We start from the raw sequence: 57,671 nt of genomic DNA, 5'->3' as shown, positions 1-57,671 counted from the left end.
AGCGTGCGAAAGAATTTTACGAAAAGGAATTGTCTCTCGATATAGGTTGCCGGAAATTCTCTGATTTATTCCAGCGTCTGGTCTTTAAGCGCCGCGCATAATGGAGTGACGAAGCCAAACGCCACGGCGAGCAGGCGAGGCAGTCGTGGCCGGGTGGCGGTTATTATGAAGCAGCCAATATTTTTAACTGACAGGAAGTTCTTTGCCCCGCTGCACGGCCTACGTGGCATTGCAGTTCTTTATGTGGTTGTATCACATTTAGGAAATGGCGGGCTTTTTCTGCTCCCTATACCCCACGACGCTATTGGAAAAATTGGTGTTTGGATATTCTTTGCACTAAGCGCCTTCTTATTAACGACTCATTTATGCCGCGATATTGAGAGCGCATCCTCAAGGGTTTGCACGCTTCTGCAATATATTATTCACCGATTCTTTCGAATTTATCCGCTTTACATTATCGCGCTAATCTTTCATATTATTTTTGGCGATATTTCAAAAAAACAATTATTTGGGCATTTATTACTCACTCAGGGCAGAGGCGAGCTATGGGCCATTCCAGTTGAATTCCAGTATTACTTTATAATCCCGGCTATTGCGATTAGTTCTTTGTATCTGAAGAAAATGCATGTCTGCGTGCTTCTTGTTATTGCTTTGGGGGCAGTTCTGTTTTACGGTACTGAGCAACCGGCAAGTGTATTTTCAAACGAACTAAACGCTTTTCCAAAACTTGCCCCGTTCCTTTTGGGTAGTATCCTCGCGCTACTGCACACGTCACTGCAATCCCGGGGTTCTTCTTTTCTCATCCCCTTAACGTGTCTTATGGGGTTGCTTGTCACCACGATCCTGTATAGATGTCTCGCTAAAGGTTACTTGCAAGACGTGTTCGCCCCATGGCTATCAATGGCAATTGGCGCCTCAATAGTGGGATTAATGTATGCAATCTTGCAGTCCAATAGCATTGGCTCCTTATTTGCTGCAAGACCTCTGGTCTTTCTTGGTGAAATCAGCTTCAGCGTTTATCTTTTGCACATGTTTGTAATCCGTGCGGTCGTATCAAGAGGCCATGGCTTACCAGGGGGTATTGGAGCTTGGATTTCATTGAGCCTATGCATACTGTGCGCGTCCATTTCTTACTGGACAATCGAACGTATTGGTATACGTACTGGAAGAATTATCGGCCAAAAGCTGCAAAGTTGCTTTTCGCCGGCGAGTACGCATAACAATTAATTAGAGCCGATATCGTTGTGATCACAAGTTGACTCAATCAACGGTGTAATCATTAAATTGGCGTTCCCTTACCTGGGTGAATTAGAGCGATAGCTATTCACAAGTTGGAAAAGTTGATCTCCCTCGGTGATCGGCGGTAATTGATCCACAGGTGACGCCATGATTAACGGAACCCGTTTTGACTGGAACTGTTCGCGCAACTCACAGTTATGCGCATAATTTGGTAGCTTGCACCATAATTTCGGACGCAAGGGGTGATCTGATGTTACTACTAATAAAAAATTATTGCCAAAATTGCTTTTTAACCGAGCGGTAAGGCTGTTAACTAAAATGGCGGCATCCTGAATGTTGTTCGAATAATCCTCATCCAGTGTATTACCATTGGTCTTGCCAGGAGGGTGCGGCAGCGGTATATGGAAATATAAGGTCCCGCCTTCCTTCCAAAAGGGAGCATTGTCTAGCGCATGATAAATTTCGCTCCGTGCGGAATTTACCTGAGCAACAACAAAGGGTTGCTCATTGCAATAAGATAATCCTGCAGGATAAACCATTCTTATAAGTACACAACTAAGCCAAGTAGCAGAACTTTTCATGGCGTGCGGATCGGCCATATGGCAATAACGCAGCCCTGAAATCTCGCAATATGGATGATAGAAGCCTACAATGTCTACACGTGCATCCGGGCTTTTCATTCTTGCGAAGTCAAGAACCGTATTACCGCTGCAAACAGCGCTCAGCGAGCACGGGTGCGCTTTCGAAAAGTCTCTACCTGTCAAAAGTGCGGGAATCACATTCACGGTATTTTCGCCAAGCGGCTTCATTGCACCACTTGAAATACTAAGTCGCTGCTCAGCCAACACTTTCAAAATCGGGTCGGCCGCCTCTTGCCCCAACTCATCAAGTAATATTATTGCAACATTTGGCTTTGCCACAGATGTGGACGGTAAAGCGGAAATAGGGAATTCTGTGCGTTCGGCTGTAAGCGCAACCAGCAGTGGAGGGCTAAAAACAAAAAGGAGAGCGGATGCCGTGAGCATGTTGCGTATTTTTTTTAAGTTGGCATCGCTGGAAAATACAGTCAAATAACCCGAAATTCCCCCCCCAAAAACAACAAGAAAAATTTTTACAATCAATGGTACGCCTGCATCGATGATCTGCAATCGGCGCAAAATAACGAATATCGAAGTTATGGAAAGTAATATGGCAAGGAAATCAATGCTCCATAATGTAATTTTTCTAGAGATGAAGTGATATGGGATAAAAACGAAGCCTGAAAGGGCGGCTGCATATAAAAATAAAACACCAACCAATTCCGATAGGGGAAACAAATGGTGATATGCTGCACTCCACAAAGTATCGGAGCAATACACGAAAATAACCGCTATCAATGATATTGTTGCGCGCATCAAATCATGTTTTTTAACCATTGCTTTCCTTTGATGCTTGCTTTCTTGAGCGTTGGGGTAAGAGAAGTGGGCTAGTAGAGGTAGGCGGGAATTACATCCGTTCTTTGATATTGGAATCAGTGGAACTGCGATTACGTTATTCCCTTACTCGTATGGAATAGGATATTGTGCTTGATGCCATAGATCGAGTCAACCGCGATATTAAGGAAGATTTGATCGAGGCATCTGGTTCAATCGGATGAGTCATTGCTCCGCGTCCGCAGCCTTGCCGGATTCTGCCGGAAACACGGGCTTTGAAGCGTTTTGGCGTACGAAATACCCGATTCGCACCTCGTTGTGCCGGTGCAAAGTCGGCGAAGCCGAACAGTGTGAGCAACTACGCGGTGTTCTTCGTCAAACCACGATAACGGACTTTGCGATGATGGAACTGGTGGATGCCGATGCAAGCCATTACGAGGCGCCGAGGCTGGCGGAGCTGCGGCTAATTTTTCGGCCTGAATGTGGGCTGGCCAGGCTCGGCGGCTAAGGGCGCGCCAGCGGCGAATCTGGGGGGCAATGTGCGTCCTGGGCCTTCGCGTATTGGCGACTGCGCGCCAACGAAATTTGATTTATTCGGTTTCAGTCGCTATCGGTTTCGCAGGGTGGCAGCTATATGGTGAATTTTGATGCTGTTAAGTTGAAAAACTGTTTGGTGGGGGAGTTCAATCGCAGTGCGCGGCGTTGTACTGAACCTGTTGCCCAGCATTGTGGATGGGATGAGACAGGTTTATGTGGCTGCTGAAGGATATTGCTGCTGTGCAGCAGGTGCGCTCGTGGCAGTCGTGGCGAAATGGGTTACGCCACCAATTGATCACATAGTCAATGTGCAGGCATAGGCGAGCCTCGTTTTAAGTATGTATAAGCTGCGTTGCGGTTCGGCACGGGGGTATGTACAATCCGGTGATGGTGCACTGCACGCAACGTGGGCATTTTGTGATCGCAAGAGGATGGTTGGGCTTGAAAGTATGCCGTGGGGGCTTCAACGATTGAAGCTGTGAGTTGTAAATCTGGTAAAATTCGTAAGGGCAACTCGGAATAAGCCCCAGGTTGCCATCTCCTTGCGATTTATTCGGTGTGGCCGGGAGTCTGCAGCTTATTCCTGTATGAACTTCTCCGGTAATTCGCAGTTCGGCTTTCGGATGATGTGACGTGAAGGCGGTAGGCTGGCTCTTGTAGCGGAAATCTTGAAGTGGAAATACAGTGGGAAGTTAATGAAGAGAACAATTGATTTTATTCTTGCAGCAGCAGGCTTGTTGGTGCTCGCTTTGCCAGTTTGTATCATTTATGTTCTGGTTCGCTGGAAGTTGGGGAGCCCCGCTTTTTTCCGTCAGACGCGTCCGGGTTTGCATGGCAAACCGTTTGAGCTGGTAAAGTTCCGCTCCATGACGGACGAGGTTCACAAGCTTGATTCCGAGCGCATCACGCCATTCGGGCAATTTCTACGCTCGACCAGCCTCGATGAAATTCCCCAATTGTGGAACGTGCTGAAAGGCGACATGAGCCTGATCGGGCCGCGGCCATTGCTCATGTCTTATCTGCCTTTGTATACACCAGAGCAAATGCGCCGTCATAACGTACGCCCCGGTATTTCCGGCTGGGCCCAGGTGAATGGACGTTGCGCGGTGAGCTGGGAAGAGAAGTTCCGGCTGGACATTTGGTATGTTGATAACCAATCGTTCTGGCTGGATGTCAAAATCTTCTTTTTAACAATCAAGAAAGTGCTGATACGCCAGAATGTGGTTGGTGTGGATGTTAACGGCATTCCATTTACCGGCACCTCCGCTGAGAGCTCTTCGGGGAAGTAAGTTAAGCCTGTCTCGCCGCGAGACATGTGACGTTGCAACCCGTCTAATATCCATTGCGTTGCAATTAATGATGAGAATGGCATGCTGAATACACAACACTCCCCGTGGCCAAGTTTTACCGAAGAGGAAGCCTCTGCCGTTCATACTGTATTGATGTCCAATAAGGTGAACTATTGGACAGGCGACGAGTGCCGCAAATTTGAAAAAGAATTTGCGGAATGGGCGGGCACTTCACACGCCATAGCATTGGCGAACGGTACGCTCGCGTTGGAGTTGCCGTTAAAGGTGCTGGGCGTCGGTCCGGGCGACGAAGTGATCGTCACGCCACGCACGTTTATCGCCAGTATTTCCTGCGTGATTGGCTTTGGCGCGACGCCGGTATTTGCCGAGGTGGATCCGGATAGCGGGAATATCACGGCCGAGACCATCGCACGTTGCGTGACGCCGCGCACAAAAGCAGTGATTTGCGTGCATTTGGCTGGTTGGCCATGCGATATGGATCCGATCATGGCGCTGGCTGAGCGGCATGGCTTTTATGTGATTGAAGACTGCGCGCAAGCCCATGGCGCGCGCTACAAAGGACGTAGCGTTGGTTCGATTGGCCATGCTGCTGCATGGAGTTTTTGCCAGGACAAGATTATGACCACCGGCGGCGAGGGTGGCATGGTTACCACCAATGATGCAGAACTGTGGTCGCAGATGTGGTCGTACAAAGACCATGGTAAAAGCTATGACGCCGTATATAACCGGGTACATCCGCCGGGCTTCCGCTGGGTGCATGAAAGTTTCGGTACCAATTGGCGCATGCTTGAAATGCAGGCCGTCATTGGCCGCATTCAGTTGCGTCGTATGGCCAATTGGACTGAGCGCCGCAGTGCTAATGCCGGGGCGCTGACGGCGGCAATGCAACCATATGCCGGCCCGGCGGGGGCGGTGCGTTTGCCTGAATTTGAGAGCAATGACGGTGCCAGCGTGCATGCCCAGTACAAGTTTTATGCTTTCGTACGGCCCGAAAATCTGGCGCCGGGCTGGAGTCGCGATCGCATCGTGGCGGAAATTAACGCCCGCGGTGTTCCTTGCTATCAGGGTACGTGTTCCGAGGTTTATCTGGAAAAAGCGTTTGATGGGACCGGGTTCCGTCCGGCGGAGCCGTTTCCAGTCGCACGGGAATTAGGCCAGACCTCGCTGATGTGGCTGGTTCATCCGACCCTCACTGAAGCCGAGGTCGCCCAAACCTGTACAGTGACGGCCCAGGTATTGAAGGAAGCGATGGCTTGATGCCGTCCATTTGATTGCTGTCTGGAGTTTTGATGAAGTTATTCGTATATTGCGCAGGTGGTTTGGGTAAAGAAGTGTTCGACATCGCCAAGCGCGTGATTCAGGCGGAAGCAACCTGGGAATGTCTGAATTTCATTGATGATAATCCAGCGCTGGGAAAGAGTTTTTACGGCGCCAATGTTTTTACATTCAATGAATTTTTAGAGAAATTCGATTTGAATGAGGTAGAGGTCGTAATTGCCAATGGAGAGCCTGCGATCCGTAAGATTATTTACGATAAAGTCAAAGCACGCGGCGTCAAGTTAGGAAAGGTCATTGACCCCTCGGCAATTATTGCGGATACGGCCAAATTGGGCGAGGGCGTGATTATCACCTCATACTGTTCGGTCGTTAGTGATGCAGAACTGGGTGCTAATGTGGTCCTCAACTGCAAGGCTATTATCGGTCACGACATCAAAGTCGGTGCACATACTGTGATTTCCTCCATGGTTAACGTTGGCGGCGCCTGTGTTATTGGCGAGAGTTCATATGTTGGAATGGGAACGCAGATCAAAGAGGGAATCACCATCGGTAGCGAGGCAATTGTTGGCATGGGGTCGGTCGTATACAATGATGTCCCAGATGAAATGATTGCAATTGGCAATCCTGCGAGGCCGCTGCGCAAGAATGTCGATAAACGGGTTTTTAAGAAAAATTGAATAGGAATTTGAAATGACGAATATCGAAAAATACGCCAAGGTTTTTGTAGACAGCTTCGGCGTGGAAGCAAGCGTGCTGAATGAAACTTTTACGTATCAATGCGTTCCAGCCTGGGATTCGGTTGGCCATATGGGCATGATTGCTGCTCTGGAAGATGCGTTTGACATCATGATGGAAACTGACGATATCATTGATTTCAGCTCGTATACGAAAGGCCTGGAAACGTTGGCCAAGTACGGCGTCCAGTTTTAAATTCCTTTGCAGGCCATCGCATGAATTTCTATGACGACCTCCATGCCCATGGCGCCGCTATCGCATTGATTGCGGACGGGGGCGAACATATTACATACGATGGGTTGCAGAAGATAGCCGATGGCATCGGGGGCGCAACCACGTCCCGCACACTGGCATTTTGCCTATGTGAAAACAACGTGGAATCCGTTGCCGCGTATCTTGGATTTTTGCGCAAGCGCGTGGCGCCGCTGATGTTGAGTGCCAGCATCAACAGGGAATTACTTCAAAACCTGTTGCAGACTTACCGGCCTGCTTACCTCTGGTTGCCCGAGGGACTGGCTGACGTTTGCGCGGGTGCGAGGATCGTGCATCGCTATGGCTCGTATGCTTTGCTGCAAACACCGTACACCGATACGCCGTCATTGCATGGCGATCTGGCCCTGTTGCTGACGACATCAGGCAGTACCGGCAGTCCTATGCTGGTGCGCCAAAGCTACAAGAACATCGCCAGCAATGCAGCGGCGATTGCGCAGTATTTGGGTATCACCGGGGGCGACCGTCCTATCACGACACTGCCCATGAGCTATTCCTACGGGCTTTCCATACTCAACAGCCATTTTCTGCGCGGCTGCACAGTATTGCTGACGGCCAAGTCGTTGATGGATAAGGGCTTCTGGCAAATGCTGAAGACTGGGGAGGCTACCACGTTCGGTGGTGTTCCCTACGTATATGAAATGCTGAAACGGCTCAACTTCAAGCGCATGGATTTGCCCAGCCTGAAGACCCTGACCCAGGCGGGCGGCAAGCTCGATGCGGCGCTGGTGCGGGAATTTGCCGGTGTGTGCGCGGAAAAAGGGATTCGGTTCTTTGTCATGTATGGCCAGACCGAAGCGACTGCGCGCATGTCGTATCTGCCGCCCGACTACGCCGAATCGGCGGCCGGCAGCATCGGCGTAGCGATTCCGGGCGGGGAATTCTGGCTCGAAGATGAACAGGGTAAGGCGATTCTGGAAGAAGGCGCGACGGGCGAACTGGTATACCGGGGCGACAACGTCACGCTGGGCTATGCGTCGTGCGGTGCGGATCTGGCCAAAGGCGATGAAAACGGCGGCGTATTGCACACCGGCGACCTGGCCCGGCGCGATGCCGATGGCTTGTACTACATCGTGGGCCGCATGAAGCGGGTACTCAAGCTGTTTGGCAACCGCATCAACCTGGAAGAAGTTGAGCAAATGATTAGCGAGTTCGGCTATAGCTGTGTGTGCGCCGGCGTGGACGACCGGCTGCGCATTTATACCTGTGAAAAGGAAGGCCATGCGCAGATCAAGAGTTTTATCGTCGAACGCACCGGCATTCATCATTCCGCATTTGAAGTTGTCTACATTGACAGCATTCCACGCAACGAAGCAGGCAAAATCCTGTACTCCGCTTTGCACTGACTGGCGCCGACAAGAAAGGCAGGAACTGCTGTGTTTTCGCTGACTGAAATTCAGGATATCGCCCCATTCTCGCTCGATCGCGCGGAGAAAGAGGCATTGTACCGGCGCGCGTTGTCCTGGCTGAGCCAGCACCACTACGATAGGTGTGCCGGTTATCAGCGCATACTCGATGTGCTGGGGGTGGATCCCGCCAAAGCCGAAACCGTCCAGGATATTCCATTCATTCCGGTGCGCCTGTTCAAGGAATACGACTTGCTCAGTGTCGACCGTGATGCTGTGGTGAAAACCATGACGTCGTCCGGCACCTCGGGCCAGCGTGTATCGAAGATTTTCCTCGACAAGGATGCCTCGGCCACCCAGACCCGTATTCTCAGCAAGATTGTTGCTTCATTTATCGGCAAGAAGCGTTTGCCGATGCTGGTGATCGATTCGGCCTCCACGCTGAAAGACCGTCATACTTTTTCCGCACGGGGCGCCGGTATCCTTGGCTTTTCCATGTTTGGTCGCGACATGGCCTACGCGCTGGATGACAATATGCAGCTCGACATGCCGGCTGTGCAGGCATTTGTCGATGCGCACCGTGGCGAACCGATCCTGCTGTTTGGCTTCACTTTCATGATCTGGCAGCACTTCTATAAACCGCTGGCGGAAGCCGGGATTCAGCTGGATTTATCGAACGGCGTCATGATCCATGGCGGTGGCTGGAAAAAACTGATTGAAAGTGCGGTGGATAACGAGACGTTCAAGCGCGCTATCTTTGACGTCAGTGGCGTTGCCCGGGTACATAATTACTATGGCATGGTCGAGCAGACTGGATCTATTTTCATGGAGTGCGAGGCCGGCCATTTACATGCGTCCATTTTCTCGGATGTGTGCATTCGCGACCACCGTGATTTTTCTTCGTTGGCGCCAGGCCAGCAAGGTCTCGTGCAATTGATGTCCCTGCTGCCGACCAGTTATCCAGGCCATTCCATCTTGTCTGAAGATTTAGGCGAAATTGTCGGTGAAGATGATTGCGGCTGTGGCCGCAAGGGCAAATATTTCAAAATCCATGGCCGCATCAAGAGCGCCGAAGTCAGGGGATGTGGCGATGCCTACGCTGCCGGAACATAATTCTATTCAATACCTGATCCGCCCCGATGGCGGACAGCTGTGCGTTAAGCCGCTGGTGCCTTACCATCCGCTGGCCTGCGAATTCCTGGCGGAACTGTCGACCCGTATCTTGGCCGATGGCGATGCGCGGCGCTTTCCCGACGTGGTGTCGTTTGCTTACTGGTGCCGCAAGGCGAATATTGAAAAGCTGCGGCGCGAGCATGGGGAACAGCAGGTGCGCCTTGGCCTTGGATTGGCGTTCCATATCGCGCCATCGAATGTGCCCGTCAATTTTGCTTTTTCCTTCGTCTTTTCCCTGCTGGCCGGTAACGCGAATATCGTGCGTGTGCCGTCCAAGCCTTTTGAACAGATCGGCATCATCTGCCGCGCGATCAGTGCGCTGCTCGCTCAGGATAAATACCAGGACATTGCCGCGATGACGGCTTTTGTCGGCTATCCGCAGGATGACGCAGTGACGGCTGCCTTTTCTGTGATGTGCCATGCGCGCATTATCTGGGGCGGCGACCAGACCATCAGCCATATCCGCCAGATTCCTGCTTCGGCACGCTGTGTGGAAGTGGCGTTTTCAGACCGCTATTCGTTCGGTGTCGTGGATGCCGCCAGCGTGCAGGCAGCACAGCCGGCGCAAATTGAAGCGCTGGCCCAGGGCTTTTATAACGATATCTTCTTGATGGACCAGAATGCTTGCTCATCGCCGCACCTGCTGGTCTGGCTGGGCGAGGCTGATGCCATCGCCAAAGCTAAAGCAAAATTCTGGGAATGTGTGGCCGCTGTCACGCGAGCCAAACTGGATTTGCAGCCGGTAAATGCTGTCGACAAGTTCACGCTGTTGTGCCGCAATGCGATTGATTCCACCGAGGTGGCAGGCGTCCACCGGCATGGCAATTTCCTGTATCGCGTCAAGCTGGAGACGCTGCCGGAAAAAATGGAAGAGTTCCGTGGCAAGCATGGCCTCGTCTATGAGTTTGACACGGCTGCGCTGGACAGTGTCGCCGGAATTGTTAATCCCAAGTACCAAACCATGACTTATTTCGGGCTGGAAAAGACCGCGGCGATGGAATTTGTCGTGAAGAACCGCCTGAGCGGTATTGATCGGGTGGTGCCAGTGGGCACTGCGCTGGACATCGGCATTGTATGGGATGGCTATGACCTGGTACGCAGTCTGTCGCGCATCGTCGACTTCCGGTAGGGCTGGCCGGTACGGTATCGCGCCTATTATTTAGAACAATGAATGGAGTAATGCATGGAAGGTTTCAGCTTAAATTGTGTGCAGTTGCAGGAATATCAGCCTAACCGCTATCCATTCCTGATGATTGACCATGTTGACGAGGTGGTGCCAGGAAAGAGCGCGAAAGGTTTCAAGAACCTGACGATGAATGAATGGTATTTCCCGGTGCACTTCCCTGGCGGACCGAATATGCCTGGCGCACTGCAGTTGGAAGCGCTGGCGCAAATGCTGACGGTCGCCATTACTACGCAGCCTGGTCTGAAAGGCAAGGTCACACATGCGTTGCAACACACGGTGCGGTTCCGCAAAGAAGTTTTGCCTGGCGATAAATTTGTGATCGAGACGGAAGTGCTGTCGTGGAAACGCGGCATTTGCAAAGGCCGCGGCGTCGCTTATACCAACGGCGAAGTGGCGTGCGAAGCCGACATGCTGATCACGATTCCAGATATCCTCGAGCAATACCTGCCGAAGAAGGCATAGGTTCAGGACGGCTTGCCCGTTCGGTAAAAAACAACGCCCGCCTGCGGAAATGCCGCTGGTGGGCGATTGTGCAAATGGCGGTACGCAGCTTGCGTGACAAGGCCGGTGCAGCACGCTACACTTGCAGATTGGCATTGCCAGAAATGCCAGAGTGCAGGCGCATAGGAGACCAGTGGTTGTAATGGAAACTGTTGATGTATTAATTATTGGCGCCGGGGCTTCTGGTGCAGCTGTGGCTTGGTCTCTTAGCGAAACGAAACTGAATATTCTTTGTCTCGAGCAAGGTGACCGGATGGATGCCGGCCGCTATCCCAGCACGCAGCGCAACTGGGAAGTGCAACGCCTGGGGCCGTACAACGTCAGTCCAAATGTGCGAAAACTGCCATCGGACTACCCGATCAATGACCAGGATTCGCCTATCGCGATTGCCAACTTCAATGGTGTCGGCGGCAGCACGATCCTGTATTCGGGCCATTTTCCGCGCTTTCACCCATCCGACTTCAAGGTAAAAACCCTCGATGGTGTGGCAGATGACTGGCCGATTGATTACGAATTGCTGGACCCGTACTTTGCGCTGAACGACAAAATGATGGGCGTTTCCGGGCTGGGTGGCGACCCAGCTTATCCGCCTATTGAAGGTTTACAGCCGCCCGTGCCGATGGGCCGGATGGGTGAAAAGATCGGGGAAGGGTTTAATAAGCTGGGCTGGCACTGGTGGCCTGCCTACAGTGCGATTATTACGCGCCCCCATAAAGGGCGTGACCGCTGCATTAATCTTGGACCGTGCAATACCGGCTGTGCGCAGGGCGCGAAATCCAGTGTCGACATTACCTACTGGCCGGAGGCATTGCGCAATGGCGTCAAACTGAAAACGCGCGCCCGTGTCCGTGAAATCACGGTGGACAGCCAGGGTTTGGCGAACGGTGTGATTTATTACGACGAGACGGGCGCCGAATGCGTGCAGCGCGCTCGCATGGTGATCGTTGCCTGCAGCGGTGTCGGCACCCCGCGCCTGCTGCTCAATTCGCGTTCTTCCGCATTCCCGGATGGCTTGGCCAATAGTTCTGGCATGGTCGGCAAGAACCTGATGCTGCACCCGCTGGGCTACGTGGAAGGCGTCTTTGAAGAACAGCTGGATTCTCATCTGGGGCCGCACGGCTGCTGCATCCTGGGCCAGGAATTTTATGAAACGGACCAGGCGCGGGGCTTTGTGCGCGGGTATACCATGCAAGTGCTGCGTGGTCCGGGGCCGATTGAAACAGCCATGGCAGGTATTGCACGGCGCGACATACCTTGGGGACAGGGGCATCATGCGGCTTTCGCTGCCCGTTTCGGCCACACGATCGGCATGGGCATTATTGTCGAAGATTTGCCTGAGCCAACCAATACCGTCACGCTGGATCCGGAATTAAAGGATGCGCATGGCATACCTGCACCAAAGATCACTTATCGGTTGAGTGAAAACAGCAAGAAAATGCTGGCGCACGGGCTGGAGCGCGGTAAGGAAGTTATGACGGCAGCCGGTTCTGTAAAAAACTTTGCCTTTGGTCCGGTGCGCAACACGGGGTGGCACTTGATGGGAACTGCCCGCATGGGCAGTAACCCGGCCACGTCCGTGGTGGATGCATTTGGCCGTAGTCATGATGTACCGAACCTGTTTGTCGTCGACAGCAGTATTTTTGTCACGTCGGGTGGTGTGAATCCCGTGTCGACGATGCAGGCAGTGGCTTTATATATTGCCGACAATATCAAGAAAAACTTGCCGGCTATTTTAGGTTAAGGGAGCGTCATGGCGATCGTAAATTTCGTTGATACGGGCGTATTAAGCGCAGAGCAGGACCAGATGCTGCGGGTCGTGCTGGACATGATCATTCCCGCCAGCGACGATGGCCGCCTGCCCAGTGCCGCTGACGTGAATTTCTTCGCCTATGTGCGCAATAATGGCGCGCGCGCATGGCTGCAGCAGGGGTTGGACAGTATTGCTGAAGAATGCCATGCCGCGCATGGCGTGGCATTCGCGGTACTGGACCGGGAGCAGCAGGGCCAGCTGATTGAAAAACTCAAGCGCAAGCTGTTCCGCTTCTTTGGCGAACTGGGCAGTCAAGTGGTGCAATGTTATTACCAGGATGACCGTGTCATGGCGGCGATCGGCATGGATCCGCGCTCGCCATTTCCATTGGGTTATTTCCCCATAGATGGCGACCTGGCCATGCTGGAACCTGTATTTGAACGTGGGCAGATTTACCGCGACTGCACGCCGACACCCTAATTTATTTCGAGGATTACATGCTTTTAAAGAACAAGACGGCTATCGTTACCGGCTCCAGCCGTGGTATCGGCAAAGAAATTTTGCGTGTCTTCGCGGAAAACGGCGCCAATTTGTTTGCCTGTGCCCGCAAGGAAACAGAAGAATTTACGCGCGACCTGGCGGAACTGGCCGAACGCACCGGCGTGGCAATCACTCCTGTCTACTTCGACTTGACGGACAGCGAACAAGTCAAAGCCGGGGTGCGTACGATTATCTCGACCAAACAAAAGGTCGATGTGCTGGTCAACAATGCAGGCGTGGCAACCGGTTCGTTTTTCCAGATGGCGTCTTTGCCCGACATGAAGAATGTGTTTGAGGTGAATTTCTTTTCGCAACTGTTGTTTTCTCAGGGTATTTCCCGCTACATGGCGCGCTCGAAAGCTGGCTCGATCATCAATATCGCGTCGACAGCAGGTCTGGTCGGGGATGCCGGCATGACCAGCTATGGTTCCAGCAAGGCGGCGCTGATGTTTGCCACGAAAACCATGGCGACTGAACTGGGCGAGTCCGGTATTCGCGCCAATGCGATTGCGCCGAACGTGACCCGCACCGACATGTACGACCAGATGGAAGAAAAGGCGCGTGACAAGCTGATCGCGTCGACAGCGTTGAAGCGTCCTGCCGAACCGGTGGAAATCGCAAACGTTGCGTTGTTCCTGGCCAGCGACTTGTCCTCTTACGTGACGGGGCAGGTGCTGCGCGTAGATGGCGGTCAAATTTAACGCGCTGGCTCGCCAGTGTTTTCAGAATTTAATATCAAGGAGTGATGAGAATGAATGAACAGGCTATCCGCGACATGGCGCTGAAAATGAGAAGGAGCATTCTCGACATTAGCCATACCTGCAACCTGAGCGCGCATTTGGGCGGTGGCTTGTCGATGGTGGATATCACGGCGACCCTGTATGGCAGCGTGATGCGCTTTCAGAAAGATAATCCGGCGTGGGAAGGCCGCGATCGCTTTATTCTTAGCAAGGGGCACGGCGTACTGGGCTATTTCAGCGCACTGCTGGCTGCCGGCATCATCAGCGAAGAAAAATTTGCCACGTTCCAGACCAATGAAAGTGATTTGATTGCCCACCCGGTCATGAATATGGAGCTGGGCATGGAATCATCCAACGGCAGCCTGGGGCAAGGCTTGTCGCTGGGTGTCGGCTTGGCGCTGGCCGCGAAAAAGAAAGGCATGGACCACAAGATTTACGTCTTGCTGGGCGATGGCGAATGCAACGAAGGCTCCGTTTGGGAAGCGGTGATGTGCGCCGCCCAGTTGAAGCTGGATAATCTGGTGGCCATCGTTGACTACAACCGCCTGCAGAGCGATGGCGCTGCGCCGGACATCATCGATTTCGGCAACTTTGAAGACAAATGGAAGGCTTTTGGCTGGAACGTTTGCGGCATCGATGGCCACAACATTCCTGAAATCCACAATGCACTGGTGAATTGCCAGGTCGAAGGCAAACCTAAGGTACTGGTCGCCCATACCGTCAAGGGTAAGGGCGTGAAGTTTATGGAAAATAATAACGAGTGGCATCATAACCGTTTGACGAAAACGCACTATGAGCAGGCTCTGATCGAATTGGAAGGAAATTAAATGGTCGAATTCACTGCAAGTAATGCGCGTCAATGGTCCCGTCTGGGCTCGCGCGGCGTGTTTGGACAAGCTATTCTGGCGCTGGCGGAATCCACGCCGGATTTGATGGTCCTGTCGGCTGACCTGGGTAATTCGTCGGGGCTGGACCGTTTCAAGAAAGCCTATCCGTCGCAATTCCTGAATGTCGGCATTGCCGAGCAAAACCTGATTGGTGTGGCCGCAGGTTTGGCGAAGGAAGGCTTGAACGTGTTTGCCACGTCGTTTGCACCCTTCCTGTCGATGCGTGCCAGTGAGCAGATTCGCATGAACATGGGATATATGAATCTGCCGGTGAAAGCCGTGGCGATCGGCAGCGGTGTATCGATGGCTTACCTGGGCAATTCACACTACGGTATCGAAGATGCCGCCGTGATGCGCGCCATCCCGAATATGACGGTGGTGTCGCCAGCGGACTGCATGGAAATCGTCAAATGTGTGTTTGCCGCGGCCAAGTTTGACGGCCCGCTGTATATCCGCCTGACGGGGGCGCCGAATAACCCGATGGTGTACCAAGGGGATTACGAGTTCGAAATCGGTAAAGCAATCACTTTGCGCGAAGGTACCGATATTACCATCGTTGCCAACGGCACCATGGTGTATGAATCGCTGGAAGCCGCCAAATTGCTGGAAGCGCAAGGCGTGTCGGCGACCGTGGTAAATATGCATACGATTAAGCCGCTCGATACCGCGGTGCTCGACAAGGCGATTAAATCGTCGAAGCTGATCGTGACGGTGGAAGAGCACAGCGTCATTGGTGGCCTGGGTAGTGCCGTAGCCGAATACAAGGCGGGCTTCCGCAACGCGCCGGCACAGGTCATTATTGGCTTGCCGGATTTGTTCGGCAAAACTGCGGAGTACCGTTATTTGCTGGACAAATATGGCTTGGTTGCGAACAAGATCGCACAGAAAATTATGGACAGTCTGGACTGAGGTTGTTGGCCGGGAATCTACGCACCGGCTGATAGCGATTCCCATAAAAAATGCCCCGGCGCTGAAAAGCGCCGGGGCATTTTTTTATCTGGAAATTCTGTTCAGGCAATCGTATCGGCACGCATGGTTTCAATGATTTCCTGAGGTTCTTGCTCAAGCCATAACAGGTCGGAAATTGGTGAATTCGGCCGATATTCCCTGACCATTTTCATCAACTGGTTGCGGATGGTGTCGTGCTCCATACGGTCGCAAGCTTCGTCTAATTGCTTCAGCATGATTTCCAGGAATGGCCAGTCTATTTCAGTTTCCTGGGCACGCATGATCAACGGATGCGACGTGCCGGAGACGTTATTGCCGATCAGAAGCTCTTCGTACAGTTTTTCTCCTGGGCGCAAACCAATAAAGCGGATCTCGATATTCCCATGCGGACAGGCGGGAGATTTCACTTCTTGTCCGCTCAATTGCACCATACGCTGTGCCAAGTCGGCGATACGGACAGGTTCTCCCATATCCAACACAAATACGTCGCCACCGGTGGCCATCGAACCCGCCTGAAGTACCAATTGCGCTGCTTCGGGAATGGTCATGAAGTAGCGGGTAATTTCCGGGTGCGTTAGTGTGATTGGGCCACCTGCTGCAATTTGCTTGCGGAACAGAGGGACTACAGAGCCTGATGATCCGAGGACGTTGCCGAAGCGGACCATGGAAAACCGCGTGTTACTGCCTTGTCGTGTAAAGGCTTGCAAGATCAGTTCGGCAAGCCGTTTAGTAGCCCCCATGACATTGGTCGGGCGCACAGCTTTATCAGTGGAAATCAGGATAAAACAATTGACGCTAGCGGCGATAGCGGCTTTGGCAAAGTTCAACGTGCCAAAAACATTGTTCCGGATGCCTTCAATGGGATTGTGCTCGACCAGCGGAACGTGCTTGTATGCCGCCGCATGGTAGACCGTTTCAATGCCCAGCGACGTCATAATGCGTTTGCACTTCTCATAATCCAAAACAGAACCTACGAAGGGAAGCAATTCCACTTCGAGACCATGCATGGCAATGATTTCCTTTAATTCCTGTTCAATCGAATACAGTGCAAATTCTGATAATTCAAGTAATGCCAGGCGTGATGGTTTAAGTAAAATAATCTGGCGGCATAGTTCAGAGCCGATTGAACCGCCTGCGCCGCTGACCAGCACGGCTTTCCCTTCAATACACGGTGACATTAAATGCGGGTCAGGAGCAACGGAATTGCGACCCAGTAAATCATCAATTTCAATCTCCCTTACGTCTTGCACTTGTGCATTTCCGCGCAACAAATCTGCGATGGGAGGCGTAATTTTGATTTTGAGCTTCAAGTCAGCCAAGCGGGCAACAATCAGCCGTTGCTCATCAGTACTTAGCGATGGCATCGCAAGCAATACCGTATCGATGTTGTGTTGCGCTGCCAGCCGACCCAAATGCGCAGGCGAATAAACGCGAATGCCGCCTATGGTTGTGTTCTGGCGTTGCGGGTTGTCATCAACAAACAGGATGGGATTGTATTCGCGGCTGGGTTTCAGGGCGTTGGCCAGCAAACTGCCGCCTTGGCCGGCGCCATAGATGGCAACACGCCGGCGATCGCCGCCGATGTAAGCTCCGGCGAATATGCTCCGAGCAATCAGGCGGCTAATGAGCACGTAAAGTACCGCCGTCACTGAATAGATGATAAATACTGCCGGGGTTAGCAATGGCGCCTGAAGTTGGTGTGCTGTTTCAGCCAGGACCAGTACCGAAAGCGTGACCCCCGCTACAACGGTGCCAATAATTTTTTGATCAATGTAGCGCACCACAGCCCGATACAAGCCCAACATGGCAAAAGTTGGGATAGCAAACAGGCTGGTGGCCAGAGCCCACCAAGTGAAATGTCCAAAGGTGGATCCTTGCAGTGTTTCCAGGTGAAGCGCTAGCGCCAGGCTGAAGATTAGGGGGAGACAGATTGCATCTGTAATGGCGGCAATTAATTGCTTTTGCCGGCGGGAAAGGTTCAGGAAAGTGTTCTTCATCTATGCGTCAGGATAGCTAGTAGCCCAGCTGCACCGCCTCTTATGAGAAATACATACCGATCGCATTACAGTCCGTGGCCGTGTTGCGTAATGACCGGAAAACGGAGCGGAAGAGCTCAAGTTGGTGCAAGAAAAGTTGTCTTAATTCTAACCTAGCCATGCTGCAGTTGGAAATTGCCTAATTTTACATGATGTTGTAGACCGGGAATCTATCGAATTATCGCTAAATACCGTATCGCCCCCATCATTGCGGGTCACTGCTGTTCCATTCTAAGATTGAAAAGCTGCATGGTTGCTATCGTCGTGCATATAAGTGGTCTACGTACAACATTTTCGACCATCATTGGTGAAAAGATATTGCGTATGAGATAATCAAACGATGTGTTTATGTTGTCCACCCGAGTGAAAGTTAGCCCCTACGTGCCTCGTTCCTGCCATTTGATTCTTCCTTTGGTTATCGCAGCGCCGATGTCTGATGTGCTGGCGTTTTCTGCAGATTCATCTGCTCTTGATGCGCCGCTGCGCCACCCTGCTGAAGTTGGTGCAATGGCGATGTCGGGCTCATCCGGAGCGCTAACTGTGCCGGATGGGGCGGTTTTGCGTGACGGCGTTGCGGTATTTGGTTTGAATAATGCGTCGGAACCTGAATTCTATAAGCAAAAACGCGGTGAAAACTATCAGTTCGGTATCGGGCTGTTGCCATATGTTGAATTGTCGGGACGGCTGGCAAATTATCCAGGCACGCCAAGCAATAATGGTGTGCGCGATTTGTCGGCGAATGTAAAAATCGGCATTCCGAAAATTTTCAATTTTCAGCCGGATATTGCCTTTGGCGTCAATGATTTAGGTGGTGGCAATCCTTACTTCAGCTCCAAGTATGTTGCGGTAAGTGATACGTGGGGGCCATTGCGGCTTAACATTGGTAAGGCTTCAGGCCAGACCTATTTGCGCGGCATGTTTGGTAGTGCGGAGTATGCGCTGTGGAATAGCGGTGCGTCGGTACTGGCTGAACGCGTCAGTGGCGGTTATGTTGCGGGGATGCGCTATGTCAGCAGGCCATTGTCGCAATTTGCAAACACGCATATTGTTGTTGGGGTACAACGTACATTGGGAATGCATGCGCCGGATGGCGTACGTGTGAATAACAGCGGGGTTAATCTCGCACTGACCGTCCCATTTGGTCCGAATGCACGTGCGGTGCGCAAGGTTTCGTTGCCAGATGAGCCGATATGGACGCCTCCGGTACCAAGCCGTACCGGGTCTTCCCCTCAGCAATCCAACTCAATGGCGCCGCTTTGGACTCCGCCGTCCGGTGTTGATGTGGGGGGGGCGCAAGTCGATCTTGTTGGTGCAAAAACAAGTGATATTCCAGCTGAAGTGTTGCAGCGCATACAGGTTCAGGTGGAAAAGGCGGGCCTGGAGCGCGTGCGCGTCGGCCAGCGTGGCAATGAATTAGTGATCGAATATGAAAATCACCGCTACAATCAGAACGAAGCCGATGCGCTTGGCATTGTTCTGGGTGTTGGTGCGGTAGCAGCGCCGGCAGATGTGGCAACGGTGTCTGCAGTGACGAAGAAAACCGGATTGCCTCTGTATCAGGTTAGTATTGATCGCCGAAGCTATGCGCGATTCTTGCGGGATGGAAGCGATTATGAGGCCCGCTCAACACTGTCAGTGCGCTACCGACCCGGTGATGGTTCGGATGTTCGCTGGCTGAATAATGCAGAGGGTGCGCGGGGATACTCGCGGGTGCGCATTGATCCTCAATTGATCAAGTTTGTCGGTACAGAACTAGGGGTGTTCGATTATTCGCTGTCCATGAATATTCAGGCATATGTTCCTCTCTGGAGGGGGGCGGAAGCGGGTGTCAGCTATGTTCGTACGCTGGCTGAATCAGATGACGTAAAGCATGGTTTCTTGGGTTATGCACAACAGCCCAATAAATTGAAGGCGGCTATTTTAAGTCAGGCATTTTGGGTAACCGACCGCGTTTTGAATGTTACTACTGGAGGTAAATTCAATTACGATGCGACTGGCTTCCAAAATGAAACCACTTGGTTTGTCCCGTATCGCGACGATCAGGTCCGCTTGCAAGCCAGCCGTATGCATCGCATTGATTTTTATGGGTTGCGCCAGGATATCAGAGCAGCCAGTGCATCATATTTGTGGGCATATCAGCCGCTGGGCATTACAGCAGAATTGGGGTATAACCGGTACCAGTCAAAAGATAAAGGACCTTCGCTTCAGTTGAGTCGCTGGTATGGTGATATTCAGGCGCAGGCTTATTTAAGGACGAGTGAAGCGGATAAAAAAGTCGGCTTCTCCCTGGCGTTTCCTTTGACGCCTCGCCAGGGGATGCGCCCGGGCTGGACGCATCTTGAAGGTTCCAGCAGCTTCCCATTCAAGCTGGAAACTCGTTTGGCAAGTAAAGGCAAGTGCAATTGCATCACAAATAGTGTTGTTGAGGAATTGCCAATGGTATATAGTGCGAGGGGTAATCTCTTAAACCACGCACGTACTGGCAAGGATTACTTTGTCAGCCAGTTACAACGTATGCGTGAAGCTGCTTTGGTTTATGCATCGGTGGTTCCTTAAACTGCCGTCTTATTCAATTTTTTCATCTGAAAGAGGAAATACACATGCACAGTTCCCGCTCCCTGAAACTCTCCACGACTTTCAAATGGTTGCTGGCGGCAGGTATGGTTTCCACCCTGGCAGCTTGCGGTGGCGACGGTGGCAGCGAGCCAGTTACCCCACCACCAGTACCTAAGAAAACGCTGACCATTACTGGTACCGCTGCTACCGGCCTGGCCGTTGCTAATGGCCCTGTGGCTGCTGCTTGCCGTACCGGCGCAGGGACCGCGACGACCGGCGCCGATGGTAACTATACGGTGACGGCTTCCGATGCGAATGCAGACGCTGTTGGTCCTTGCGTTCTGCAGGTAACCACGTCCGGCGGCGCAACCCTGCGTTCGTTCGCGACCGGTGACGGCCAGCGCGCCAATATCACCCCGCTGACCGAACTGCTGGTCAACTATGTTGCCACCCAGGCTGGTGCTGCTGGCAATGCCAATGCAGCCGCTCTGGTAACGAACACCGGCGTGCAAACAGTGTTGAGCAACCAGACTTTGTTGACTAAATCGGTGACCAACCTGATCCAGGTGATTACCACTGCAGCCGGTGGCGGCGTGACGATTCCGACCAACTTCCTGAACGCGCCAATGACTGCCGCAACGTCCACGAATCCGAACGCCGGCGACGCACTGGACAAGGTGCTGGATACGCTGAAAGCCAAAGCTGTGATCACCGCAACCGGCGCACCTTCGACCGCAGTGGCGCAAGCTGCTGTGCAGAACGCTAACCAGAACCGCGTGACCGGCGCAACTGGCGGCAACTAAGTCGTTCGAGTAGTTTCAAGAAGCCACGGCCCGCGAGGACCGTGGTTTTTTTACGTGTGTTTATTTCGCTGGCCGTTTGATGCCAAACACCTTGGCCCGAGGCGCCTGTTCCCACGGATTTTCCGCCGCGACAGGAATGACATTCAGCCGCAGCGCCGTCAAATGGCCGTTCTCAGGCCCTTTGACGGTGACGCCGGAGCTGACCGGCGCACTGAATCCCCCTGAAAAGTGCGCACTGCCTTCCAGCGCAAATTGCCCGGCGCCCGCGCCGATCAGCGCGAACGTCACTTCCGAGATGCGGCGCGATTCGCCCTTGCTGCCGCAGTAATGCCCGGTGCCGGTCGTTGCTGTCAGGCCCAGTCCTTCCACCACTGCGTTATACGCGAGGTCTACGCCCTGTGGCCGGTCCGGCCAGACCGCCAGGAAACCTTCCAGACGCAGATTGCTTTCCGGATCGCCCAGGAGGTCCCCTTCCGTTGCCACCGCATCGCCAACGCGTTCGATGTGGCCTACCAGCGACACCCCGGTTTCACTGATGGAGAATTTACGCTCAGCTGGCGCCGCTTCAGGCGGTGGGGAAGGCGGCGGCGCTTCTGTTGGCGGCGCCGGCTCATCCAGGTTAATTTTGTCGATGCGCAAGGCGGGTAGTGCTCCCAGCCCAGGCACTTGCACAAAGGCGCTGACCAGCAATTCCGCCGGTGCATCTTGCACATGCATGACGATGCAATCGCTGCCGTCGCGCAGTGTTGCCCCCATGGTGCCCGGCGTCCAGATGGCCTCGATGCGGCCATTATGGGCCGGATCGCCAGGAGCGCGGGAAATCGTCATCGGCGGCTGGCCGTCATTCGGGTGCCGCAAAATATAAATGCCAGGTTGAAGCAGGATGACCGAGTTTGTAATTTCCATAATTCTTTGGTTGCAATTTGGTGGCGGGCTGACGATAGCACAGCTTGTAATTTCTGCATAAGCATCGCAGCTAGTTTCCTATTGGAAAGCTCAAGCTATCGGGGAAAACCCCCGTTGTTCCTCCGATAGCCGTTCTTGCCCGCGCGCGATAATCGAGCCCATCGATTGCGAAGGTGCGGCTCATGGCAGAAGAAAGCGAAAGCGAAAAGACAGAACCGGCGTCACAGAAGCGCCTCGAGCAGGCGCGTGAAGAAGGCGACGTTCCCAGGTCGCGCGAAGTCGCGACCTTTACTGTCTTGATGACTGCCGGCGCCGGCCTGTGGATGACGGGTTCCGGCCTGGTGCGGGACTTGAGTTCCGCCATGGTGTCCGGCCTGGCCCTGACGCCTGAGCAAATCTATCACCCCGACGTGCTGCTGACGCGCGTCGGCGTCGATATCGGCCGCGTGATGCTGGCCTGCCTGCCGCTGGGCCTGGCCGTGATGATGGTGGCGCTGATTTCGCCCATGCTGGTGGGCGGCTGGCTGTTTTCCGGCAAAGCCATTGCGCCGAATTTCATGAAGCTCAACCCCATCAATGGGCTGACCAACATGATTTCCACCAACGCGCTGGTGGAACTGGTCAAAGCCATCGGCAAGACCATTGTCGTGGGCTTTGTCGCGTATCTGGTGGTGATGCGCCAGCGCGAAGCCGTGATCCAGCTGGTGACGGAACCGTTAAAGCTGGGCATGGCGCATATGATTGAAATGCTGGCGATGAGTTTTATGTTCATCGTCGGCTCGCTGGGTTTTATTGCCGCCATTGATGCGCCATACCAGCTGTGGCATTACGCCAACAAATTGAAAATGACGCGCCAGGAAATCATCCAGGAATCGAAGGAATCGGATGGTAATCCGCAAATCAAGGGCAAGATCCGCCAGATGCAGCGCGAGATGGCCAAGCGCCGCATGATGGCCGATGTGCCGACTGCTGACGTGGTGGTAACCAACCCCACGCACTATGCAGTGGCGCTGAAATATGCGGAAGGTTCGCGCGGTGCACCGAAAGTCGTGGCGAAGGGTACGGATGAAGTGGCGGCCAAGATCCGTGAACTGGCGAAAGAACACAAAGTGACGATCCTGGAAGCGCCGCCGCTGGCCCGTGCGTTGTTTAAACACAGCGATATCGGTGACGAGATCCCTGAGCGCCTGTATGCTGCCGTGGCTGAAGTGCTGGCCTATGTCTACCAGCTGCGCATGTTCAAGCCGGGCCTGCGCTATCCAGACCGCCCAACCAAGCTGGACGTGCCGGACGACATGGATCCGCACAACCCTGCATCACAGAAGAAGAATTAACGGAGTAATTAGCAATGAAGAGCTTGAACGCCTACCTGCCACCATGGCTGTCCGAACGTGTCGGCGGCATGAGCTTGCCTGCGGGCCGCAGCAAGAGCCTGGCGGCGCCGATCCTGATCATCATGCTGCTGGTAATGATGATCTTGCCGCTGCCGGCGTTCATTCTCGACTTGTTCTTCAGCTTTAATATTGCGCTGTCCATCATCGTGCTGCTGACCAGCCTGTACACGGTCAAACCGCTGGATTTCATGGCTTTCCCGGCCGTGCTGCTGGTATCGACCATGCTGCGCCTGTCGCTGAACGTGGCTTCGACCCGCGTCGTGCTGACGGAAGGCCATACCGGCGGCGCGGCGGCCGGCAAAGTGATTGAAGCGTTCGGCCACTTCCTGATCGGCGGTAATTACACAGTCGGTATCGTCGTGTTCATCATTTTGACCATTATTAACTTCACCGTCGTGACCAAGGGTGCGGGCCGTATCGCTGAAGTGGGCGCCCGTTTCGCGTTGGACGCCATGCCGGGCAAGCAGATGGCCATTGACGCGGACTTGAACGCCGGTTTGATCGGCGAAGCGGAAGCGCGCAAGCGCCGCAGCGAAGTGTCGATGGAAGCGGAATTCTACGGCGCGATGGACGGTGCGTCGAAGTACGTGCGTGGCGATGCCGTGGCCGGCATCATGGTGACCGTGATTAACATCGTTGGCGGCTTGCTGGTTGGTATCATCCAGCACGACCTGGCGTTTGGCGAAGCGGCCAAGACTTATACGTTGTTGGCCATTGGCGACGGCCTGGTGGCGCAGATTCCTTCGCTGGTGATTTCCATCGCGGCCGGTATTGTCGTCTCGCGCGTGGCCAGCGAGCAGGACGTGGGTACGCAGGTGGTGGGGCAGCTGTTTGCCAAGCCGCAGGTGCTGTATATCACGGGCGCCATCATTGGCGGCATGGGTGTGATTCCTGGCATGCCGAACCTGGTGTTCCTGCTGCTGTCGTCGGCGCTGATTGGCGGCGGCTACCTGTTGGCTAAGCGTGCGAAAGAGGGCGCGCCGCCATTGCCAGGGTCGCCGGAAGCCGCCGCTGCAGCGGAGGCGGCGCAAACCGGTGCGGCTGCCGCACCGCCGCAGGAATCGGAAGAAGCAACGTGGCAAGACGTGTTGCCGGTCGATACGCTGGGCCTGGAAGTGGGCTACCGCCTGATTCCACTGGTGGACAAGGCGCAGGGCGGCGAACTGCTGAAGCGCATCAAGGGCATCCGCAAGAAGTTTGCGCAGGAAGTGGGCTTCCTGGCGCCGCCTGTGCACATCCGCGACAACCTGGAACTCAAACCTTCCGCCTACCGTATCGCGCTCAAAGGCGTGGAAGTCGGCGCGGGCGAAGCATTCAATGGCCAATATCTGGCCATCAATCCCGGCATGGCAAGCGGTACGCTGCCGGGCCTGGTGACGCAAGATCCTGCTTTCGGCTTGCCTGCCATCTGGATCGATGCTGGGCTGCGCGACCAGGCGCAAACCATGGGTTACACGGTGGTCGATGCCGGTACCGTGGTGGCCACGCACTTGAATCACTTGATCACCACGCACGCGTCTGAATTGCTGGGCCGCGCGGAAGTGCAGTCGCTGCTGGATCACTTGTCGAAAGAATCGCCGAAGCTGGTGGAAGACCTGGTGCCGAAGATGATGTCGCTGTCGGCGCTGCAAAAAGTATTGCAAAACTTGCTGGCCGAAGGCGTGCATATCCGCGATATGCGTTCGATCATTGAGACCTTAGCCGAACATACGGCCGTGACCCAGGATCCAAATGAATTGACGGCGCTGGTGCGTATTGCGCTGGGCCGCGCCATTGTGCAGCAACTGTTCCCGACTGGCGGCGAACTGTCCGTGATCACTTTGGATAACCGCCTCGAACGCCTGCTGATGCAAGCGATGGCGCAGGGCGGAGCGGATGGCGCCGGGATCGAGCCGGGGCTGGCCGATACCATTGCGCAATCAGCAGGGCAGGCGGCGGCGCAGCAGGAAGCGCTGGGCTTGACGCCGGTGCTGCTGGTGCCGGGGCCGCTGCGCGTGCTGCTGGCGCGCTTCCTGCGCCGCGCGCTGCCGCAGCTGAAGGTGCTGTCGCATGCGGAGATTCCTGAGTCGAAGACGATACGCGTGACGGCGCTGGTTGGCGCCCAGTAATTCCTTCTGGAAAAAAAGTGCTAGGGACTTAAATTCCGCTCGGAAAAAAAGTCCCTGGCACTTTTTTGCAGTTTGGCAAGTAGTTTGGCCGGAAGGCCATGGCCTTAATTAAGGGCTTTTCCCCGTCTTATTCCATCGATTGTTTCCCCGTTGCATCCCCAATAATGCAACTGTCGAAGTGAGCCCTGCGCATCGAGAACGCCGGGCCTGCGAAAAACAGGGGAAAAGCCATGAACGTCAAAAAATTTACTGCACCAACGTCGCGTGAAGCGCTGCGCAAGGTGCGCGAAGCGCTGGGTCCGGATGCCGTGATCCTCTCTAACCGTCCAACCGATGGCGAAGTGGAAATCCTTGCCCTGGCCAATGACGATGCGGCTTCGCTGGCGTCCCCCGCACCGGATTCGCCGATGGCGCATCCGGACCCGTACCTGGACTTGCCGGATGCACCGATGGACGCGTTCGATGCCTTTGATGCGTACCAGGCCCGCGCTTCCGCCGCCCCTGCCGTGCCTGCGCGTCCGGCGGCCCCGCGCCAGCCAGCTGCGCCCGCGGTGGCGCGTCCTGCCTTGGCAGCCCGCCCAGCACCGCAATATGCGGCTCCGGCAGCGCCGGCGCTGAATATCGAGCGCCCAGCCGCCCGTCCCGCCCCACAGCCGCATGCACCCGCCAAGCCAGCCGCCCCTGCGCTGGACATGGAACGCATCACCGCCATGGTGGCGGAAGCTGTCGCCGGTGCGAAAGCCACGGCTGCCGCTGAAATGAGCAGCATGATGAATGAATTGCGCGCCATGCGCGGCATGATGGAAACGCAACTGGCGGAAATCTCCTGGGGCTCGACCCAGCAGCGCGAACCGCAAAAAGCCGCCGTGCTGCGTGAAATGCTGGCCGCAGGTTTCTCGGCCAGCCTGGCGCGCTACCTGATTGAAAAACTGCCGGCCGGCCGCGACGCGGCAGACAGCCTGCGCTGGATCAAAACCGTCTTGACGCGCAACTTGACCGCCATCGCCAATGAAGACCAGCTGATCGAGCAGGGCGGCGTATTCGCCCTGGTCGGCCCGACCGGCGTCGGCAAAACCACCAGCACCGCGAAACTGGCGGCCCGCTGCGTGATGCGTCACGGCCCGGAAAAGCTGGCGCTGATCACCACCGATGCCTACCGTATCGGCGCGCACGAACAGTTGCGCATCTACGGCAAGATCCTTGGCGTCATGGTGCATTCGGTCAAAGATGAAGCGGACTTGCGCATCGCCCTGAAAGAATTGCGCAACAAGCACACCGTGCTGATCGATACCGTGGGCATGAGCCAGCGCGACCACATGGTGGCGGAACAGATCGCCATGCTGCAAGGCTCTGACGTGCCGGTGAAACGCCTGCTGTGCATGAATGCCACGTCGACCCAGGAAACGTTGAACGAAGTGGTGCGCGCCTATCAGGGCAGCGGCCTGGCCGGCTGCATCATGACCAAGCTGGACGAAGCGGCATCGATCGGCAATGTGCTCGATGTGGTCATCCGCCAGAAACTTAATATGTTTTACGTGTCTAATGGCCAGCGCGTTCCGGAAGACTTGCATCTGGCCGACCCGGCCCAGCTGGTCGAGCGCGCCTTCCGCCTGAAACAAGGCGCGGCTGCCCAGTACCACGATGGTGATTTGCCGCTGCTGATGTCGGGCGCCGCCCACGACATGCGCGAGGTGCATCTTGGCTAACTTTAATTTTGACCAGGCGGAGGGTCTCCGCCGTATGCTGGCGGGGCCGCAGCCCCGCATTGTGACGTTCCTGTCCGCTACGCCGCAGGATGACAAAGGTTCCATGCTGGTTAACCTGGGCGCGTCGCTGGCCCGTGCCGGCAATGACGTGCTGCTGGTTGACGCCTGCGCGTCGGCGCACGGTGTCGCATCGCGCCTTGGCGTCGATAACGGCGCCAGCCTGCTGGACGTGGCGCGCCAGGAATGCGGCTTGAACCAGGTGATTTACCAGGTGCCGCAAGGGTTTGGTGTGGTATCGATGACACGGGGCGTGCGCAGCACGGGGCCGGTGGAAACCCGCCGCCTGGCGAAAGCCTTTGATGTGCTGGCCAAGCAGACGGGCATGGTCATTGTCGATGGTGAATTCGACGGCACGGCGTTTCCTGTCCCTGTGATGGCCAGTTCCGAGATCGTCGTGCAAGTGTCGAACAGCGCCACGTCGATCACGAATGCGTACGCCATGATCAAGCGCCTGAACATGGAATTGGGCCGCCGGCCGTTCGGTATTCTTGTCACCGGCGCATCAGAGGCCGAAGCACGGGTGGTTTACGATAATATGGCGCAAGCGGCGAGTCGATATCTGGCAGTCAACCTGGTGTCGATGGGATCGGTGCCGGCGGACGAATACCTGCAGCGGGCCGCACGCCTTGGGCGCGCGGTGGTCGACGCATTTCCGCTGGCCGGCGCATCGGTCGCATTCCGCGAATTGGCAGGGCGTTTGGCGCTCGCAGGCTCAAATCACCGGTATGCTGCTTACAACTAAATTTAGTGCGAGTCCCAGTCGCCTTTGCATAGCATGCAGAAAGAAAAGAACTAAAAAGAGTTATGTACACGGTCAAAGGGAAAGCGGACAAAAATACGCTGCTGACGGAGCACATGCCGTTAGTTAAGCGTCTCGCCCATCATATGAAGGCGAAACTGCCGCCCAGCGTGGAAGTGGACGATCTCGTGCAGGCCGGAATGATCGGCTTGCTCGACGCAATCAACCGCTATGAAGAAACCCACGGCGCCCAGTTTGAGACTTATGCAGTGATGCGCATACGCGGCGCCATGCTCGACGAGCTGCGCAACAGCGACTGGCTGCCGCGCTCGATGCGGCAAGACATGCGCAAAATTGAAAATGCCATGGCGGTGCTGCAGCAGCGCCTGGGACGTCCGCCCAGCGAATCGGAAGTGGCGAAGTCATTGAAGCTGTCGCTGGCGGATTACCAGGAAATGCTGTCCGAAGGCGGCGGCCACCAGCTGGTTTACTACGAAGATTTCCACGACGACGACGGCAACGACAGCTTCCTCGACCGCTATTGCTCGGACGAAGATGCGGACCCGCTGCGCGCGCTGCTCGACACGGACTTCCGCCAGGCCGTCATTGACGCCATCGATGGCTTGCCGCCGCGCGAAAAAATGCTGATGGGCCTGTATTACGAAGAAGAGTTGAATTTGAAGGAAATCGGCGCCGTCATGGGCGTTTCTGAATCACGCGTATCGCAATTGCATACGCAAGCGGTGGCACGCCTGCGTGCGTCGCTCCGGGAGCAGGCATGGACTGGGCCAGCATAGCGGGCATTATTCTCGGGGTGGCCGGTGTGCTGATCGGCCAGGGCATGGAAGGTGGCAAGCTCAGTTCGCTGTTGCAGCCAGCCGCGTTTGCCATTGTCGTGGTCGGTACACTGGGCGCCGTGCTGCTGCAAACCCGTCCTCAAACCTTTTCGCGCGGCATACAAATGCTGCGCTGGATTATTGCTCCGCCAGCGGACAGCCGCGCCGCACTGGCCCGCGATATCGCCGCCTGGAACAATTCCGCCAAGCGCGACGGCCATTTGTCGCTGGAGCGCTACATGCTGTCATCCAAGGACAAGTTCAATGCGAAAGGCTTGCGCCTGATCGTCGATGGTATCAATCCCGACAAGCTGCGCCAGTTGCTGGATACGGAAATCACGGCGTTTGAAACAGCGGAACGCCAGGCTGTACGGATCTGGGAATCGGCCGCCGGTTATTCGCCGACCATCGGCATCCTGGGCGCCGTGCTGGGTTTGATCCAGGTGATGGAAAACCTGGCCGATCCGTCACGGCTGGGGCCGGGTATTGCCATTGCCTTTGTGTCCACGATTTACGGTGTCGGGCTGGCGAATCTGTTCTTTTATCCGATTGCCAACAAGCTGAAAAACATCGTCACGCAGCAAGTGCACCAGCAGGAAATTGCGGCCGCCGTGTTTTATGACATTGCCACGGGCGACCACAGCCGCGTGATTGACGAACGGATTGCCACCTTGTTGCGCGAGCACTGACATGCAGCGCCGCGCCCGCCGCAAATTCGATGATGAACCGGAAAACCACGAACGGTGGCTGATTTCCTATTCGGATTTCATTACGCTGCTGTTCGCGTTCTTTGTCGTCATGTATGCGATTTCGTCCGTCAACATCGGCAAATACAAAGTGTTTTCCGATGCGCTGGGCGATGCCTTCGGCGGCCAGGGTTCCGCCACGCCCATCAATACCCAAGTGCTGAACTTGCCGATCCCGAATCCTGCGCTGAAGCGCCGCACAGAATTGCTGCGCAAGGAAAAAGAGCAAATGACGAAGCTGGCGCAGGATTTGCTATCGACCATGGCGCCGCTCGTGAAAGAAGGCAAGGTGCGGGTCACGCAAAACAGCCGTGGTGTCAGCGTGGAAATCAATGCGTCCGTGCTGTTTGATCCGGGGCAGGCGAAATTGACGCCGGCGTCGCGCGAAGCGCTGACGGAAGTGGCGAATATCCTAAAAAATGATCCCCATGCGGTGCAGGTGGAAGGACATACGGATAATACGCCGATCAGCAATGCGAATTTCCCGTCCAATTGGGAATTGTCGGCGGCCCGGGCCGGTGCTGTCGTGCGCCTGTTTATCGAGGCCGGGGTGCCGCCGCCGCGCATGTCGGCGGTGGGGCATGCCGACAATATTCCTGTCGCGTCCAACTCCGATAGCGAGGGCAAGGCGCGCAACCGGCGTGTGGCGGTGACGATTTTGTCGGGGATTCCTGAGCCGACGACGGAAGTGGCGCCAGCCCCGCAAGCTGAGCCAAATCAATAAATAGTTGCTATCGTTTGCTGTAGGGCGGATTAGTGCAAAGCGCGTAATCCGCCAAGCGTGTCCGCGGCACCTAGGCCGGATTGCGGCGCGTTGCGCCTAATCCGGCCTACATTGATTTTTCCGGGGTAGTGATCATCCAGCGTCGCTAATGTGGTAGATCTGTACCTTGATGCGAGGCTGCCATGTCCAGCTACCACCGCCTGTATCTTCCAGGGCACACCTATTTTTTTACAGTTGTCGCTAGTGGCCGACAGCCAGTTTTCCGCCAAGAGATGGTGCGAGGTGCCTTGAGAAGTGCGTTTGCCCATGTCCGCTCTGGACTGGCGTTTAGCATCCCTGGTTTCGTTCTTCTACCTGATCATTTGCACACCATCTGGACGCTACCGGAGGGCGATAGTGACTATTCAACCCGCTGGCGTTTGATAAAAACGCGCGTAACGCAAGCGTGCGGGGCCAGAATTTGGCAACCGCGTTATTGGGAGCATGCGATCCGGGATGATGCGGATCTGCATAAGCATCTCGACTACATTCACTGGAATCCCGTCAAACATGGAATTGTTGCTAGTGTGCGGGATTGGCCTTGGTCGAGTTTTCACAGGTATGTGAAGTTTGGGGCTTATCCTGCGGATTGGTGTGCGGGCAGGGGGCTGGACGAAATTAATTTGGAGTAGGCTGGCATACCGGATTACGGCGCGTTGCACCTAATCCGGCCTACATCAGATTCCGTGGCAATCGTTGTAGGGCAGATAAGCGAACAGCGCGTAATCCGCCAGAGTTAGCCCGCGACAAATCCCCGCCGCGTCGCCGTGCTGGTAGTCTGCCCCGTCGGCCCATACATATTCGGCGCCGGGCTTTGCGGGCGCAGCGCTTGCAGTGCGCCCTGCGTGTGGTGGAGGTGTTTGTTGATCAGCGAACCGTTGATGCGGTTCAACTCTTTGGCTTCGCGGGTTTGTTGCAGCACTTGCTGCCAGAATGCTTGTGCGCCGGCATCGCCGCTGGCGGCCAGCCAGGCTTCCATGCCTGCTTCTTCGGGTTTGTATCCTGCAGCGCCCAGCGCGCTGTGGCGCTGGCTGGCCAGTACGGCCATGTCATTGACCAACGCGTTCTTGGCCGGGGTGAGGGCGGTTAATGCATCGATATCCGCTGAAATCAGGCATTGCTGTTCCTGTTTCAGTACTTCCAGCAGGGAAGTCATGACGCGCTGCTCTTCGCGCAGGCTGTCCATCGGCGATACCGTTTGCATTTAAAGTTCCTAACGTTTGCGTGAATGCAGCAAATCTTTCACTGTTTCCAGCAAACCATCCGCCACTTTTTCAGAATTGACCTGGAATTTGCCACTGGCAATGGCTTCCTTGATCCGGTCGACCTTTTGCGTATCGAACACGCCGCCGCTAGCGCTGGCGCCGCTCGCTGCCAGCGCCTGGCCTTGCGAGGACAGGCGGACACTGTCAGTCGCAACCGGCGTGGTGGCGGCTTTTTCCGCACTGCGCGCATTATTTGCCGACGCCGGGGACGACGACGGTAAGCCTGGCGTGCCCTTAAGTGTGTCGTTAATTTTCACAGCATCATCCTCATCTGGTTGGAGTGTGACACTCCGGGGTATGAGTCTCTAACGGCACAACTTGATGAAACTTTAGCTTACCGAAGAGCAATTTTTTCTCATTACCCAAAGCAACTTTTAAAAAGTTACTTCGACCAGTCCTCCAGCCCGGGCAATGCCCGTCACTTGCGTCCCGCTGGCAGTCCGTACGGCCACCATTTGTCCTTCCGATGCCGTTGCCACTGCCCGTGCTTCAGACGACACACGGAAGCTGGCGTTGCCCGATACCAGTTTTACCAGCTGTCCCGACTGTACGACGGGTTTGCTGCGCAGTGTATCGAGCCGCATGGGCGTCCCAGCCGCCAGCGATACATTGCTGCTGCGGCCAATGATTTGATTGATGTCAGTCGCGACACCGGCCGGCAGCGTGGTCAAGTCGCCGCGCACCATGACCAGTTGGCTCATTTCAATGGGCTGGCCCTGCGCCAGCGGCACGGCGCTGGCCACGTAATCCGCCTGCACCGAGACATTGGCTTGAATATACACCGTCCAGGCGGAGGGGGCCGCACACCGTACGCCCACCGTGGTCTTGCCCCAGGCACGGGCGCCCGGCATGAAGAAAGCCTGCGGCTGGGGGCAGGCGGCCAGCGACATGCGCTGGTCGATCGGGCCTACCGCGACGCTGATCTGGCCCGCCATGCCGGCCACCTGGCTTTGCAGGAATTGTTCAACCGTTAATTTCAGCTGGTTCAAGTCCTGGCGTGCCGGCTGCTGCGCGAAAGCGGAAGAACAAACCAATAACAGTGCAGTGAGAGTGGGCAGTTTCATAGCGGGACCTCGTCGAATGTTGCCATGATAGGTCGTGGCAGCAAATCCCAAGCCCGGAATAAGGCCCCAAAACCCGGGCTTATCGTTCGATCGCACTGGACCACATCTGCGTAAGATGGCTTCCATCACTGATGGAGAGTTCGCAATGTTAGGGAAACTGGACGATTACCTGCGCTTTAATGAGACGGCATTGAGCCTGCGCTCGCAGCGCCAGACCGTGCTGGCGTCGAACATCGCGAACGGCGATACGCCTAACTATAAAGCACGCGATTTTGATTTCACGGCGGCGCTGAAAGGCGCGATGGACCGCAGCGGCGGTGCGCAGCAATCGCTGAAGACCACGGCGCCCAAGCATTATCCGAATCCCACGCAGGCCGGCATGCTGCTGCCGGACGGTACGCCGCTGCAATACCGCGGCACCGTGCAAGGCGCTGTCGACGGCAATACCGTCGATATGGACGTCGAGCGCAACCAGTTTGCCGACAATGCGCTGCGTTATGAAGCCGGTATCACGCTGATCAATTCGCAAATCAAAGGCTTGATGGCGGCAATCCAGGGAGGCCAGTAATCATGTCGCTTTTTAATATTTTCAATGTTTCCGGTTCAGCCATGAGCGCGCAGGCACAGCGCCTGAACGTGGTGGCATCCAACCTGGCCAACGCGGACAGCGCCACCAGCGCCAGCGGCGAAGCGTACCGCGCCAAGCAAGTGGTGTTTGAAGCGCAGCCGTCGCAAAGCAATGGCGCCGCCACCAGCGTCAAGGTGCAGCGCGTGATTGAAGATCCATCGCCGCTGAAACAAGTGTATGACCCCAAGCATCCGATGGCCGACGACAAGGGTTATGTGTCGATGCCCAACGTGAACGTGGTCGATGAAATGGTCAACATGCTGTCGGCATCGCGTTCGTACCAGACCAACGTGGAAACCATGAATGCGGCCAAGACCATGCTGCTGAAGACGCTGACGATCGGCCAGGGCTGATCACACAATAACACTGGATAAACATCATGAGCGTAACGAACACCGCTGCTGTGGCCGGCCCATCCGAAGCCCTGCTGAACAGCGTCAATCCCAAAAAGGCAACGGCCACGGACAGCGTGACGGCCGAGCAAGACAAATTCATGACGCTGCTGGTCACGCAGCTGAAAAACCAGGACCCGATGAACCCGCTGGACAATGCGGCCGTCACCAGCCAGTTTGCGCAACTGTCCACGGTGACGGGCGTGAACAAATTGAATGACACGCTGGAGTCGCTGAAGGCCAGCTATAAGTCGTCGGAAAGCTTGCAGGCGACCAGCCTCATCAACCACGGCATTCTTTCCGCCGGCAAGACCATCAATGTCAGCGAAGGCAAAGGCGGCATTTATGGCGTCGACCTGGCCACGCCAGCCGACAGCGTGGACGTGCAAATCTTCAGCCCGGCCGGCAAGCTGGTGAAATCGGTCAGCCTGGGTGCGTCCGAGGCCGGTACCGCGCCGCTGGCATGGGATGGCAAAAACAATGACGGCGTCACCGTTCCAGACGGTAAATACAGCTTTACCATCACTGCCAAGCGCGGTGGCGAAGTGTTGAAGGATGCGACGGCACTGTCCTTCAATGTGATTCAAAGCGTCTCGACCGGCGCAGCCGGCGTCAAGCTGAACTTGCCTTCGGGCGCGCAGCTGACGATGGACGACATCAAACAAATTCTGTAACCCACTACCAGGGGATATCATGTTCCAGCAAGGACTTTCCGGCTTGAATGCCGCAGCAAAAACGCTCGACGTTATCGGCAACAACATCGCCAACTCGGCCACGGTGGGGTTCAAGCAATCGCAGGCGCAATTTGCCGATCTGTATGCGAACTCGCTGAACGGCGTATCGGGCAACAATGCCGGTATCGGTGTGTCGGTTTCGCGTTTGGCCCAGCAATTCACGCAGGGTAATATTGAAACCACGAATAACCCGCTGGACATTTCCATCAACGGCGGCGGCTTCTTCCGCCTGACCACGCCAACCGGCGCTGTGCAATACAGCCGTAACGGCCAGTTCTTGCTGGACAAGAATGGCTTCATTACCAATGCGCAGGGCAATTTCCTGTCTGGCTACCAGTCCAATAAAGATGGCGTGATCCTGCAAGGTGCGCCGGAACCCATCAAGATCGATTCGTCCGACCTGGTGCCAGTGGCGACCACCAAGGCCAACTTCGAGCTGAACCTGGACTCGCGCAGTATCGTGCCTGCCAAGGTGCCATTTGATGCGCTGGATCCGCAGACGTACAACAAGCAGACCGTGCTGGATGTGTTTGACAGCCTGGGTAATCCGCACGTGCTGTCGACTTATTACGTCAAGACTGCCGCGAATACGTGGGATGTCTATATCGGCAGCGACGGCCGCGAACGTTCGTCGGCCCTGGTGGCGGCTTCGGTCAACAATGATGCCGGTGTGATTGCTGCCCGCGCTGCGTACCAGGCTGCGCTGCAGACTGGCGACGCCCCGACCATTGCACAGGCTAACCTGGACTTTGCAGCGGCGGCCGGCGGTGTCATGCTCAATGCCATGACGGTGGATGTGCCAGCCCAGCTCGGCGTGACGCCAACCCAGACGCAGATTGATACGTTGACGGCAGCCTTTAATGGCGCCACCAACGTGGGCGCCATCGTTGGCACCAATCCGGATGAAATCATGCGCAAACTGGGCGACGCGGTCAGCATGCCAGGCAAGAAAGTATCGACCTTGATCTTCGATGAGCAAGGCGCGCTGAACACCACCGCCATGACCAACCTGGACCCGACCAACACACTGCCATTCAGCATCACCTTGCCGATCTTCCCGGATACCGGGTCGGTCGAGCCGCTGGCGATCCAGACCAACTTTGTCGGCACCACGCAATACGGCATCAGCACCAGTGAAAAAGCGTCCACGCAAGACGGTTATTCGTCCGGCCACCTGGAGCGTTTTGCAGCGGGCGCCGACGGCGTGATCCTGGGCCAGTACAGCAATGGTAAATCCCGCCCCCTGGGTCAGATCGTGCTGGCCAACTTCACCAGCGTCGATGGCTTGACGCCGCTGGGTAACAATGCGTGGGTGGAAAGTTCCGCTTCCGGTGCGCCGCAAATCGGCGCGCCGAACACGGGTACCTTGGGCTCGCTGCGCTCGTCATCGGTGGAATCGTCCAACGTGGACTTGACGGCGGAACTGGTCAACATGATCACGGCGCAGCGCGTCTACCAGGCCAATGCGCAAACCATCAAGACGCAAGACCAGGTGCTGCAAACCCTCGTGAACCTGCGTTAATAGCTGAAAGGGCAGCCCATGGATAAGCTGATCTATACCGCCATGACAGGCGCGCGCCACTTGCTGGAACAGCAGGCGACCGTGTCGAACAACCTGGCCAACGTCAGCACCACGGGTTTCCGCGCGCAGCTCGATACTTTCCGCGCTGTGCCCGTGCAATCGGACGGCGGTTTGCCGACCCGCACGTTCGTGGTTGACAACACGGTGGGTGCGGACTTCCGCTCCGGCCCCATCATGACCACGGGCCGCGCACTCGACGTGGCCGTGCGCGGCGATGGCTGGATTGCCGTGCAGGCAGCCGACGGTTCTGAAGCGTATACGCGCAACGGCAGCTTTAAAGTCAGTGAAAACGGCTTATTGCAAACCACCAGCGGCCAGACCATCCAGGGCGAAGGTGGCCCGATTGCCATCCCGCCGGATTCCGATATTGCCATTGCCGGCGATGGCACGGTCAGTGTCATCAGCACGGGCCAGACCAAGCCGGGACCGGCGAATATCCTGGGCCGCATCAAGCTGGTCAATCCCCCTGCGCAGCAATTGTCGCGGGGCGCGGATGGCTTGTTCCGCCAGAACTCCGGCCAGCCGGCCGATTTCGATCCCAAAGTCAGCCTCGTCAGCGGGGCGCTGGAAGGCAGCAACGTCAGCGCAGTCGACTCCATGGTCAACATGATCCAGCTGGGACGGCAGTTTGAAATGCAGATGAGTCTTTTGAAGAATGCCGAGAATAACGCGGCGAAAGCCACCCAGCTCCTCGCTTTGAGTTGACGTTGCCCGCTCCATAATGGCGGTGTGGTAAAGCCCTTTATGGAGAGAGATCATGATACGTTCGCTGTGGATCGCCAAGACCGGCATGGAAGCGCAGCAGACGCAAATGGACACGGTTGCCAACAACCTGGCCAACGTCAGCACCAACGGCTTCAAAAAATCCCGCGCCGTGTTCGAAGATTTGCTGTACCAAAACGTACGGCAACCGGGCGCGCAATCGTCGCAGCAAACTAACCTGCCGTCCGGCATGCAAATCGGTACCGGCGTGCGGCCTGTCGCGATTGAACGGATCTTCACCCAGGGTAACCCGCAAGCCACGGGTAACGATAAAGACTTGATGGTCAACGGTAACGGCTTCTTCAACGTGCTGTTGCCGGATGGGACCACGGCGTATACGCGCGACGGTTCGTTCCAGCGCGATGCGAATGGCCAGATGGTGACGTCCAGCGGCTTTGTGCTGCAGCCCGCCATCACGATACCCATCAATGCGCAAAGCATCACGGTCGGCCGCGACGGCACGGTGTCCGTCACGTTGCCGGGCCAGACTGCCCCGCAGCAAATCGGCAGCATCCAGCTGTCCACCTTCATCAATCCCACCGGCCTGGAATCGAAGGGCGAGAATCTGTACGTCGAAACTGGCGCATCGGGTGCGGCGCAAGCCAATACACCGGGCACCAATGGTACCGGCGTGATCCTGCAAGGTTATGTGGAAACGTCGAACGTCAATGTGGTCGAGGAAATGGTCAACATGATCCAGACCCAGCGCGCGTACGAAATCAACAGTAAAGCCATCACCACGTCGGACCAGATGCTGGCCAAGCTGGCGCAGCTGTAAGGGGATAGCCATGACCAAGACTTTGCTTGCCGCAGCAAGCCTGCTGGCGCTGACTGCCTGCGGCACCACGCCCACGTCCATCGTGCAGCAGCCGACCACGGCGCGTCCATTGACGATGGCGCAAATGCAGGCGCCGACCAATGGCGCCATCTTCCAGGCGCAATCGTACCGCCCGCACTTCGAAGACCGCCGCGCACGCCAGGTGGGCGACGTCCTGAACCTCGTCATCACGGAAAAAACCGCCGCCGTCAAAGCTGGCGCCACGTCGGGCAGCAAATCCGGCAGCCTGGCGTTTGCCACGCCGGGCCCATTGGTGGGCAACCTGGGCGCCAATGTGTCCACCAGCGGTTCCAGCAAGTTTGCCGATGCGGACAACCAGAGCGCCAGCAACACCTTCACGGGCAACATGGGCGTGACGGTGGTGGAAGTGCTGGCCAACGGGAACTTGATCGTGGCCGGTGAAAAACAAATTGCCATGAACAAGGGCACGGAATTCATCCGCTTCTCCGGCATGGTGAATCCGGATTCCATCGCGGCCGGCAATACCGTGTTGTCGACCGCCGTGGCTGACGCCCGTGTTGAATACCGTACCAACAGCAAGATCGACCGCGCGGAAATGAATTCCATGGTGTCGCGCTTCTTCCTCAGCCTGCTGCCATTCTGATCATGAAAACCATCGTTCAAACCATTTATGCTGTGGCGCAAGCATGGCGGCCTCGTAGAGTCCGCCCTACGGGTTTGCTGCTGGCGGCCCTGCTGGCGCTGGCCCCTGGCGCCCATGCTGAACGCATCAAAGACCTGGCCAATATCGCCGGCGTGCGCAGCAACCAGTTGATGGGCTATGGCCTCGTCATCGGCCTGGACGGCACGGGCGACCAGACCACGCAAACGCCATTTACCGTGCAAACCATTGCATCGATGCTGCAGCAAATGGGCATCACGCTGCCATCAGCCTCCAGCCTGCAATTGAAAAACGTGGCGGCCGTGATGGTGACGGCGTCGCTGCCGCCATTTGCCCAGCCAGGCCAGTTGCTGGACGTGACGGTGTCGTCCATGGGTAACGCAAAAAGCCTGCGCGGCGGCACCTTGCTGATGACGCCGCTGAAAGGCGCCGATGGCCAGGTGTATGGCATGGCGCAAGGTAATATCCTCGTGGGCGGCGTGGGCGCGCAATCGGGCGGCAGCTCGGTAGTCGTCAATCACTTGTCCGTGGGCCGCATTTCCGGCGGTGCGACAGTGGAACGCGCCGTGGCATCGAATGTGGGCGAGAACAATATGATCCGCCTGGAATTGAAAGACACGGATTTCGCCACCGTGAGCCGCGTGGTGGAAGCCATCAACGATAAATATGGTTCCGGCATTGCGTATGCGCTTGATGGCCGTGTGATCCGCGTGCAGGCGCCTTCGTCGTCGGACTTGCGCGTCTCGTTTATCGGTGCGCTGGAAGCGCTGGAAGTCAATCCAGCCAAACAGGCGGCCAAAGTGATCATGAATGCGCGCACCGGTTCCGTTGTCATGAACCAGGCCGTGACCCTGGAGACGTGCGCGATATCGCATGGCAACCTGTCCGTCTCCGTCAGTGCGGATCCGCAAGTGAGCCAGCCTAATGCGTTGTCGGCCGGACAAACCGTGGTCACGCAAAACAGCCAGATCGACATCAAGAAAGACAGCGGCAAAGTCATGCTGGTCAATGGCGGCGCCTCGCTGGCCGATGTCGTCAAAGCCCTGAATGCCATTGGCGCCACGCCGCAGGATTTGCTGGCCATCCTGCAAGCGATGAAGAGCGCAGGCGCATTGCGCGCTGAACTGGAAATCATCTGAGGCCGCCATGATCCGTCAAAGTCCCGTTGCTACCGACCTGTCTGCTTCACTGGCCACCGATGTCAAGGGCATGGGCGCGCTGCGCCAGCAAGCCAAAGAGGGCTCCCCGGAAGCGTTGAAAGGCGCTGCGAAACAGTTCGAAGCCATGTTCTTAAACATGGTAATGAAAAGCATGCGCGACGCGACGCCGCAAGACGGCATGATGGATAGCCAGCAAACCAAGACGTTTACAGCCATGCTGGACCAGCAAACCAGCCAGAACCTGGCCAACAAGGGCGTGGGCCTGGCGGACGTGCTGGTGCGCCAGCTGTCGCAGACGCAAAATGCGCAAGCATTGAAACTGGGCGATGAAAGTTTGCTGACGGGGCAGGACGGCACGTCGGCGCTGGCCGCGCAGCGTTTGCAAAAAGCACTGGAAGCCGTGGGCGGCATGGACGCGAAAACCGCGTTGACGCCGGAGCAGGAAGCGGCCCGCGCCGGCCAGGCGCCCCATGTGCGCGCATTCCAGGACAAGCTGGGCAGCCATGCCGATGAAGCCTCGAAAACCACCGGCATACCCGCCAAGTTCATGCTGGGCCAGGCAGCGCTGGAAAGCGGCTGGGGGCGCCGTGAAATCAAGGGCCGCGACGGCACCAACAGCCACAATCTGTTCGGCATCAAGGCGGGCTCGGACTGGAAAGGCAAGACCGTGCAAACCGTCACGACGGAATACGTCAATGGCGTGGCGCAGCGCAAGGTCGAGCGTTTCCGCGCCTATGACAGCTATGCGGAGAGCTTCAAGGATTATGCAAAATTGTTAAGTAGTAACCCTCGCTATGAAAAAGTGCTGGCCAACGCCGGCGACGCGACGAAATTCGCCCAAGGGTTACAACGTGCCGGCTATGCCACCGATCCGAACTACGCGGCCAAACTCACCAGCATCATCAAGCGTTCCCTGGTGTAAGGATGGCAATCTTTCCGGCCGGTACGGTACTGTAGCCGCCCGGAATTTCAAGTTTTAGCGTAGCCTGCCGTAGACTATACAGATCAAGCAAAAAAGCACACTTCATCATGAGTATCCTGAGCGTAGGTAAAACGGGTTTAATGGCGGCGCAGATCGGTCTGTCCACGACCGGGCACAACATCGCCAACGCCAACGTGGAAGGTTACAGCCGCCAGACGGTGTTGCAGGGCAATGCGCAGCCGGAAGCGACCGGCGGTTTCTTCCTGGGTACCGGTACGACGGTGACGGCCATCGTGCGCCAGTATGATGATTTCCTTAACAAAACGCTCATGAATGCCCAGTCCACGCAGGCTGAGCAAAATGGCTATTACGCGCAAGTCAGCCAGATCGACAACCTGCTGGCCGATTCCACGTCCGGCTTGACGCCGGCGCTGCAGGATTTCTTCAAGGGCGTGCAAGATGCGGCGTCCAACCCTGCGACCGATGCGTCGCGCAGCGCGCTGCTGTCGACTGCCAATACGCTGGCGGGACGCTTCCACAGCATGAGCGAGCGCTTGACGGAAATCGGGCAGGGCGTCAATGCGGAAGTCGAGACGTCGGTTAGCCAGATCAATTCTTATGCGTCGAAAATTGCGCAGTTGAACAATGACATTGCCGGTTTATCCGCCGATGCATCACGCCTGCCGAATGACTTGCTGGACCAGCGCGACCAGTTGATCCGCGAAATGAACAAGCTGGTCAAGGTCAATGTGGAAAAGGGCGCCAGCAATACGCTGACCGTGTCGATCGGCACGGGCCAGCCACTGGTCATCGGCAACCGCAATTATGAACTGGCCACGCAAACGTCCTTGACGGATGTGGGCAAGCTGGCGATTGGCTATGTCGCCGGCGATAAAGTGTCGACGTTGCCGGATTCGTCGCTGATGGGCGGCGGTTCGCTGGGGGCACTGTTGAAATTCCGCAGCGAATCGCTGGACCAGGCCCAGGCACAGCTGGGGCAGGTGGCGGCGGGGATTGCCGCTGCGTTCAATGCGCAGCACCAGTTGGGGCAAGACCGCAACGGCGATATGGGGACCAAGTTCTTCAAGGATATCGAGGTGGGCGTCGGCATCGACGTGCGCAATTCGCCGCTGGGTACCGCGAAAGTCACGGGTATCGTCAAAGACGCCAGTGCGCTGACCACCAGTTCCTATGATTTGAATTACGACGGCACCAACCTGTACCTGAAACGCCAGTCGGATGGCCAGTCCACGCTGATTTCGCCATTCCCGCAAACGGTACCGCAAGTGATCGACGGCGTTGAATATACGATCACCGGTGTGCCCCAGACCGGCGACCATTTTGTCATCAACCCGACTGCCAATGCCGCGTCCGATATCAGCGTGGCGCTGACGGACGTCGGCAAGATTGCGCTGGCTGCGCCGATTACCACCAATGCACCGCTGACCAATACGGGCAATGGCAAGATCAGTGCGGGTTCCGTCGATGCGGCTTTCCTGGATCCCGCCAATACGTTGACTGGCACCGTAACGCTGACCTACGACCAGGCAGCCGGTGGCTTCACGGGCTTCCCGGCAGCGCAAGACGTCGTGGTCAAAGGCATCAATGGCAACTCGACCACTTATCCTGCCGGTACGACACCGATCCCGTACACGGATGGCGATACCTTCACGTTTGGCGGCATCAGTGTGGCCGTGACGGGCACGCCCGGCAACAACGATAAATTTTCCGTGACAGCGCCCAATGCGGGCGGCACCAAAGACAACCGCAATGGCGCGTTGCTGGCGGCCCTGCAAACCAAGAATGTTTTGAATAACGGTAAGACCACGTTCCAGAGCGGCTATGCCGCCATGGTCAACGCGGTTGGCAACAAGGCGCGTGAAGTGCAAATTGGCGGGCTGGCAGCGGATGCCGCAGCCGAGCAAGCCAATAACGCTTACCAAAGCGTGGTCGGCGTGAATTTGGATGAAGAAGCGGCGGAATTGCTGCGCTATCAGCAGGCTTACCAGGCGGCAGGCAAGGTGATGCAAATTGCCAGCCAGTTGTTTGATGTGTTGGTCTCGCTGGGCCGCTAAGGAGTTTTATCATGATTATGCGCATTAGCACCAGGACGATTTTCGATCACGGCAAGAACCAGCTGGCGTCGCTGCAGACGAATATGTCGAGAATCCAGCAACAGCTGTCCACTGGCCGTAAAAACCTGGCGCCGTCCGATGATCCGATTGCCACGGCCCGTGCGCTGGAAATCACGCAATCGCAATCCGTCAATACGCAGCTGGTGACAAACCGGCAAAATGCCCGCTCGTCGCTGTCGCAAGAGGAAGTGGCGCTGTCCTCCACCACGTCGCTGCTGCAAGACGTGAAAACCCTGGCAGTAAATGGCGGTAATGGTTCGATGACCAACGCAGACCGCGGCATGATCGCGGTGGAACTGGAAGCGCGCTTGACGGACTTGCTGGGTATTGCCAATACGGCCGATGGCGCCGGCGGCTACCTGTTTTCCGGCTACAAAGACAGCATTCCCTTTGCCCGTACATCGACCGGCGCCATTTACCAGGGCGACCAGGGCGAGCGCACGCTGCAGGTGGGATCCACGCGTACACTGGCCATCAGCGATTCCGGCTCATCGATTTTTGAAGCGAACCCGACCGGCAATGGCACCTTCCAAACCGGCGCCGATCCCGCCAACGTGACGCGGGGCGGCAGCGGCATTATTTCGCCCGGTTCCGTGACGGATGCCAATGCCATCACGAACCACCAGTATGAAATCAATTTCAGCCGGACTCCAGGCTCGCCAGGTATCCCCGACACGGTCACGTACACCGTCACGGATTTGACTTTGGGCCAGCCTGTTCCACCGAATCCGAATCCACCCGACCCGATTCCCTACAAGAGCGGCGAAACCATTGCATTTGACGGGCTGCAATTTGAGATTCACGGCAATCCGGCAGACCAGGACAAGTTCACCGTCAATCCCAGCAACAAGAAATCCATTTTCGAGACCTTGCAAGACGTGATTACTGCATTGCGCTCGGATGCGACGGGGGAAGTGGGGCAGGCCAAGCTGAATAACCTGCTGAACTCGGCCAATGCGAATATCGACAATGCCATCGATAACGTGCTGTCGGTGCGCGCATCGGTGGGCGCGCGGCTGAAAGAAATGGATTACCTGGACAGTGCCGGTGAAGACTTGAATATCCAGTACGCGTCCACGTTGTCGGACTTGCAGGATGTCGACACCATTACCGCCATCTCGAATTTCACGCAGCAGCAAATCAGCCTGGAAGCTGCGCAAAAGTCGTATAAGACGTTGACCAGCCTGTCGCTGTTTAATTTCATCGGCTGATCACAGCCAGCTTGAACTGCAACGCCCGGCGCACTTCACCAGTGCGCCGGGCGTTTTGCTTTGTGCTCCGAACCATGTAAAACGGGGCCGCAGCCCCGTTTCGTCTTACTTCGCGGCCAGGATGCCTGGCGGCGGTTCACGCCGTTTCTGGTCATCCGTCAGGCTGGCGACGGTGCTGTTGCCGCTGTCTGCAGCGCGGTCCGCATAGCTGCGCAGTTCGCGCGCCAGCAAGTCGACCCCGGCGGCCAGGGTAGCCGCCGTGGCCGGCGCCGCGGCATTCCAGGCCAGGCTGCCAGCCGTACTGCCGGACTCCGCAGCAAAGCCGGACATCGCTTGCGTCAGCGAGCTGACCTGGTCACGCAAGGAACCTGTGCCATCATTGCGGCTGGTCGTATACCAGACGTCCGCGACACCCCGCTGCAAGCCATCCGTCGTAATGAAGCTGCCGCGCATGCCGATCCAGTTGCCTGCATCTTTTTCGCTGACGCTTTGGGCGCCGGTGGCAATGCTGGCCACACCCGCGTCGGCCAGTGAACGCAATTCGCCTGCCTGGCTGACGCCATCGGCATTGCCATCGACCCACACGCGCAAGTCACCGTAGACGGCATCTTGGCTGTCAATGACGCCATCGCCATTGCTGTCCAATTCGGCCAGCGCAGCAAAGCCGTCGCTGGCATGCTTGCCATTGGCCAGGATGGTCGAGGTGCCGAACAGCTCGCCGCCATCATTGATCGTGCCATCGTGGTTGCGGTCCAGGGCCAGCAAGCCATCGCCTTTGCTTGCCCAGCCTGTCTGTACCTTTTGGCCCGTGCCAAACAAATCAAACAGCACACCGCGGTCGAACGAAATGGTTTCAATGCCATCGCCCGCCAGGTCCAGCTGCAGTGGGCTGCCCAGCGGCGATGCATCTTTTTGTTCCGTCGTCAGCACGGCCAGTTGCGCCGTCGTAAAGGCTTTGACTTGCGTTGCCGAGAAGCCGGCAAATTCCGCAGCCGTCATGTTGACCAGCTGGTCCGTCGTCAGCACGGCTACTTGCGTTGCCTTCAGTGCGCGGATTTGCGACGTTGACAGCAAGCCGATCAGGGCCGTGCTGATGGCGGCCACTTGCGTGGTAGTCAGCAGCGCTACTTGCGCCGACTTCAGTGCCTGGAAGTCCGCCGCTTCAATGGCATTGATTTGCAAGGTGGACATGGCGTTCAGTGCACGCACCGACAGCGCATTCAGCTGGGCGCTGGTCAGCATGGCAATTTGCGCGGTGCTGAAAGCAGCAATGGCTTGCGTGCTCAGCGCGGCAGCCTGGTTCGTGCGCAACGAGTCGATCTGGTCGGCATTCAATACCGACGCTTGCAATGTGCTGAGCGCGGCAATTTGCGTGGACGTCAGGCCCGCCAAACTGCTGAATGCGCCCAGCTGTACCGTGGACAGCGCAGCAATTTGTGCCGTGCTCATGCCGGCCACGGTGCGCGTGCTCAGCGCAGCCAGCTGGTCATTGCTCATGGCCATAATATGCTGCGACTTCAGCGCCGCCACTTGCGACGAAGACAGCGCGGCAATGTCGTCCAGCTCGATGGCGGCCACTTGCGTGGTCGACAGGTTAGCCAGCGCCGATGCCGACAGGGCCCGCACTTGCAGCGTCGACAGGCTGGCAATTTGCTGCGTGGTCAGCGACGATACCTGGCGCGACGACAGCCCGGCAATCTGGGCCGTACGCAGCGTGTCCATGTGCGTCTGATCCAGCGAAGTCAGCTGCAGGGTGGACAGCGCATTCAATTGCGTCGTCGTCAAGCCGCTCAGCGAGTCCAGCGCCGCCAGCTGGCTGGTGCTCAAGGCATTGACCTGCGACGTCTTCAGCGCAGCCAGTTGCGTCGTTGTCATGGCCGCGACCTGGCTATTGGTCAAGCTGCCGATCAAGTCGGTACGCAGTGCCGCCACCTGGGCCGTCAGCATGGCCGTCAAATCTTCCGCGTCCAGCGCGATGATTTGCGCCGTGCTCAAGCCATTCAATGCCGTGGCAGTCAGCGAGCGCACCTGGCCGGAATTGAGCATGGCAATTTGCGCCGAACTGAGGTACGACAGCTGGCGGCTCGACAGGGCAGAGAATTGCGACGTGCGGATGGTGGCCAGCTGGCTTTCGCCAATTGAGCTGATCTGGTCGCTGGACAGGGCGCCCAGCTGCGTCGTGCCAAAGCCGGACAGGCTGGACAGTGCGCCCAGCTGGCTGCTCGACAACGCGCGCATCTGGCTGGTCGTCAATACGCTCAATTGCGCGGAATTCAGCAAGCCCATCTGGTCAGTTGACAGCGACTGGATCTGGTCGGTGGACAGGCTGATAAACTGGCTTGTATTGAGCGCCAGCAAATTGTCGGCCGACAGGGCGCGCAATTGCGTGGTAGTCAAGCCATCCAGCGCTTTTGACGTCAAGGCGCGGAATTGCTGCGTATTGAGCAAGCTGATTTGCGCCGTGGTCAGCCACGACAGTTGCACGCTGTTCAACCCGGCGATTTGCGACGTGCGCAGCGTACTCAGGTGCGCTTCATCCAGCGACATCAGCTGCGTGCTCGACAGACCGAACAATTGCTTGGTCGTAAAGCCTTGCAAGCTTGTCAGCGCAGCCAGGTTGGCCGTGCTCAATGCCGACATTTGCAGGCTGTTCAGCGCGCCAAGCTGCGGCGACGTCAGCGCGCCCAATTCATCGGCGGTCAGCGCGGAAACCTGATCCGTCCGCAGCGCGGCAACTTGCGCCGTCAGCAGGGCAGCCAGGTCGTCCACGTCGAGGTGGGCAATCTGGAATGTATTGAGCGCGGCAACCGCATCGGCATCGATGGCGCGCCATTGCGCCGTGTTCAGCGCCGACAGCTGGGCGGTCGTCATGGCGGCAATCTGGCGCGTCGTCATGGCGGCCAGCTGGGCACTGCGCAACTGTTCCAGCTTGGCGCTGTCCAGCGTGGCAATGCGTTCGGTCGGCAATGCCGCCACTTGCGTCGGCGTCATGAAGACCAGCGAATCGAGCAAGTTGAATTGCGTGGACGACAGCGCCGCCATTTGCGCGGTGCTCAATGCGCTCAACTGGTCGGAACCCAGCGCTTCCAGCTGTGCCTGGCTCAATACTGCCAGTTGCGCTGTCGTCAGCGCGCGGATTTGCGCGGTGCGCATGGCGCCCAGGTCTTCCGCTTCCATCGCGGCGATTTGCGTCGTGGTCAGCGCGGCAATCGTGCGGCTAGCCAGCGCGCGCACTTGTGCCGTCGTCAGTGCGGCAATTTGCAGTGTATTGAGCACGCTGGCCTGCACGGAACTCAGTTGGCCAATACCAGCCGACGGCAAGGCTGCCAACTGGGCGGCCGACAGCACGCCCAATTGCGACGTGGTCAGTACGGCAACCTGGTTCGAGCGCAGGGCGGCCAAGTCAACTTCTTCCATAGCGCCAAATTGCGTGCTGGTCAGCGCGGCCAGCGCACGTGTTGACAGCGACTGGAATTGTTTGCTGTCCAGTGCGGCCACTTGCGCCGTGTTCAGGATCTGCAATTGGCTGGTGGACAGTGCACCCAGCTGCGCGGAGGTCAACGTCGCCAGACGGTCGCCGCTCATCGACGCCAGCTGGCTGGACGTCAGTGCGGCAATTTGCGCGCTGGCCAGGCCAGCCAGCGTACTCAGCGATCCCAGCTGCGCTGTATTCAGCACGGCAACCTGTGCCGACGACAGCGCGCGCACGGCAGTGCTGGACAGGCTGGCAACCTGGCTCAAGGTCAGCGCCGCCAATTGCGTACTGGTCAGCGAGCGCACTTGCATCGACGTCAGCGCCGCCAAGTCTTCATTTTCGATTTGTGCAATTTGCGTGGCAGTCAAATTGCTCAGCGCGCGCGTACTCAGCGCGGCAAATTGCCTGGTCGTCAGGCCGACGACCTGGGCTGTCGTCAAGGCAGCCGATTGCAGCGAATTGATAGCGGCAATTTGCTGGGTATTGAGCAACTGCAGGTCTTCCACCGTCATGGCGGCAATGCGCGCAGACGACATGGCGCTGATCATTTGCGTCGTGTAGTCGGAAATCCGGCCCAGCGACGCCATTTGCGTATCGGACAGCGCTGCCAATTGATCAGGCGTCAGCGCAGCAATGCCCGTGCTGGTCATGGCGCGCAGCTGGTCTGTCGTCATGGCCGCAATTTGCACCGTATCGAAGCTGGAAATCTGGCGCGAGCTGAGCGCTGGAATATCGCTTGCTTCAATCGCGGCAACCTGGTCCACGGTCATGGCTTCAATCGCCTTGACGCTCAGTGCGCGGATTTGCGCGCTGCTCAACAGGACGATTTGCGCCGTGGTCAGGCCCGTCATTTGCATGCTGCCCATGCCGGCGACTTGGCGGGTCAGCAGCGATTGCAAATCGGAATCTGTCAACAGGGGGATCTGGTCGCTGGTCAACATGCCGACCTGGGCCGACGTGAGGCTGGTCAGCGTGCTCAGCGCCGTCAACTGGTCGCCCGTCAAGACCGTCAATGCAGCCGAACCCATGGCGGCGATTTCGCGGGTGGTCAGTTCGACCAGCTGGGTCTGCGTCAGCGCTTGCGCAAAGGCGCTCGACAATCCCGCCATCTGGCTGGTCGTCAAGACCGCAATATCTTCGTTTTCAATGGCCGGGACTTGGTCAGATGTCAGCGCATTGAGCAAGTTTTTCGGCAAGGACGCTACTTGCGAGGTCGTCAGCGCACCTATCTGGGCCGCCGAGAAGAAGGCAATCTGGTCCGTATTGAATGCGTTCAACTGGGTGGTGCGCAGTGCCGCCACCTGCGTCAATGTGATCGCCTGGATTTGTGTCGACGTCATGCCGGCAATTTGCGCCGTACTGATCGGACCCAGCGATGACAGGGCGGCAATCTGGTCTGACGACATGGCATTGAGCTGTACCGAGCTCAGCGCGGCAATTTGCTGCGTCGTGAAGTTGCCCAGCTGCGACACCGTCAGCGCCATGATCTGGTCGGTAGTGAGCGCAGCAATCTGGCGCGTCAGCATGATGGCGATATCGCCATCTTCAATCGCGGCCACTTGCGTCGCGCTCAGCGCTGCCAGGGTAGACGTCGACAGGCTGCGGATTTGCGCTGTATTGAACGTTGCAATATGTTCAGTGGTCAGTGCGCCTACCTGCAGGCTGGTCAAGCCGGCAATCTGGCTGCTCAGCAAAGTTGTGATTTTGCTGACGGCGAGGACACTGATTTGATCCGTCGTCAGTGCAGCCAATTGGCGGCTCGACAGCGGCGCCAGCGACGACAAGGCATCCAGCTTGGCTTGCGTCAGCGAGGCAATTTGCAAGGTCGTCAGGCCGGCCACTTCCTGCGTGGTCAAGTTGGCGAACTGGATCGTCGACAGGCCCTCGATCTGTTCGGTCGACATGGCGGCCAGTTGCGCCGTGCGCAGCGCCACCAGGTCCGCTATTTCGATGAACGGCAACTGGTCGGTGGTCAGCGCCGTGATTTGCTTGGTCGTCAGCGCCGCGTATTGCTGCGTGGTCAGCGCTGCAATCTGATTGCTGGTCAGCACTTGCAGTTGCAGGCTAGTCAGTGCCGCCACCTGGCTGGTGCGCAACGTGGCCAGCGTCGCGTCGGACAGCGATGCAATCTGGTCGGTGGTCAGCGCGGCAATGGCGGCCGTCGTGAACGAGGAAATCGACGTCAGCGCCGCCAGCTGGTCCGTTGTCATGGCGGCTTTTTGCTCGGCGGTCAGGCCGGCCAGCTGCGACGTGGTCAGGTTGGCGATTTGCAGCGTGGAGAGGGCGGCAATCTGGTTCGTCAACAGCTTGTTCAACTGGTTCGAACGCATGCCGGCCAGGTCGCTGATTTCAATCGCTTGCAACTGGTCGGAGCTCAATACTTGCAGCGCGGCCGAGTTGAGCGAGCTCATCTGCGCACCCGTCAGCGCAATGACCTGGTCTGTCGTCAGTGCGGCAGCCTGCTGGGATTGCAATGCGGCGATCTGCGACGTTTTCAGCGTTTGCAGGTCGGCCGTATCGATCCCGGCAATCACATTGGACGTCAGTACGGCAAATTGGCGCGTCGTCAGCGCAGACAGGCTGGACAGGGCATTCAGCTGGTCCGTGGATAGCGCGGCCACTTGTTCCATGGTCAGGCCGGCAATCAGCGCCGTCGTCAGCGCAGGCAACTGGTCCGTGGTCAGCGCGGCAATCTTGTCGGTGCCCAGCGACGCCAGCTGGCGCGACGTCATGACCGCCAGGTCATTGGACTCGATGGCGGCAACCATGGCAGTCGACAAGCCCGCCAGTGCGGCAGTCGACAGTACTTTCATTTGCGTGCCGGACAGGGCAATGACCTGGTCGGACGTGAACGCGGACAACTGGTCGGCATTGAGCGCCGCCACCTGGCTGGTTTTCAGGGTGGCGATGCTGTCCGTGCTCAGGGCGGCAATCTGGTCGCTCGTCATGGCGCCAAACTGGCGCGACGTCAGGGCTGCCAGCGATTGCAATGCAGCGAGCTGGGCTGTGGACAGTGCGCTGATTTGCAAGGTCGTCAGCGCGGCTTCCGAGGCCGTGGACAAGGCGGCAACCTGGTACGTCGACAGCGCGGCGATTTGCGCCGCCGTCAATTTGGTCAGCTGGGTGGACAGCAGGGCCGCGATATCCTGCGTTTCAATCAGTGGGATCTGGTCCGTGCTCAGCGCCACCAGCGCCGACGACTTCAAGCCCTGGAACTGGCGCGTCGTCAGTGCAATCAACTGGTCGCTGTTCAGCGCCAGCACCTGGTCGTCCGTCAGCGCGCCGATCTGGCTGCTGGTCAACGTCACCAGGTTGCGCGTCGACAGGCCCGCAATCTGGTCAGTCGTCAACACGGCGACCTGGCGGCTCGTCATGGCAGCCAAGGTGGACAAGGCTTCCAGCTGTTCCGTCGTCAGTGCCGCCACTTGCGTGGTGGAAAACGCGGAAATCGCCGTGCTGTTCAGCGCGTTGAACTGGTCCGTCGTCAGTGCGGCAATTTGCTCTGACCCCAGTTTCGCGATCTGGTTGGTGCGCAGCGCGGCGATGTCGATGGTTTCAATCTGGCCGATTTGCGCCGTGCTCAGGCGCGACAGGAAACCGCTCGGCATGGCGGCAAACTGGCTGGCCGAGAAACCAATGATCTGGTCGCTGGTCAGGCTGGCCACCTGGTCTGCCGTCAAGGCATTGAGTTGGCCGCTGCTGAAGCCGGCCAAGTCCTGGGTTTCCAGCGCCATGATCTGGTCGCTGGTCAAACCGCGCAATTGCGTGGACGTCAGGATGGCCACTGTATTCAGTGCATTGAGCTGGTCCGTCGTCAGGACGGCGATCTGGGCCGACGTCAGCGCACGCAAGTCGGTGGACTCAAACGCCAGCATCTGGTCAGTCGTCAGCGCCGCCAGCTGGGCATCGGTCAGCGCCGTCACTTGGCGCGACGTCAATGCGGCAATATCGCGCGTTTCAATCGCGGCAATTTGCGCCGTCGTCAAATTGGCGATGGTGCTGGAGCGCAGCGCCGCCACTTGCGCCGTGGACAGCGCAATGATCTGGTCCGTGCTGATCGATGCCAGTTGATCGTCCGACAGGGCGGCCAGCTGCGCCGTCGTCAAGCCGGGTATGTCATCCGTCTCAATGGCGGCGATCTGGTCCGTCGTCAACATCGCCAACGACGCCGGCAGCATGCCATTGATTTGCTTGCTGGTCAGCGCAACGATGTGATCGGTGGTCAGCGCCGGAACTTGCAGCGACGTCAACGCCGCCAGCTGGCTGCTGGTGAGGGCGGACAGCGCCGTGGTTGACAGCGTATTGATTTGCGACGTGCTCAGTGACGCCAGCGTGCTTTTGCTGATGGCGCCAATTTGCAAGGTGGTCAGTACCGCCAGCTGGTCGCTGGTCAAGCCCATCACTTGCGTGGACGAGATGGCGCCCACTTGCGCGGCGGTCAGCGCCATGACGGCATCGGTCGTCAGCCCCGCCAATTGCTGCGATTGCAGCGACGCCACTTGCGCGGTGCGCAGTGCGGCAATGTCTTGCGTTTCCATGGCGGCCAGCTGGGCTGTACCCAGCGCGCGCAATTGCGCGGTGCCGAGGATGCTGACTTGCAAGGTCGTCAGGGCAGGTAACTGGTCGCTGGTCAGTACAGCCAGGTCGTCTGAACCCATGGCGGCCACTTGCAGCGTGGTGAACGCCGGCAATTGGTCCGTGGTCAACACCACCATTTGTTCCGTCGTCAGGTCACGGATTTCCTCTGTCGTAAAGGAAACCAGCTGATCCGTCGTGAACGCGACGATCTGATCAGTTGTAAAGGTTGGGACGATGGAACTCATGAGTTTTTTCTCCTGGGCGGCTCAACCATGATACACCAGGACTTTCTCCATGGAAATCAATTGATTGCACGTGGTGCTTATTTACTGGGCGACCGCCGGTGGAGCTTGATTAAGCACAGGCACCGGCTGTGGCTCACGCGCAACCCATGTGCGCGGCAATTCCCTGACCTTTTCTATTCCCTGCATAAACAGGTTTTCCAGCGGTGTGCCCAGATACGGCAACGTTGTTGCTATTACAATAAAACCTACCCCCAGCGTAATGGGGAAACCAATACCAAACAAATTCAATTGCGGCGCGGCCCGTGTCAGCACGCCCAGCGCCACGTTGACAATCAGCAGCGCGGCTACGATGGGCAGCGACAATTGCAAACCTGCCGTAAATATCCGCGCTCCCCAGTCAGCCACCTGCTTGAATCCGCCGCCGTTGATGGGCATGCCCGAAACCGGCAACGTCTGGAAACTTTCCGCCAGCGCTGCCAGCAAGACCAAATGCGCATTGACAGAAATAAATGCCATTGTAGCAACTAGCGCAAGAAATTGGCTGATGGCCGACGATCGCCCCTGGGTATTCGGGTCAAAAAACGACGCAAAGCCCAGGCCCATGGTCAGGCTGCTGATTTCACCAGCCATTTCAATGGAAGAAAACACGATCCGCACGGTAAAGCCCATGGCGACACCGACTAGCATTTCCTGCACCAGGATCAGCAAACCCGCATACGACATCGGGTCGGCAGCCGGCAGCTTGGGCACGTTAGGCGCAATGACCAGGGCCAGCAATACGCCCAGCGAGACTTTTACCGTAGTAGGAACACTGCGGTTGCCCAGCACGGGAGCAGCGGTAATCAGCCCTAGAATGCGCGCAAGCGGCCACAGCAGCGAGGCGATCCATGTATTGATATCGGCGCTGGACAGCGTAATCATGAGGCTGTCAGGAAACTTTTTTGTGTCATGGACAGGTCAACCGACCAGGCCGGGGATGCCTGTGAAGACTTGCCGCATGTAATCGAGCAGCACGGACAGCATCCATGGGCCGGCCACGACCAGCGCGACAAAGATGCCGACCAGCTTGGGAATGAAAGACAGCGTGGCTTCATTGATTTGCGTGGCGGCCTGGAAGATGGAAATCACGAGGCCGATGACCAGCGCCACCAGCAACAGCGGGGCCGCCACCATCAAGGTGACTTCCATGGCCTGGCGGCCCATCGTCAAGACGCTTTCAGGAGTCATGTCAGTAGAAACTTTGAGCCAGGGAACCCAGCAGCAATTGCCAGCCATCGACCAGCACGAACAGCATCAGCTTGAAGGGGAGCGAAATGACGGCAGGCGACATCATCATCATACCCATCGACATCAGGACGGACGCCACCACCATGTCGATGATGAGGAAGGGGATGAAGATGGCAAAGCCGATCTGGAACGCGGTTTTCAATTCACTGGTGACGAATGCGGGCACCAGCACTTTCAGCGGCACGTCTTCCGGGCCTTGCAGCGCCGGCGTGCGCGACAGCTTGACGAACAGCGCCAGGTCAGCCTGGCGCGTCTGTTTCAGCATAAAGGTTTTTAATGGCGCGCCGCCCCGTTCCAGCGCTTCCTGCATGGTGATCTTGTTTTCCTGCAAAGGCAGGTAGGCTTCCACATAAATCTTGTCCAGCACCGGGCTCATGACGAACAGCGTCAAGAACAGCGCCAGGCCGACCATCACCTGGTTCGGCGGCGCCGACTGCGTCCCCATGGCCTGGCGCAGCAGCGACAGCACGATAATAATGCGCGTAAAACCCGTCATCATCAGCAGCACGGCCGGGATGAAGGTCAGCGCCGTCATCAAGATCAGCGTTTGCAGCGACAAGCCGTAATTCGTGGCGCCGCCGCCGGCCGGGGTACTGGTAAAGGCAGGAATCGTGGGTTCCGCCGCTGCCAGCAAAGGCAGGGCGGCAGCAGTGGCGGCAGCGATGGCGGCCAGCACGCGTGGCGCGTAGCGTCTGGTCATGCTTTGCCGCCGTTGCGTTTTTCAATGGTTTGCTTGAACCATTCGGCGAAATTTGCGCTCGGCAGCACGTGTGCCGGCGATGGTGGATCGATTTCAGCTTCCTGGCGCGGCATCGTGGCCAGCGCATTCATGCGGCCGGGCGACGCGCCGACAACGATCCACTGTTCACCCACTTCCACGACCAGGATGCGCTCGCGGGCGCCCACGCTCAGCGCGCCCACCAGTTTGACATTGGCGCTGCCGGTAATGGTTTTCGGGCCATATTTCTTCAGCAGCCATGCCAGGCCAACCAGCACGCCCAGCACGACCAGCAGGGAAAACATGGTTTGCAGCAAGCTGCCGCCCGCGGTGGGCGCCTGCATTTGCACGGGGGCGGCAGGACGGGCGCCGGCCAGCGCGGCTTGCTGTTCCGGTGTTGCGGCGGGAGCGGGAATGGAAGCGGGGGCGGCTGCAGCGGCGGGGCTATCGTTTGCTGGTGTGCCGGCGGCAGCGGGAACCGCTGCGGCAGCACTGGCGCCGGAAATCGCGCCCGATGCAGTCTGCGCCGCCAGCGATGGGGCGGCAGGCAGAGCCAGCGTGCACGCCATGGCCAGCGCTGCGATGCCCGCATGGCGGGCGAGGGAAGACGTGCTGTTCGATACTTGCGTCATTTATTCAATTTTCGGATGCGTTCGGATGGGGTAATGATATCGGTCAAACGAATACCGAATTTATCATTCACCACCACCACCTCGCCCTGGGCAATCAAACAGCCATTGACCAGCACGTCCATCGGTTCACCGGCCAAACCATCGAGTTCCACCACCGAACCCTGCGCCAATTGCAGCAAGTTCTTGATGGCGATCTTGGTACGGCCCAGTTCCACCGTCAATTGCACAGGGATATCGAGAATGAAGTCGATATCGTTGTGGGTTTCGGTTTTCGATGGCTGCTTGGAAAAGTCCTTGAAGACCGCTGCCTGGGCTGCCTGCTGGTTGGCCAGCGCTTCCGCTTCCGCCTTGGCTTGTTCGGCAATCGCGGCGCCCCAATCATCGTCGAGGCTTGCGTCGTCGTCTTGATTATCCGACATGATCTTTTAGCTCCTTATTTTGCATTCATGCTGTCGGAATTCGCCAGCAACTTCTCTACCTTGAGCGCGTATTGTCCATTCAGGACGCCATATGTGCAATCGAGCACCGGCACGCCATCCACGGTGGCTTCAATGGTTTCCGGAATATTCAACGGAATGATGTCGCCCACGCGCATGTTGAGGATTTCATCGAACGATACATTGGCCGTCCCCAGCTTGGCCACCAGTTCCACTTCCGCAATCTGGATTTGCTGTGTCATCAGGCGGATCCAGCGCTTGTCGACTTCCAGCGCTTCACCCTGCAGCGACGACGTCAGCGCATCGCGGATCGGCTCGATCATCGAGTACGGCATGCAGAAGTGAATTTGTCCGGACACGGAACCCAGTTCCACGGTGAACGTCGACGCCACCACCACTTCATTGGGCGTGGCGATGTTGGCAAATTGCGTATTCATTTCAGAACGGATGTACTCGAACTCGACCGGGTACACGGGTTCCCACGACTTGGTGTACGCCTCGAACACGATATCGAGGATGCGCAAGATAATGCGCTGTTCCGTTTGCGTGAAGTCACGGCCTTCAACGCGGGTGTGGAAGCGGCCATCGCCGCCGAACAGGTTATCCACCAGCAGGAACACGAGGCCCGGGTCGAATACCATCAGCGCCGTGCCGCGCAGCGGCTTCATGTGGACCAGGTTCAAGTTGGTCGGCACCACCAGGTTACGGATGAATTCACTGTATTTCGATACGCGAACGGAGCCCACCGACACTTCCGCGCTGCGGCGCAGGAAGTTAAACAGCCCGACGCGCAACAAGCGGGCGAAACGCTCGTTGATGATTTCCAGCGTCGGCATACGGCCCCGGACGATACGCTCTTGCGTGGCAAGGTTGTATGTCCGGACACCGGTGACTTCTTCAGGTGTGGCGATGTCGTCCTGATCGCCGTTGACCCCCTTCAGAAGGGCGTCAACTTCTTCCTGGGAAAGAAAATTATCCGCCATGGCTTTGTCGTAATACTAACGGTTGTTACTGAATGATGAATGACGTGAACAGCACTTCGATAACGTCTTGCTCGTTGCCCCTGCGTTCAAACGGTTCCTTGATTTGCTCGAGGATTTCTTCGCTCAATTGCTGCTTGCCTTCCGGCGTATTGATTTCCGACGCGCGCTTGCTGGACAACAGCAACAGCACGCGGCTGCGCACCTTGGCCATGTTGTTCTTGATGACATCGGCATCTTCCTGGCCGGCCACCTGCAGCGTGAATTGCACTTGCAAATACTGGTCGCCGTTTTCCGGCTGCAAATTGACGGTGAACGGTTCGATCACCACGTAAGTGGGCGGGCCGACTTTGCCGCCTTTTTCTTTCTTGCTGGATTTCGAAGGCGCTTCGTCATGGCCGCCCCCGCCTTTCAGCATGAAAAAGGCGCCGCCGCCACCGGCAGCCAGCACTGCAACGAGGCCGCCGATAATGATCAACTTCTTCTTGGAGTTGACCGGAGCGGCCGCCTCGACTTTCGGCTCCGCCTTTGCTTTGGGATTCGCTTTCAAAATAACCCTTGCCTGCTGAAATCAATCAAACCATCAATGTCGGTATTATGGCACGCATGGGCATCAGGCGAAGGTGTCGACCGCGCCCAGCACTGTGCGGCGCGGCGCCGGTGTGGCGTCGTTGCCGATATTCACGCCATCGCCGTTGCCACCCTGGCCACGGCCGCCACGGCCATTGCCGCCATTACCCTGCTGGGCCGCCCGCGCCTGGTCAAATGCCTGTTGCTGGCCGGACATTTCGGCCGATACCGTGGCGCTGCCCAGCTGGATGCCTGCCTCGCTCATCATTTCACGCAGCCTTGGCAGGGCCGCTTCCAGCGCTTGCCTAACTTCCGGCTGGGCGGCGGTAAAGCTGGCGCTGGCCTGGTCGTTCGACACGTTCAACACCACTTGCATCGGACCCAAATCTGGCGGATTCAGCGTCAGCGATGCGCTTTGTTCGCCACCGGCCACCATCCACACGACTTTCTGGCCCAGCTGCTGGTCCCACGCCGTGGTGCCGACCCGCGCCGGCAACTGATTGGCGGCGACGGCTTCGGCTGCTTTGGCAGAGGCCAGCTGCGCCTGCGCCACGGGGGCCGGGACGCTGGCCGCTGCATTGGCTTCCACGGCGCGGATGGCGGGAGCGCGGCTTTCCTGCGTCCGCTCCACCCCAGCTGGCTGGCGCAAGTCGGGCTGGACTTTGGCGGCAGCGCCCGCGCCGGTATCGGCGTTCGTGTCGGCCGCTTGATGGGCTGCCAGCGCGGCGCTGAAATCGTTGACTGCGGTGGCATGGCCGTCTTGCGGTGCACTGGCCGCGGCTGTGGCGGTTGTTGCTGCCGTGTCGGCTGGCTTGGCGTCCGGCAGCGCTGCGGCCGGTTGCGGCAGCGCCGTGCCGGTTGCCGTGGCGGGCAGGGCGTCTTTCGCTGCCGGTGCAGTTGCCGTGGCCGTTGCCGCCGGTTCGTCGGCA

Annotated in this window: 51 protein-coding genes (1 of these 51 running past the window's edge); 36 read left to right on the top strand and 15 right to left on the bottom strand. The window is 57.3% G+C overall.

From position 1 onward, the window contains the following. Together GM668_RS00255 and GM668_RS00250 are read left to right on the top strand one after the other, a co-directional pair. Positions 1 to 101, top strand: the final stretch of a protein-coding gene (locus GM668_RS00255) for a glycosyltransferase family 4 protein (RefSeq protein ID WP_155436941.1). 1,126 nt of this gene lie to the left of the window's left edge; the window shows 101 of its 1,227 coding nt (coding positions 1,127–1,227); its start codon lies off the left edge, out of view; its stop codon occupies positions 99 to 101. A 4-nt stretch (positions 102 to 105) separates the two neighbouring features. Continuing rightward, positions 106 to 1,227, top strand: coding sequence for an acyltransferase family protein (locus tag GM668_RS00250; protein WP_155436940.1), 1,122 nt, complete (start codon positions 106 to 108; stop codon positions 1,225 to 1,227). Between the two features lie 68 nt (positions 1,228 to 1,295). Here the strand turns inward: GM668_RS00250 and GM668_RS00245 are convergent, their stop codons facing one another. Next, positions 1,296 to 2,654, bottom strand: coding sequence for a hypothetical protein (locus GM668_RS00245; protein WP_155436939.1), 1,359 nt, complete (start codon positions 2,652 to 2,654; stop codon positions 1,296 to 1,298). Between the two features lie 1,229 nt (positions 2,655 to 3,883). Here GM668_RS00245 and GM668_RS00240 point away from each other — a divergent pair. From GM668_RS00240 to GM668_RS00180, 13 genes are all read left to right on the top strand, one after another. After that, positions 3,884 to 4,477 (top strand): sugar transferase, encoded by a 594-nt coding sequence (locus GM668_RS00240; protein ID WP_155436938.1) that lies wholly within the window; start codon positions 3,884 to 3,886, stop codon positions 4,475 to 4,477. Positions 4,478 to 4,558: 81 nt separating this feature from the next. Continuing rightward, positions 4,559 to 5,755, top strand: coding sequence for a DegT/DnrJ/EryC1/StrS family aminotransferase (locus GM668_RS00235; protein ID WP_155436937.1), 1,197 nt, complete (start codon positions 4,559 to 4,561; stop codon positions 5,753 to 5,755). A gap of 32 nt (positions 5,756 to 5,787) precedes the next feature. Continuing rightward, on the top strand, positions 5,788 to 6,453 hold the full coding sequence (locus tag GM668_RS00230) for an acetyltransferase (protein WP_155436936.1): 666 nt from the start codon (positions 5,788 to 5,790) through the stop codon (positions 6,451 to 6,453). Between the two features lie 13 nt (positions 6,454 to 6,466). After that, complete coding sequence (locus GM668_RS00225) at positions 6,467 to 6,706, top strand: acyl carrier protein (RefSeq protein ID WP_155436935.1); 240 nt, start codon at positions 6,467 to 6,469, stop codon at positions 6,704 to 6,706. 20 nt (positions 6,707 to 6,726) lie between these two features. Next, positions 6,727 to 8,127, top strand: coding sequence for an AMP-binding protein (locus tag GM668_RS00220; protein WP_155436934.1), 1,401 nt, complete (start codon positions 6,727 to 6,729; stop codon positions 8,125 to 8,127). A gap of 30 nt (positions 8,128 to 8,157) precedes the next feature. Beyond that, positions 8,158 to 9,240, top strand: a complete 1,083-nt coding sequence (locus GM668_RS00215; RefSeq protein WP_170305434.1) for a LuxE/PaaK family acyltransferase — start codon at positions 8,158 to 8,160, stop codon at positions 9,238 to 9,240. Then, positions 9,218 to 10,429, top strand: coding sequence for an acyl-CoA reductase (locus GM668_RS00210; RefSeq protein WP_170305433.1), 1,212 nt, complete (start codon positions 9,218 to 9,220; stop codon positions 10,427 to 10,429). The genes GM668_RS00215 and GM668_RS00210 overlap by 23 nt, the downstream gene beginning before the upstream one ends. Before the next feature lie 54 nt (positions 10,430 to 10,483). Beyond that, positions 10,484 to 10,948, top strand: a complete 465-nt coding sequence (fabZ, locus tag GM668_RS00205) for a 3-hydroxyacyl-ACP dehydratase FabZ (RefSeq protein WP_155436932.1) — start codon at positions 10,484 to 10,486, stop codon at positions 10,946 to 10,948. A gap of 181 nt (positions 10,949 to 11,129) precedes the next feature. Continuing rightward, positions 11,130 to 12,728 (top strand): GMC family oxidoreductase, encoded by a 1,599-nt coding sequence (locus GM668_RS00200; RefSeq protein WP_155436931.1) that lies wholly within the window; start codon positions 11,130 to 11,132, stop codon positions 12,726 to 12,728. A 9-nt stretch (positions 12,729 to 12,737) separates the two neighbouring features. After that, the gene (locus GM668_RS00195) at positions 12,738 to 13,217 is read left to right on the top strand and encodes a gluconate 2-dehydrogenase subunit 3 family protein (protein ID WP_155436930.1); all 480 of its coding nucleotides are present in this window, start codon (positions 12,738 to 12,740) and stop codon (positions 13,215 to 13,217) included. Between the two features lie 17 nt (positions 13,218 to 13,234). After that, positions 13,235 to 13,978: an SDR family NAD(P)-dependent oxidoreductase gene (locus GM668_RS00190; protein WP_155436929.1), complete on the top strand. Its 744-nt coding sequence runs from the start codon at positions 13,235 to 13,237 to the stop codon at positions 13,976 to 13,978. Between the two features lie 50 nt (positions 13,979 to 14,028). Beyond that, a complete protein-coding gene (locus GM668_RS00185; protein ID WP_155436928.1) occupies positions 14,029 to 14,844 on the top strand; it encodes a transketolase in 816 nt (271 codons plus the stop codon). Then, a complete protein-coding gene (locus GM668_RS00180) occupies positions 14,845 to 15,813 on the top strand; it encodes a transketolase family protein (protein WP_155436927.1) in 969 nt (322 codons plus the stop codon). Between the two features lie 101 nt (positions 15,814 to 15,914). Here the strand turns inward: GM668_RS00180 and GM668_RS00175 are convergent, their stop codons facing one another. Then, on the bottom strand, positions 15,915 to 17,849 hold the full coding sequence (locus tag GM668_RS00175; protein WP_155436926.1) for a polysaccharide biosynthesis protein: 1,935 nt from the start codon (positions 17,847 to 17,849) through the stop codon (positions 15,915 to 15,917). 468 nt (positions 17,850 to 18,317) lie between these two features. On the opposite strand from GM668_RS00175, the gene GM668_RS00170 reads away from it, so the two are divergent. Both GM668_RS00170 and GM668_RS00165 read left to right on the top strand, forming a co-directional pair. After that, positions 18,318 to 20,444 (top strand): YjbH domain-containing protein, encoded by a 2,127-nt coding sequence (locus GM668_RS00170; RefSeq protein WP_170305432.1) that lies wholly within the window; start codon positions 18,318 to 18,320, stop codon positions 20,442 to 20,444. Between the two features lie 44 nt (positions 20,445 to 20,488). Then, entirely contained in the window at positions 20,489 to 21,247 is a 759-nt protein-coding gene (locus tag GM668_RS00165) for a hypothetical protein (protein WP_155436924.1), read from the top strand. 60 nt (positions 21,248 to 21,307) lie between these two features. Here the strand turns inward: GM668_RS00165 and GM668_RS00160 are convergent, their stop codons facing one another. Next, on the bottom strand, positions 21,308 to 22,153 hold the full coding sequence (locus tag GM668_RS00160; RefSeq protein ID WP_155436923.1) for a hypothetical protein: 846 nt from the start codon (positions 22,151 to 22,153) through the stop codon (positions 21,308 to 21,310). Positions 22,154 to 22,335: 182 nt separating this feature from the next. On the opposite strand from GM668_RS00160, the gene flhB reads away from it, so the two are divergent. The 8 genes from flhB to GM668_RS31885 all read left to right on the top strand — a co-directional run bounded on the left by flhB (position 22,336) and on the right by GM668_RS31885 (position 31,137). Further along, entirely contained in the window at positions 22,336 to 23,487 is a 1,152-nt protein-coding gene (gene flhB / locus GM668_RS00155; protein ID WP_155436922.1) for a flagellar biosynthesis protein FlhB, read from the top strand. A gap of 68 nt (positions 23,488 to 23,555) precedes the next feature. After that, entirely contained in the window at positions 23,556 to 25,655 is a 2,100-nt protein-coding gene (gene flhA / locus GM668_RS00150) for a flagellar biosynthesis protein FlhA (protein ID WP_371868628.1), read from the top strand. 230 nt (positions 25,656 to 25,885) lie between these two features. Next, positions 25,886 to 27,361, top strand: coding sequence for a flagellar biosynthesis GTPase FlhF (flhF, locus tag GM668_RS00145; RefSeq protein ID WP_155436920.1), 1,476 nt, complete (start codon positions 25,886 to 25,888; stop codon positions 27,359 to 27,361). Further along, entirely contained in the window at positions 27,354 to 28,163 is an 810-nt protein-coding gene (locus GM668_RS00140) for a MinD/ParA family ATP-binding protein (protein WP_155436919.1), read from the top strand. The genes flhF and GM668_RS00140 overlap by 8 nt, the downstream gene beginning before the upstream one ends. Before the next feature lie 62 nt (positions 28,164 to 28,225). Next, positions 28,226 to 28,957 carry an RNA polymerase sigma factor FliA gene (locus GM668_RS00135; protein ID WP_155436918.1) on the top strand — a complete coding sequence of 244 codons (732 nt, stop codon included), beginning with the start codon at positions 28,226 to 28,228 and terminating at the stop codon, positions 28,955 to 28,957. Continuing rightward, positions 28,939 to 29,685 carry a flagellar motor protein gene (locus tag GM668_RS00130; RefSeq protein ID WP_155436917.1) on the top strand — a complete coding sequence of 249 codons (747 nt, stop codon included), beginning with the start codon at positions 28,939 to 28,941 and terminating at the stop codon, positions 29,683 to 29,685. Before GM668_RS00135 ends, GM668_RS00130 begins: the two co-directional genes overlap by 19 nt. Position 29,686: 1 nt before the next feature. Continuing rightward, complete coding sequence (gene motD / locus GM668_RS00125) at positions 29,687 to 30,466, top strand: flagellar motor protein MotD (protein WP_155436916.1); 780 nt, start codon at positions 29,687 to 29,689, stop codon at positions 30,464 to 30,466. 182 nt (positions 30,467 to 30,648) lie between these two features. Next, positions 30,649 to 31,137 (top strand): REP-associated tyrosine transposase, encoded by a 489-nt coding sequence (locus GM668_RS31885; protein WP_155436915.1) that lies wholly within the window; start codon positions 30,649 to 30,651, stop codon positions 31,135 to 31,137. A 104-nt stretch (positions 31,138 to 31,241) separates the two neighbouring features. Here GM668_RS31885 and GM668_RS00115 read toward each other — a convergent pair whose 3' ends face one another. The 3 genes from GM668_RS00115 to flgA form a co-directional block, all read right to left on the bottom strand. After that, complete coding sequence (locus GM668_RS00115; protein WP_155436914.1) at positions 31,242 to 31,709, bottom strand: flagella synthesis protein FlgN; 468 nt, start codon at positions 31,707 to 31,709, stop codon at positions 31,242 to 31,244. Between the two features lie 9 nt (positions 31,710 to 31,718). After that, positions 31,719 to 32,027 (bottom strand): flagellar biosynthesis anti-sigma factor FlgM, encoded by a 309-nt coding sequence (gene flgM / locus GM668_RS00110; protein ID WP_170305431.1) that lies wholly within the window; start codon positions 32,025 to 32,027, stop codon positions 31,719 to 31,721. Positions 32,028 to 32,144: 117 nt separating this feature from the next. After that, positions 32,145 to 32,834, bottom strand: a complete 690-nt coding sequence (gene flgA, locus GM668_RS00105; protein WP_155436913.1) for a flagellar basal body P-ring formation chaperone FlgA — start codon at positions 32,832 to 32,834, stop codon at positions 32,145 to 32,147. A gap of 145 nt (positions 32,835 to 32,979) precedes the next feature. Here flgA and flgB point away from each other — a divergent pair, with 145 nt between their 5' ends. The 11 genes from flgB (at position 32,980) to flgL (ending at position 43,820) form a co-directional block, all read left to right on the top strand. Continuing rightward, positions 32,980 to 33,402, top strand: coding sequence for a flagellar basal body rod protein FlgB (flgB, locus tag GM668_RS00100; protein WP_155436912.1), 423 nt, complete (start codon positions 32,980 to 32,982; stop codon positions 33,400 to 33,402). A 2-nt stretch (positions 33,403 to 33,404) separates the two neighbouring features. Then, complete coding sequence (gene flgC / locus GM668_RS00095) at positions 33,405 to 33,815, top strand: flagellar basal body rod protein FlgC (RefSeq protein WP_155436911.1); 411 nt, start codon at positions 33,405 to 33,407, stop codon at positions 33,813 to 33,815. A gap of 26 nt (positions 33,816 to 33,841) precedes the next feature. Further along, positions 33,842 to 34,528 (top strand): flagellar hook assembly protein FlgD, encoded by a 687-nt coding sequence (locus GM668_RS00090; RefSeq protein ID WP_155436910.1) that lies wholly within the window; start codon positions 33,842 to 33,844, stop codon positions 34,526 to 34,528. 19 nt (positions 34,529 to 34,547) lie between these two features. After that, positions 34,548 to 36,110 (top strand): flagellar hook protein FlgE, encoded by a 1,563-nt coding sequence (locus GM668_RS00085; protein WP_155436909.1) that lies wholly within the window; start codon positions 34,548 to 34,550, stop codon positions 36,108 to 36,110. Positions 36,111 to 36,128: 18 nt separating this feature from the next. Beyond that, positions 36,129 to 36,875, top strand: coding sequence for a flagellar basal-body rod protein FlgF (gene flgF, locus GM668_RS00080; RefSeq protein WP_155436908.1), 747 nt, complete (start codon positions 36,129 to 36,131; stop codon positions 36,873 to 36,875). Between the two features lie 52 nt (positions 36,876 to 36,927). Then, entirely contained in the window at positions 36,928 to 37,710 is a 783-nt protein-coding gene (gene flgG / locus GM668_RS00075) for a flagellar basal-body rod protein FlgG (protein WP_155436907.1), read from the top strand. 10 nt (positions 37,711 to 37,720) lie between these two features. Then, positions 37,721 to 38,374 carry a flagellar basal body L-ring protein FlgH gene (locus GM668_RS00070; RefSeq protein WP_155436906.1) on the top strand — a complete coding sequence of 218 codons (654 nt, stop codon included), beginning with the start codon at positions 37,721 to 37,723 and terminating at the stop codon, positions 38,372 to 38,374. A 2-nt stretch (positions 38,375 to 38,376) separates the two neighbouring features. Then, positions 38,377 to 39,531 (top strand): flagellar basal body P-ring protein FlgI, encoded by a 1,155-nt coding sequence (locus GM668_RS00065; protein WP_155436905.1) that lies wholly within the window; start codon positions 38,377 to 38,379, stop codon positions 39,529 to 39,531. A 7-nt stretch (positions 39,532 to 39,538) separates the two neighbouring features. Continuing rightward, positions 39,539 to 40,474 carry a flagellar assembly peptidoglycan hydrolase FlgJ gene (flgJ, locus tag GM668_RS00060; RefSeq protein WP_155436904.1) on the top strand — a complete coding sequence of 312 codons (936 nt, stop codon included), beginning with the start codon at positions 39,539 to 39,541 and terminating at the stop codon, positions 40,472 to 40,474. 107 nt (positions 40,475 to 40,581) lie between these two features. Beyond that, entirely contained in the window at positions 40,582 to 42,549 is a 1,968-nt protein-coding gene (gene flgK, locus GM668_RS00055; protein ID WP_155436903.1) for a flagellar hook-associated protein FlgK, read from the top strand. Positions 42,550 to 42,560: 11 nt separating this feature from the next. Continuing rightward, complete coding sequence (flgL, locus tag GM668_RS00050; protein ID WP_155436902.1) at positions 42,561 to 43,820, top strand: flagellar hook-associated protein FlgL; 1,260 nt, start codon at positions 42,561 to 42,563, stop codon at positions 43,818 to 43,820. A 105-nt stretch (positions 43,821 to 43,925) separates the two neighbouring features. Here the strand turns inward: flgL and GM668_RS00045 are convergent, their stop codons facing one another. The 9 genes from GM668_RS00045 to GM668_RS00005 form a co-directional block, all read right to left on the bottom strand. Then, on the bottom strand, positions 43,926 to 52,118 hold the full coding sequence (locus GM668_RS00045; protein WP_155436901.1) for an SPM autocatalytic domain-containing protein: 8,193 nt from the start codon (positions 52,116 to 52,118) through the stop codon (positions 43,926 to 43,928). A gap of 81 nt (positions 52,119 to 52,199) precedes the next feature. Continuing rightward, positions 52,200 to 53,039 (bottom strand): flagellar biosynthetic protein FliR, encoded by an 840-nt coding sequence (gene fliR, locus GM668_RS00040; RefSeq protein ID WP_155436900.1) that lies wholly within the window; start codon positions 53,037 to 53,039, stop codon positions 52,200 to 52,202. Positions 53,040 to 53,075: 36 nt separating this feature from the next. Continuing rightward, positions 53,076 to 53,345 (bottom strand): flagellar biosynthesis protein FliQ, encoded by a 270-nt coding sequence (gene fliQ / locus GM668_RS00035; protein WP_155436899.1) that lies wholly within the window; start codon positions 53,343 to 53,345, stop codon positions 53,076 to 53,078. A gap of 1 nt (position 53,346) precedes the next feature. After that, positions 53,347 to 54,105 carry a flagellar type III secretion system pore protein FliP gene (fliP, locus tag GM668_RS00030; protein ID WP_155436898.1) on the bottom strand — a complete coding sequence of 253 codons (759 nt, stop codon included), beginning with the start codon at positions 54,103 to 54,105 and terminating at the stop codon, positions 53,347 to 53,349. Next, positions 54,102 to 54,755 carry a flagellar biosynthetic protein FliO gene (fliO, locus tag GM668_RS00025; protein ID WP_155436897.1) on the bottom strand — a complete coding sequence of 218 codons (654 nt, stop codon included), beginning with the start codon at positions 54,753 to 54,755 and terminating at the stop codon, positions 54,102 to 54,104. The genes fliP and fliO overlap by 4 nt, the downstream gene beginning before the upstream one ends. Next, positions 54,752 to 55,174 (bottom strand): flagellar motor switch protein FliN, encoded by a 423-nt coding sequence (gene fliN / locus GM668_RS00020; protein ID WP_155436896.1) that lies wholly within the window; start codon positions 55,172 to 55,174, stop codon positions 54,752 to 54,754. Before fliN ends, fliO begins: the two co-directional genes overlap by 4 nt. 14 nt (positions 55,175 to 55,188) lie before the next feature. Further along, positions 55,189 to 56,175, bottom strand: a complete 987-nt coding sequence (fliM, locus tag GM668_RS00015) for a flagellar motor switch protein FliM (protein ID WP_155436895.1) — start codon at positions 56,173 to 56,175, stop codon at positions 55,189 to 55,191. A gap of 25 nt (positions 56,176 to 56,200) precedes the next feature. Continuing rightward, positions 56,201 to 56,722: a flagellar basal body-associated protein FliL gene (fliL, locus tag GM668_RS00010; protein ID WP_155436894.1), complete on the bottom strand. Its 522-nt coding sequence runs from the start codon at positions 56,720 to 56,722 to the stop codon at positions 56,201 to 56,203. A 63-nt stretch (positions 56,723 to 56,785) separates the two neighbouring features. Further along, positions 56,786 to 57,671 (bottom strand): flagellar hook-length control protein FliK (locus GM668_RS00005; protein WP_211923330.1); only part of this gene is annotated, 886 nt, incomplete at its 5' end.

Source organism: Pseudoduganella ginsengisoli (genome assembly GCF_009720865.1).
GTDB lineage: Bacteria > Pseudomonadota > Gammaproteobacteria > Burkholderiales > Burkholderiaceae_D > Rugamonas > Rugamonas ginsengisoli.
This window is presented reverse-complemented; position numbering and strand designations above follow the sequence as displayed.

Excerpts from the sequence above, each read along its gene's own strand:
- GM668_RS00245 (WP_155436939.1), bottom strand. The coding sequence starts at position 2,654 with ATGGTTAAAAAACATGATTTGATGCGCGCAACAATATCATTGATAGCG.
- GM668_RS00160 (WP_155436923.1), bottom strand. The coding sequence starts at position 22,153 with ATGGAAATTACAAACTCGGTCATCCTGCTTCAACCTGGCATTTATATT.
- fabZ (WP_155436932.1), top strand. The coding sequence starts at position 10,484 with ATGGAAGGTTTCAGCTTAAATTGTGTGCAGTTGCAGGAATATCAGCCT.
- flgJ (WP_155436904.1), top strand. The coding sequence starts at position 39,539 with ATGATCCGTCAAAGTCCCGTTGCTACCGACCTGTCTGCTTCACTGGCC.
- GM668_RS31885 (WP_155436915.1), top strand. The coding sequence starts at position 30,649 with ATGTCCAGCTACCACCGCCTGTATCTTCCAGGGCACACCTATTTTTTT.
- GM668_RS00195 (WP_155436930.1), top strand. The coding sequence starts at position 12,738 with ATGGCGATCGTAAATTTCGTTGATACGGGCGTATTAAGCGCAGAGCAG.
- GM668_RS00115 (WP_155436914.1), bottom strand. The coding sequence starts at position 31,709 with ATGCAAACGGTATCGCCGATGGACAGCCTGCGCGAAGAGCAGCGCGTC.
- GM668_RS00230 (WP_155436936.1), top strand. The coding sequence starts at position 5,788 with ATGAAGTTATTCGTATATTGCGCAGGTGGTTTGGGTAAAGAAGTGTTC.
- flgC (WP_155436911.1), top strand. The coding sequence starts at position 33,405 with ATGTCGCTTTTTAATATTTTCAATGTTTCCGGTTCAGCCATGAGCGCG.
- fliQ (WP_155436899.1), bottom strand. The coding sequence starts at position 53,345 with ATGACTCCTGAAAGCGTCTTGACGATGGGCCGCCAGGCCATGGAAGTC.
- GM668_RS00045 (WP_155436901.1), bottom strand. The coding sequence starts at position 52,118 with ATGAGTTCCATCGTCCCAACCTTTACAACTGATCAGATCGTCGCGTTC.
- motD (WP_155436916.1), top strand. The coding sequence starts at position 29,687 with ATGCAGCGCCGCGCCCGCCGCAAATTCGATGATGAACCGGAAAACCAC.
- GM668_RS00085 (WP_155436909.1), top strand. The coding sequence starts at position 34,548 with ATGTTCCAGCAAGGACTTTCCGGCTTGAATGCCGCAGCAAAAACGCTC.
- GM668_RS00240 (WP_155436938.1), top strand. The coding sequence starts at position 3,884 with ATGAAGAGAACAATTGATTTTATTCTTGCAGCAGCAGGCTTGTTGGTG.
- GM668_RS00190 (WP_155436929.1), top strand. The coding sequence starts at position 13,235 with ATGCTTTTAAAGAACAAGACGGCTATCGTTACCGGCTCCAGCCGTGGT.
- flgA (WP_155436913.1), bottom strand. The coding sequence starts at position 32,834 with ATGAAACTGCCCACTCTCACTGCACTGTTATTGGTTTGTTCTTCCGCT.
- GM668_RS00235 (WP_155436937.1), top strand. The coding sequence starts at position 4,559 with ATGCTGAATACACAACACTCCCCGTGGCCAAGTTTTACCGAAGAGGAA.
- GM668_RS00130 (WP_155436917.1), top strand. The coding sequence starts at position 28,939 with ATGGACTGGGCCAGCATAGCGGGCATTATTCTCGGGGTGGCCGGTGTG.
- flgB (WP_155436912.1), top strand. The coding sequence starts at position 32,980 with ATGTTAGGGAAACTGGACGATTACCTGCGCTTTAATGAGACGGCATTG.
- flgF (WP_155436908.1), top strand. The coding sequence starts at position 36,129 with ATGGATAAGCTGATCTATACCGCCATGACAGGCGCGCGCCACTTGCTG.
- fliP (WP_155436898.1), bottom strand. The coding sequence starts at position 54,105 with ATGACCAGACGCTACGCGCCACGCGTGCTGGCCGCCATCGCTGCCGCC.
- GM668_RS00135 (WP_155436918.1), top strand. The coding sequence starts at position 28,226 with ATGTACACGGTCAAAGGGAAAGCGGACAAAAATACGCTGCTGACGGAG.
- flhB (WP_155436922.1), top strand. The coding sequence starts at position 22,336 with ATGGCAGAAGAAAGCGAAAGCGAAAAGACAGAACCGGCGTCACAGAAG.
- fliR (WP_155436900.1), bottom strand. The coding sequence starts at position 53,039 with ATGATTACGCTGTCCAGCGCCGATATCAATACATGGATCGCCTCGCTG.
- GM668_RS00200 (WP_155436931.1), top strand. The coding sequence starts at position 11,130 with ATGGAAACTGTTGATGTATTAATTATTGGCGCCGGGGCTTCTGGTGCA.
- GM668_RS00065 (WP_155436905.1), top strand. The coding sequence starts at position 38,377 with ATGAAAACCATCGTTCAAACCATTTATGCTGTGGCGCAAGCATGGCGG.
- GM668_RS00180 (WP_155436927.1), top strand. The coding sequence starts at position 14,845 with ATGGTCGAATTCACTGCAAGTAATGCGCGTCAATGGTCCCGTCTGGGC.
- fliM (WP_155436895.1), bottom strand. The coding sequence starts at position 56,175 with ATGGCGGATAATTTTCTTTCCCAGGAAGAAGTTGACGCCCTTCTGAAG.
- GM668_RS00170 (WP_170305432.1), top strand. The coding sequence starts at position 18,318 with ATGTCTGATGTGCTGGCGTTTTCTGCAGATTCATCTGCTCTTGATGCG.
- GM668_RS00175 (WP_155436926.1), bottom strand. The coding sequence starts at position 17,849 with ATGAAGAACACTTTCCTGAACCTTTCCCGCCGGCAAAAGCAATTAATT.
- flgK (WP_155436903.1), top strand. The coding sequence starts at position 40,582 with ATGAGTATCCTGAGCGTAGGTAAAACGGGTTTAATGGCGGCGCAGATC.
- GM668_RS00185 (WP_155436928.1), top strand. The coding sequence starts at position 14,029 with ATGAATGAACAGGCTATCCGCGACATGGCGCTGAAAATGAGAAGGAGC.
- GM668_RS00225 (WP_155436935.1), top strand. The coding sequence starts at position 6,467 with ATGACGAATATCGAAAAATACGCCAAGGTTTTTGTAGACAGCTTCGGC.
- flgL (WP_155436902.1), top strand. The coding sequence starts at position 42,561 with ATGATTATGCGCATTAGCACCAGGACGATTTTCGATCACGGCAAGAAC.
- GM668_RS00090 (WP_155436910.1), top strand. The coding sequence starts at position 33,842 with ATGAGCGTAACGAACACCGCTGCTGTGGCCGGCCCATCCGAAGCCCTG.
- fliO (WP_155436897.1), bottom strand. The coding sequence starts at position 54,755 with ATGACGCAAGTATCGAACAGCACGTCTTCCCTCGCCCGCCATGCGGGC.
- GM668_RS00165 (WP_155436924.1), top strand. The coding sequence starts at position 20,489 with ATGCACAGTTCCCGCTCCCTGAAACTCTCCACGACTTTCAAATGGTTG.
- GM668_RS00220 (WP_155436934.1), top strand. The coding sequence starts at position 6,727 with ATGAATTTCTATGACGACCTCCATGCCCATGGCGCCGCTATCGCATTG.
- GM668_RS00070 (WP_155436906.1), top strand. The coding sequence starts at position 37,721 with ATGACCAAGACTTTGCTTGCCGCAGCAAGCCTGCTGGCGCTGACTGCC.
- flhA (WP_371868628.1), top strand. The coding sequence starts at position 23,556 with ATGAGCTTGCCTGCGGGCCGCAGCAAGAGCCTGGCGGCGCCGATCCTG.
- flgG (WP_155436907.1), top strand. The coding sequence starts at position 36,928 with ATGATACGTTCGCTGTGGATCGCCAAGACCGGCATGGAAGCGCAGCAG.
- GM668_RS00210 (WP_170305433.1), top strand. The coding sequence starts at position 9,218 with ATGCCTACGCTGCCGGAACATAATTCTATTCAATACCTGATCCGCCCC.
- flhF (WP_155436920.1), top strand. The coding sequence starts at position 25,886 with ATGAACGTCAAAAAATTTACTGCACCAACGTCGCGTGAAGCGCTGCGC.
- fliN (WP_155436896.1), bottom strand. The coding sequence starts at position 55,174 with ATGTCGGATAATCAAGACGACGACGCAAGCCTCGACGATGATTGGGGC.